The sequence below is a fragment of the Desulfovibrio psychrotolerans genome (assembly GCF_013340305.1).
Lineage (GTDB): Bacteria > Desulfobacterota > Desulfovibrionia > Desulfovibrionales > Desulfovibrionaceae > Halodesulfovibrio > Halodesulfovibrio psychrotolerans.
The window spans coordinates 173,015-230,685 of sequence record NZ_BLVP01000010.1 but is presented as its reverse complement, the minus strand read 5'-3'; the positions used below and the strand labels follow the sequence as shown (position 1 = coordinate 230,685).

Annotated in this window: 52 protein-coding genes (2 of these 52 running past the window's edge); 37 read left to right on the top strand and 15 right to left on the bottom strand. The window is 61.2% G+C overall.

Annotated features, from left to right (window positions below; genetic code table 11):
- From HUV26_RS12940 to HUV26_RS12920, 5 genes are all read left to right on the top strand, one after another.
- Positions 1 to 294, top strand: partial view of a response regulator gene (locus HUV26_RS12940; protein WP_174410550.1) — the 3' portion only. Its footprint begins 66 nt before the window's first position; 294 of the gene's 360 nt are visible here — the last part of the coding sequence; the start codon falls outside the window, past its left edge; it ends in the stop codon at positions 292 to 294.
- Positions 295 to 374: 80 nt separating this feature from the next.
- Positions 375 to 2,846, top strand: a complete 2,472-nt coding sequence (locus HUV26_RS12935; protein WP_174410549.1) for a PEP/pyruvate-binding domain-containing protein — start codon at positions 375 to 377, stop codon at positions 2,844 to 2,846.
- Entirely contained in the window at positions 2,846 to 4,141 is a 1,296-nt protein-coding gene (locus HUV26_RS12930; RefSeq protein WP_174410548.1) for a protein-tyrosine phosphatase family protein, read from the top strand. Before HUV26_RS12935 ends, HUV26_RS12930 begins: the two co-directional genes overlap by 1 nt.
- A gap of 74 nt (positions 4,142 to 4,215) precedes the next feature.
- Positions 4,216 to 4,986 carry a DUF4197 domain-containing protein gene (locus HUV26_RS12925; protein WP_174410547.1) on the top strand — a complete coding sequence of 257 codons (771 nt, stop codon included), beginning with the start codon at positions 4,216 to 4,218 and terminating at the stop codon, positions 4,984 to 4,986.
- Between the two features lie 389 nt (positions 4,987 to 5,375).
- Complete coding sequence (locus tag HUV26_RS12920) at positions 5,376 to 8,102, top strand: methyl-accepting chemotaxis protein (protein WP_174410546.1); 2,727 nt, start codon at positions 5,376 to 5,378, stop codon at positions 8,100 to 8,102.
- Between the two features lie 120 nt (positions 8,103 to 8,222).
- On the opposite strand, the gene HUV26_RS12915 is transcribed toward HUV26_RS12920, so the two are convergent.
- From HUV26_RS12915 to HUV26_RS12905, 3 genes are all read right to left on the bottom strand, one after another.
- Entirely contained in the window at positions 8,223 to 8,924 is a 702-nt protein-coding gene (locus HUV26_RS12915; RefSeq protein WP_174410545.1) for a class I SAM-dependent methyltransferase, read from the bottom strand.
- Positions 8,925 to 9,005: 81 nt separating this feature from the next.
- Positions 9,006 to 9,791: a tetratricopeptide repeat protein gene (locus HUV26_RS12910; protein ID WP_174410544.1), complete on the bottom strand. Its 786-nt coding sequence runs from the start codon at positions 9,789 to 9,791 to the stop codon at positions 9,006 to 9,008.
- A 272-nt stretch (positions 9,792 to 10,063) separates the two neighbouring features.
- Positions 10,064 to 11,137: an elongator complex protein 3 gene (locus HUV26_RS12905; protein ID WP_243451386.1), complete on the bottom strand. Its 1,074-nt coding sequence runs from the start codon at positions 11,135 to 11,137 to the stop codon at positions 10,064 to 10,066.
- Between the two features lie 726 nt (positions 11,138 to 11,863).
- On the opposite strand from HUV26_RS12905, the gene HUV26_RS12900 reads away from it, so the two are divergent.
- Together HUV26_RS12900 and ald are read left to right on the top strand one after the other, a co-directional pair.
- Complete coding sequence (locus HUV26_RS12900) at positions 11,864 to 12,157, top strand: integration host factor subunit alpha (protein ID WP_174410543.1); 294 nt, start codon at positions 11,864 to 11,866, stop codon at positions 12,155 to 12,157.
- Positions 12,158 to 12,930: 773 nt separating this feature from the next.
- On the top strand, positions 12,931 to 14,037 hold the full coding sequence (gene ald / locus HUV26_RS12895) for an alanine dehydrogenase (RefSeq protein ID WP_174410542.1): 1,107 nt from the start codon (positions 12,931 to 12,933) through the stop codon (positions 14,035 to 14,037).
- A 101-nt stretch (positions 14,038 to 14,138) separates the two neighbouring features.
- Here ald and HUV26_RS12890 read toward each other — a convergent pair whose 3' ends face one another.
- On the bottom strand, positions 14,139 to 14,576 hold the full coding sequence (locus HUV26_RS12890; RefSeq protein ID WP_174410541.1) for a PACE efflux transporter: 438 nt from the start codon (positions 14,574 to 14,576) through the stop codon (positions 14,139 to 14,141).
- A gap of 100 nt (positions 14,577 to 14,676) precedes the next feature.
- Between HUV26_RS12890 and HUV26_RS12885 the strand changes: the two genes are divergently transcribed.
- The 8 genes from HUV26_RS12885 (at position 14,677) to HUV26_RS12850 (ending at position 22,082) form a co-directional block, all read left to right on the top strand.
- Positions 14,677 to 15,561, top strand: coding sequence for a LysR family transcriptional regulator (locus HUV26_RS12885; RefSeq protein ID WP_174410540.1), 885 nt, complete (start codon positions 14,677 to 14,679; stop codon positions 15,559 to 15,561).
- A gap of 419 nt (positions 15,562 to 15,980) precedes the next feature.
- Positions 15,981 to 16,721: a transporter substrate-binding domain-containing protein gene (locus tag HUV26_RS12880; protein ID WP_174410539.1), complete on the top strand. Its 741-nt coding sequence runs from the start codon at positions 15,981 to 15,983 to the stop codon at positions 16,719 to 16,721.
- 98 nt (positions 16,722 to 16,819) lie between these two features.
- Positions 16,820 to 17,491 carry an amino acid ABC transporter permease gene (locus HUV26_RS12875; protein ID WP_174410538.1) on the top strand — a complete coding sequence of 224 codons (672 nt, stop codon included), beginning with the start codon at positions 16,820 to 16,822 and terminating at the stop codon, positions 17,489 to 17,491.
- 36 nt (positions 17,492 to 17,527) lie between these two features.
- The gene (locus HUV26_RS12870; RefSeq protein ID WP_174410639.1) at positions 17,528 to 18,256 is read left to right on the top strand and encodes an amino acid ABC transporter ATP-binding protein; all 729 of its coding nucleotides are present in this window, start codon (positions 17,528 to 17,530) and stop codon (positions 18,254 to 18,256) included.
- Between the two features lie 142 nt (positions 18,257 to 18,398).
- Entirely contained in the window at positions 18,399 to 19,052 is a 654-nt protein-coding gene (locus HUV26_RS12865) for a TetR/AcrR family transcriptional regulator (protein WP_174410537.1), read from the top strand.
- A 99-nt stretch (positions 19,053 to 19,151) separates the two neighbouring features.
- Positions 19,152 to 19,715 (top strand): hypothetical protein, encoded by a 564-nt coding sequence (locus tag HUV26_RS12860; RefSeq protein ID WP_174410536.1) that lies wholly within the window; start codon positions 19,152 to 19,154, stop codon positions 19,713 to 19,715.
- Between the two features lie 507 nt (positions 19,716 to 20,222).
- Positions 20,223 to 20,936: a FadR/GntR family transcriptional regulator gene (locus HUV26_RS12855; RefSeq protein ID WP_174410535.1), complete on the top strand. Its 714-nt coding sequence runs from the start codon at positions 20,223 to 20,225 to the stop codon at positions 20,934 to 20,936.
- Between the two features lie 123 nt (positions 20,937 to 21,059).
- On the top strand, positions 21,060 to 22,082 hold the full coding sequence (locus HUV26_RS12850) for an alpha-hydroxy-acid oxidizing protein (protein WP_174410534.1): 1,023 nt from the start codon (positions 21,060 to 21,062) through the stop codon (positions 22,080 to 22,082).
- Between the two features lie 94 nt (positions 22,083 to 22,176).
- Here HUV26_RS12850 and HUV26_RS12845 read toward each other — a convergent pair whose 3' ends face one another.
- The 3 genes from HUV26_RS12845 to HUV26_RS12835 form a co-directional block, all read right to left on the bottom strand.
- Positions 22,177 to 22,485, bottom strand: coding sequence for a hypothetical protein (locus HUV26_RS12845; RefSeq protein WP_174410533.1), 309 nt, complete (start codon positions 22,483 to 22,485; stop codon positions 22,177 to 22,179).
- A gap of 89 nt (positions 22,486 to 22,574) precedes the next feature.
- Complete coding sequence (locus tag HUV26_RS12840) at positions 22,575 to 23,357, bottom strand: ABC transporter permease (RefSeq protein ID WP_174410532.1); 783 nt, start codon at positions 23,355 to 23,357, stop codon at positions 22,575 to 22,577.
- On the bottom strand, positions 23,354 to 24,013 hold the full coding sequence (locus HUV26_RS12835) for an ABC transporter ATP-binding protein (RefSeq protein ID WP_174410531.1): 660 nt from the start codon (positions 24,011 to 24,013) through the stop codon (positions 23,354 to 23,356). The genes HUV26_RS12840 and HUV26_RS12835 overlap by 4 nt, the downstream gene beginning before the upstream one ends.
- 214 nt (positions 24,014 to 24,227) lie before the next feature.
- On the opposite strand from HUV26_RS12835, the gene mutL reads away from it, so the two are divergent.
- Together mutL and HUV26_RS12825 are read left to right on the top strand one after the other, a co-directional pair.
- Positions 24,228 to 26,522 (top strand): DNA mismatch repair endonuclease MutL, encoded by a 2,295-nt coding sequence (gene mutL, locus HUV26_RS12830; protein WP_174410530.1) that lies wholly within the window; start codon positions 24,228 to 24,230, stop codon positions 26,520 to 26,522.
- A 316-nt stretch (positions 26,523 to 26,838) separates the two neighbouring features.
- Positions 26,839 to 28,308, top strand: coding sequence for a response regulator (locus tag HUV26_RS12825; RefSeq protein ID WP_174410529.1), 1,470 nt, complete (start codon positions 26,839 to 26,841; stop codon positions 28,306 to 28,308).
- Between the two features lie 144 nt (positions 28,309 to 28,452).
- On the opposite strand, the gene HUV26_RS12820 is transcribed toward HUV26_RS12825, so the two are convergent.
- From HUV26_RS12820 to HUV26_RS12800, 5 genes are all read right to left on the bottom strand, one after another.
- Positions 28,453 to 30,300: a glycosyltransferase gene (locus tag HUV26_RS12820; RefSeq protein WP_174410528.1), complete on the bottom strand. Its 1,848-nt coding sequence runs from the start codon at positions 30,298 to 30,300 to the stop codon at positions 28,453 to 28,455.
- Positions 30,301 to 30,371: 71 nt separating this feature from the next.
- Positions 30,372 to 31,343 carry an ADP-glyceromanno-heptose 6-epimerase gene (rfaD, locus tag HUV26_RS12815; protein WP_174410638.1) on the bottom strand — a complete coding sequence of 324 codons (972 nt, stop codon included), beginning with the start codon at positions 31,341 to 31,343 and terminating at the stop codon, positions 30,372 to 30,374.
- 175 nt (positions 31,344 to 31,518) lie between these two features.
- A complete protein-coding gene (locus tag HUV26_RS12810; RefSeq protein WP_174410527.1) occupies positions 31,519 to 32,196 on the bottom strand; it encodes a YkgJ family cysteine cluster protein in 678 nt (225 codons plus the stop codon).
- 394 nt (positions 32,197 to 32,590) lie between these two features.
- Positions 32,591 to 34,054, bottom strand: a complete 1,464-nt coding sequence (locus tag HUV26_RS12805; protein ID WP_174410526.1) for a protein kinase domain-containing protein — start codon at positions 34,052 to 34,054, stop codon at positions 32,591 to 32,593.
- An 18-nt stretch (positions 34,055 to 34,072) separates the two neighbouring features.
- The gene (locus tag HUV26_RS12800) at positions 34,073 to 34,810 is read right to left on the bottom strand and encodes a metallophosphoesterase family protein (protein ID WP_174410525.1); all 738 of its coding nucleotides are present in this window, start codon (positions 34,808 to 34,810) and stop codon (positions 34,073 to 34,075) included.
- 197 nt (positions 34,811 to 35,007) lie between these two features.
- Between HUV26_RS12800 and gnd the strand changes: the two genes are divergently transcribed.
- The 11 genes from gnd to HUV26_RS12750 all read left to right on the top strand — a co-directional run bounded on the left by gnd (position 35,008) and on the right by HUV26_RS12750 (position 46,041).
- Positions 35,008 to 35,964, top strand: a complete 957-nt coding sequence (gnd, locus tag HUV26_RS12795; protein WP_373869064.1) for a phosphogluconate dehydrogenase (NAD(+)-dependent, decarboxylating) — start codon at positions 35,008 to 35,010, stop codon at positions 35,962 to 35,964.
- Positions 35,965 to 36,142: 178 nt separating this feature from the next.
- Positions 36,143 to 37,735 carry a glucose-6-phosphate dehydrogenase gene (zwf, locus tag HUV26_RS12790; protein ID WP_174410523.1) on the top strand — a complete coding sequence of 531 codons (1,593 nt, stop codon included), beginning with the start codon at positions 36,143 to 36,145 and terminating at the stop codon, positions 37,733 to 37,735.
- Between the two features lie 116 nt (positions 37,736 to 37,851).
- Positions 37,852 to 38,508 (top strand): phosphatidylserine decarboxylase family protein, encoded by a 657-nt coding sequence (locus HUV26_RS12785; protein WP_174410522.1) that lies wholly within the window; start codon positions 37,852 to 37,854, stop codon positions 38,506 to 38,508.
- A 51-nt stretch (positions 38,509 to 38,559) separates the two neighbouring features.
- Positions 38,560 to 39,312, top strand: a complete 753-nt coding sequence (gene pssA / locus HUV26_RS12780; RefSeq protein ID WP_174410521.1) for a CDP-diacylglycerol--serine O-phosphatidyltransferase — start codon at positions 38,560 to 38,562, stop codon at positions 39,310 to 39,312.
- Between the two features lie 127 nt (positions 39,313 to 39,439).
- Positions 39,440 to 39,565, top strand: a complete 126-nt coding sequence (locus tag HUV26_RS16935) for a hypothetical protein (RefSeq protein ID WP_274602462.1) — start codon at positions 39,440 to 39,442, stop codon at positions 39,563 to 39,565.
- 51 nt (positions 39,566 to 39,616) lie between these two features.
- The gene (locus HUV26_RS12775; RefSeq protein ID WP_373869063.1) at positions 39,617 to 41,140 is read left to right on the top strand and encodes a 2-isopropylmalate synthase; all 1,524 of its coding nucleotides are present in this window, start codon (positions 39,617 to 39,619) and stop codon (positions 41,138 to 41,140) included.
- Position 41,141: 1 nt separating this feature from the next.
- On the top strand, positions 41,142 to 42,398 hold the full coding sequence (gene leuC / locus HUV26_RS12770) for a 3-isopropylmalate dehydratase large subunit (protein WP_174410520.1): 1,257 nt from the start codon (positions 41,142 to 41,144) through the stop codon (positions 42,396 to 42,398).
- Between the two features lie 155 nt (positions 42,399 to 42,553).
- Positions 42,554 to 43,048, top strand: a complete 495-nt coding sequence (locus HUV26_RS12765; protein WP_174410519.1) for a 3-isopropylmalate dehydratase small subunit — start codon at positions 42,554 to 42,556, stop codon at positions 43,046 to 43,048.
- Positions 43,049 to 43,185: 137 nt separating this feature from the next.
- Complete coding sequence (gene leuB / locus HUV26_RS12760; protein ID WP_174410518.1) at positions 43,186 to 44,259, top strand: 3-isopropylmalate dehydrogenase; 1,074 nt, start codon at positions 43,186 to 43,188, stop codon at positions 44,257 to 44,259.
- Between the two features lie 267 nt (positions 44,260 to 44,526).
- Positions 44,527 to 45,147 carry a hypothetical protein gene (locus HUV26_RS12755; protein WP_174410517.1) on the top strand — a complete coding sequence of 207 codons (621 nt, stop codon included), beginning with the start codon at positions 44,527 to 44,529 and terminating at the stop codon, positions 45,145 to 45,147.
- Positions 45,148 to 45,243: 96 nt separating this feature from the next.
- Positions 45,244 to 46,041 carry a substrate-binding periplasmic protein gene (locus HUV26_RS12750; protein ID WP_174410516.1) on the top strand — a complete coding sequence of 266 codons (798 nt, stop codon included), beginning with the start codon at positions 45,244 to 45,246 and terminating at the stop codon, positions 46,039 to 46,041.
- Between the two features lie 43 nt (positions 46,042 to 46,084).
- On the opposite strand, the gene pspC is transcribed toward HUV26_RS12750, so the two are convergent.
- From pspC to pspA, 3 genes are all read right to left on the bottom strand, one after another.
- Complete coding sequence (gene pspC / locus HUV26_RS16695; RefSeq protein WP_205245145.1) at positions 46,085 to 46,615, bottom strand: envelope stress response membrane protein PspC; 531 nt, start codon at positions 46,613 to 46,615, stop codon at positions 46,085 to 46,087.
- Between the two features lie 5 nt (positions 46,616 to 46,620).
- A complete protein-coding gene (locus HUV26_RS12740) occupies positions 46,621 to 46,893 on the bottom strand; it encodes an envelope stress response membrane protein PspB (RefSeq protein WP_174410515.1) in 273 nt (90 codons plus the stop codon).
- A 286-nt stretch (positions 46,894 to 47,179) separates the two neighbouring features.
- A complete protein-coding gene (gene pspA / locus HUV26_RS12735; RefSeq protein WP_174410514.1) occupies positions 47,180 to 47,857 on the bottom strand; it encodes a phage shock protein PspA in 678 nt (225 codons plus the stop codon).
- A 296-nt stretch (positions 47,858 to 48,153) separates the two neighbouring features.
- Here pspA and pspF point away from each other — a divergent pair, with 296 nt between their 5' ends.
- The 9 genes from pspF to HUV26_RS12690 form a co-directional block, all read left to right on the top strand.
- A complete protein-coding gene (gene pspF / locus HUV26_RS12730) occupies positions 48,154 to 49,257 on the top strand; it encodes a phage shock protein operon transcriptional activator (protein WP_174410513.1) in 1,104 nt (367 codons plus the stop codon).
- Between the two features lie 64 nt (positions 49,258 to 49,321).
- A complete protein-coding gene (locus HUV26_RS12725) occupies positions 49,322 to 51,289 on the top strand; it encodes a molybdopterin biosynthesis protein (RefSeq protein WP_174410512.1) in 1,968 nt (655 codons plus the stop codon).
- A gap of 1 nt (position 51,290) precedes the next feature.
- A complete protein-coding gene (locus HUV26_RS12720; protein WP_174410511.1) occupies positions 51,291 to 51,791 on the top strand; it encodes a YbhB/YbcL family Raf kinase inhibitor-like protein in 501 nt (166 codons plus the stop codon).
- Between the two features lie 302 nt (positions 51,792 to 52,093).
- A complete protein-coding gene (locus tag HUV26_RS12715; RefSeq protein ID WP_243451385.1) occupies positions 52,094 to 52,672 on the top strand; it encodes a winged helix-turn-helix transcriptional regulator in 579 nt (192 codons plus the stop codon).
- Positions 52,669 to 53,751 carry an N-acetylneuraminate synthase family protein gene (locus HUV26_RS12710; protein WP_174410509.1) on the top strand — a complete coding sequence of 361 codons (1,083 nt, stop codon included), beginning with the start codon at positions 52,669 to 52,671 and terminating at the stop codon, positions 53,749 to 53,751. The genes HUV26_RS12715 and HUV26_RS12710 overlap by 4 nt, the downstream gene beginning before the upstream one ends.
- Before the next feature lie 15 nt (positions 53,752 to 53,766).
- Positions 53,767 to 54,981: a glycosyltransferase family protein gene (locus tag HUV26_RS12705; protein WP_174410508.1), complete on the top strand. Its 1,215-nt coding sequence runs from the start codon at positions 53,767 to 53,769 to the stop codon at positions 54,979 to 54,981.
- The gene (locus HUV26_RS12700; RefSeq protein WP_174410507.1) at positions 54,978 to 55,940 is read left to right on the top strand and encodes a UDP-glucuronic acid decarboxylase family protein; all 963 of its coding nucleotides are present in this window, start codon (positions 54,978 to 54,980) and stop codon (positions 55,938 to 55,940) included. Before HUV26_RS12705 ends, HUV26_RS12700 begins: the two co-directional genes overlap by 4 nt.
- Positions 55,941 to 56,200: 260 nt before the next feature.
- On the top strand, positions 56,201 to 57,154 hold the full coding sequence (locus tag HUV26_RS12695; RefSeq protein ID WP_243451384.1) for an acylneuraminate cytidylyltransferase family protein: 954 nt from the start codon (positions 56,201 to 56,203) through the stop codon (positions 57,152 to 57,154).
- Positions 57,151 to 57,671, top strand: partial view of a hypothetical protein gene (locus HUV26_RS12690; RefSeq protein ID WP_174410506.1) — the 5' portion only. The gene runs 607 nt beyond the window's last position; 521 of the gene's 1,128 nt are visible here — the first part of the coding sequence; it begins with the start codon at positions 57,151 to 57,153; its stop codon lies off the right edge, out of view. The genes HUV26_RS12695 and HUV26_RS12690 overlap by 4 nt, the downstream gene beginning before the upstream one ends.

Here is a 57,671-nt window from a genome sequence, read left to right as displayed (position 1 = left end):
CGCAAAGGGCACTCTGTAACCGTATTCACCGATGAGGAGGAAGCCATAAACCACGCCGGGGCAGCCTGCCCGGACCTTGCCATTCTGGATATAAAACTCCGGAAGATGACAGGGGTGCAGGTGCTGGAAGAGCTTAAACGCCGCTGCCCGGACATACGGGTTATCATGCTCACCGGGTATCCCACGCTGGAGACAGCGCGCGAATCGCTGAAGCTGGGTGCCAACGAGTATTGCGTGAAACCCATTGACAAGGAAGAGCTGGAAGACAAGGTTGATGAGGTAATGGGACTGTAGCTACCGGCCGCTTACGGCGCGCAACACCTGTTCACCCGCCATGCCGGGCTTGGGGGACGGGCCAACCTTCAGGGAACGGCATGTCGTTTCGCGAACTCTTCCTGCACTGGACGTATCAGGCTTTTGCCCCCGGCACCCTGCTGCGCAACAAATACAATGCCTTTAAGGAACTGCTGCGTCTGGACGACAGATGCCTTGAACTCATTGCAGACCTTGAGGAGATTCACTACGGGCGGGAACATGCGGACTGGGCACGCGTGGAATGGCTGTGCGAGGAGCTGGGCAGAAACCTGCGCGGACTCATAGAGCAGCTGCAATCCATGGGACCCACCCGGTACATGGACCTGCAGGACTATTTTTCCAAGATTCATTTCTACGTGCGCATGGCGGTAACGGTTCCGGAATCGGAAATAACCCCGCCCTTTGTCTTTCCGCTGGAAGAAGCCCACCTGCACGAGAATCAGTCCGGCGGCAAAGCGCTGCATCTGGCGCGCATAGCCCGTGAAACCGACCTGCCGCTGCCCCCCGCCATGGTTGTTGCGGCCAGCACCTACCACTATTTCATAGAAGCCAACGAACTGCGCCCGCAACTGGATGCGCGGCTGCGCCAGATACGGCTCACCGACCCGGCGGAACTTGCCGCGCTGGCGGATGAAATGCAGCTGCTTATTCAGGAAGCGGACATGCCGGAAGCCATTGCCAACGAGATAGAAATCGCGGCCATGGAGCTTGGGGCAGGGGGCAGGCTGCTGGCGGTGCGCTCCAGTGCCGTGGCGGAAGACGGCGAGGCCTCTTTTGCCGGGCAGTATGCCTCGCAGCTCAATGTGGCCGCCGCCGACATTGTGGAAGCGTGGAAGAACGTGGTGGCCTCCAAGTATGCTCCGCGTGCCCTTGCCTACCGCATTATGCACGGACTTGCGGACGCCGAAACGCCCATGGCGGTGCTCATAATGCCCATGGTGGATGCCGCCTGCGCGGGCGTGGTTTACACCCGCGACCCGGAACGCCACGATAACCTGCCCGCACCGGACAGGGAGCACGGTGTTCTTGCCGCCTACGCCGTGGAAGGGCTGGGCGAGGCACTGGTGGACGGTTCCGAAGCTGCGCACACGGCCCTGCTCTCGCGCAGGCCACAGCACAGGATTATTGCGCGGAAGGATGATTTTCCCGTGCCCGTGCCCACGCTGAAACGGCTGGCGGAACATACCATGCGGCTGGAAGCACTCTTCGGGGCACCGCAGGACGTGGAGTGGGTTATGGATACCCGCAACCGCCTGTATGTGGTGCAAAGCCGGGCCATAAGCACCGTCGATGCAAGCCCGGAGGAGCCCTTTGGCCCGCCGGACCTTCCCGCCCTGCTCTCTGCCACGCCTGCGGGTGCGGCGGCGCTTACGGCGGGCACGGCACAGGTTATTCCGCAGTGCAGCGACATTCAGAATCTGCCCCGCGGAACCGTGCTGGTGACGCGCAACCTCGGCCCCGCGCTTTCCCGCGTTATGGACAGGCTTGCGGCCGTGGTGGCGGAACGCGGGAGCAGGGCAAGCCATTTCGCCTCTGTGGCGCGGGAGTTCGGCCTGCCCGTGATAGTGGAAGCGGAGGGGTGCCTTGATACCATTCAGCACGGGAGCACCATAACCGTGGACGGGCTGCGGGGCACCGTGCATACCGGAAAGCCGGACTCGCTGCCGGAGAAAACCTTTGTCACCCCGCGCCCGCTGGGAGCCATGAGGCGGCTGGGCGCTGCTATGCCCCGCATTGCCAAGCTGAACCTCACCGACCCGCTGGCAGACAACTTTGCGCCGGAGTTCTGCCGGTCTATGCACGATCTGGTGCGGTTTGCCCACGAGCGCGGCGTGGAAGAGATGTTCACCCTTGTGGGACGCTCCGGACGCGGGCTGGCAGGGGCGCGGAAGCTGCGCACGGAGGTGCCCATCTCCATGTACCTGCTGAATCTGGAAAATGGTCTTTTCCATTCCGCAGCAGGCAAGCCGGAAATAACGCCGGACGATATCCGCTCCGTTCCCATGTGGGCGCTCTGGTTCGGGCTTTCCAGCGACCGGGTGCAGTGGCCCACCCATCTGCGCCACATGGACTGGCAGGAAATGGACCGCATAAGCGGCGGCATCATCAGCCCGGATTCGCCGCAACTGGCAAGCTATGCTGTTCTTTCACTCACCTACATGCACATGATGATGCGGCTGGGCTACCATTTTTCAATCATAGACACCCTTTGCGGGCCGGACGACCGGCAGAACTACATCAAATTCCGCTTCAAGGGCGGCGGCGGCAGACCGGAACAACGGGTGCTGCGGCTGACGTTTATTGAACGCATCCTTACCCGGTTCGGCTTTTCCGTCACCACGCGGGGGGACATGCTGGATGCACGGCACCCGGCGGAAACGGATGCTGTTATCCAGAAACGACTTGCCCTGCTGGGACTTCTGCTCGCACGCACCCGCATGATGGATATGGGGCTGACCCGCCATGACCAGATTGACGAGGCGGAACAGGCGTTCATGCTGGACCTTGACGCACTGGAGAACCGCGAATAGTGGGACAGACGCTGCTGCACAGACTGGGGTGCACCCTTAAACGCTGCCTTACGGATTTTATGCGTCCCGTGGAGCCTTCGGGCACGCCTGCGCCGGACCCGGCGTTTCCCGTGCACTGGGTTACGTCGCATCTGGGCGCGGGGCCCGCTCCCCACGCACGCGCGCACCTGAAGGCCCTTTCTGCGCAGGGCATACAGTGCATTCTTAACCTGTGCGATGAACTGACGGAACTGGCCAATATAGAACGGGAGGCCGGTTTTGAGGTCTACCATCTTCCCATCATTGACGAAGAAGCCCCGGAACTGGAAGCGCTGGACAAGGCGCTGGAGTGGGTGGATGAAGCCCTTTTTCTGGGCAAGCACGTCTATGTGCACTGCCGCCACGGCATTGGCAGAACGGGCACCGTGCTGAACGCCTACCTGCTGCGCAAGGGACTGGGGCACCAGCTTGCGGCGCGCACGCTCAAACGCCTGCGCTCCCAGCCCGCCAACTACGACCAATGGCGCACCGTGCGCCGGTATGGCAGGCAGAACACCCCCCTCACCGTGTGTGAACCTTCGCTGGAGTTCGGTAAAACGGTGGACCTTGCGCCGTTCATTACCAGCTATCTGGCGCTGGAAACGCAGGTGGAAACCGCGCTGGACAGCCTGCCGCCGTTCCCGCGCTGCGGACGCGACCACAGCCAGTGCTGCCGATCGCCCGTTTCGCTTACCCTCATTGAGGCGCTGGTGCTGAGCAGCCGCATAAACACGCTCATTCCCGCCACGGAGCGCAGCGAGATCATCCGCCGTGCCGTGGATGCCTCCCGCAGAGAACGGAACGCGCGCAAGGGGCTTGCCGGAGATTACTGCCTTTCTGCGGCAGACACGCTGTGTCCCCTGAACACGGAATCTGCCGCCCCCCAAGAGGATGCCCCGGCGCAGCACGGCCATGACGCGGAACAGCACGACCATGACGCGGAGCTGTCGGCTGCGCCGCAGGAAGCCCACCCGAACGGCGCGGTGTGCAGCGACCTGTGCATGCTCTACACTTACAGGCCGCTCAAGTGCCGCCTCTTCGGCCTTGGGGAGACGCAGAGCGCCGCCCTGTGGCAGGAGCAGCTTGTCGAGCCGCTGAAAGAACTTTCCGCTCAGGTTTTTCTAGCTCTTTCCGGCAACCTGCCTGAAGCGGACCCACTGCGCTTTTCCCTGCCGGATGTGCTTTCCGGCAAATACGTGCAGACCGTGTTCCAGAAGATGCTCTGCGCCAAGGATGTCTGCTGCACCCCGCTCTCCTCTGCCGATTCGGCGGAATAATACTACCGCTCTCCCCTCATCCGCAGTATGCTCCGCATGCTGACCTTATTCCGCTCACTTAAAGGAGACCTTCCATGCGCGTATACCGTCCCTTCATCCACCGCGCCGCCCTGTGCGCGGCCCTGTTACTTGTTTCCGTGCTCCCGCTACGGGCGGGCATCATGGACACGCTCAAACAGACCGTTATGCCCGGCAGCCAGACCACCGGAACACAGGCTGCGCAGTCCGGACTTTCCACGGGCGACATCGCACAGGGACTCAAGGAAGCCCTGCGCACCACCGTGGGGAACTCCGTTTCCTTTCTGGGCAAGGACGGGGGATTTCTGAACACGCCTTCTGTCCGCATTCCCATGCCGCAGCACCTGCAGGCAGGAGAAAAGATAGCCCGCTCGCTGGGGCAGGACGCTCTTGCAGACAACTTCATTCAGACCATGAACAGCGCGGCGGAGCAGGCAACCACGGAAACGGCCTCCATCTTCTACAAGGCTATAAGCGAGATGTCGTTTGACGATGCCCGCGCCATACTGAACGGTCCCAAGGATGCTGCCACCCGCTATTTTCAGCGCACCACCACGGGCGACCTGACTACGCGCATCCGCCCCATTGTGGAGAAGTCTACCGAAAAGGCCAATGTTACAGGAGCCTACAAGAATTACGCTGGCAAGCTGAAAAGCCTGAGTCCGCTCATGGACGCATCTGCCATGGATCTGGACGGCTACGTCACGGATAAAACCATACACGGCATATTTACCATTATGGCGGAAGAAGAGGCCAAGATACGGACCAACCCTGCGGCGCGCACCTCAGACATTCTGAAAAAGGTGTTCGGTTCCGTTTCGCAATAAAAACGGACGGCGGGAACCTACAAAAATGTATCTTGTCTGATGCTGAAGCCACTTTTGCAGCATTGAACAATGCGGCATTGACATGGCACTGCGTCTCATACATTCTCCCCTCTCTATGGCGGATGTCTGCAACGGGGGCTGCATGTGCATCTATGGCCGTCTGATATATTATTTCCGGGAAGCATGGTCCCGGAACATGCGCGCACACGCACGATGTATGGGATACGCTGTCTTCAGGTTGCAGAGCCTGACGGCAGCAAGAGTGTGCGCACACTATCGGAGGGCCGGACGTGGCACGGGCACAACGCCTGTACGGCTGACGGAATATGCAGGGAATGGCCCTTTCCGCAGCAGGCAGGCGAAGCACCTTCCTGAAAGGCAGAAATAGTATGACACTGAAAAAGCAACTGCTTGTCAGCGTTCTTTCCGTCATGGTTCTGGGCATGCTGGGCATTGCCGCCACCATGTGGAAAATGGGTTCGGGCGGCATGGCCGAAGTGGGCGAGGCAAGCTCGCAGGCGCTGCAGTCTCGCGCCCAGAGCCAGCTCGCCACCCTGCGCGGCATAAAATCCGTGCAGGTGGCAGACCTTCTGCGCGGCATGGAAGACCAGCTTGCCACCTTTGCCAAGGGGCGCACCGCCATTGATGCCGCGCTGGCCTTTGCCTACGATTTTGAAATCGTGCGCCACGAATCGGAAACCCCACCCGATGCCATAGAGCCTTTGCGCAAAGAGCTTGCCGCCCTTGTGGCAGGCCCGGCTTTTCTGGCGCAGCCTTCCTTTGCCACCCATTCGGCCATAGCCCCTGAGTACCGGCCCTCTCCGCCCGATGCCTACGTTCCGGCAGACCCTAACGCGGTGGTACTGTGGAAGCTGTTCATCCAGTCGCAGCCAGACCACGCCAAAAGGCAGGAACTGCTTGAAGCGGACAACGTATTCACCGGCTACACCGACAACCACCTGCGCTTTCACCCCGTGTTTCTGGACTACGCGCAACGGTTCGGCTACCGCGACATCTACCTTATTCTGCCGCGTACGGGTCAGGTGCTCTACTCCGTCACCAAGGCACCGGACTTTGCTTCCACCATCTCCGGCGGCCCGCTGGCAGACAGCGGCCTCGCCAAAGCCTATGCTCTGGCGGACGAAGCCGGACAAAACGGCAGAGAGAGCATAGTCAGCACCGACTTTGCCCCTTACGAACCACTGGGCAACGCCCCTACCGCCTTTATGGCAACGCCTGTGTTCGACGGCGGGCAGTATGTTGCCACCCTCGCCTTTGCGCTTCCTGTAAAGTCCCTCAATGCCATGCTCCTTAATCAGGGACAGTTTGACACCTTCGGGCTGGGCGAGAGCGGCGAAACCTATCTTGTAGGCCCGGACGGCAAACGCCGGACCTCCTCGCGCTTTCATGATACGGAACTGGATGTGCTTGCGGAAAGCATCCGCACCGCTCCGGTGCAGGAGGCCCTGAGCGGCCAAACCGGACAGGGCTTTGCGGAAGACTACCGCGGCGTGCGCACCCTGGCCGCCTGGCAGCCCGTGAACGTGCTGGGCCAGCGCTGGGCGCTGGTGGCGCAGATGGATGAAGCCGAAGCCATGCGCATAAGCCGCGAGGTGGAGGCCATGGCGGACAGCACCCGCACCTCCATGGTGGCGGCGGGCGGCATAGCGCTGTTGGTGTTCATTCTTGCGGGCACGGTGCTCGCCGTTACCGTGGTTTCCCGCATTGTGGGGCCTGTGAACCGACTGGGCGCCTACGCCAAGGCTGTTGCCGATGGCGACTTCAAGGCGTCCATAGACGGCAGTTTTCCTGCGGAACTGGAACTGCTCAAGGTATCCATCCAGCACATGGTGGGCGAACTGAAGACACGCCTCGGGTTCTCGCAGGGCATACTCAACGCCATTTCCGACAGTTTTCCCTGTATGACCCTGAATACGGACCGCCGCATCACCTTCATGGGCAAACGGCTTCTGGAAATCACGGGCAAGACCGGGGACGCCGCCTCTTATATGGGGCAGACCGTGGGCAAGTTCTTCTTCAATGACGAATCCCGCAAGACACGCTCGGACGAAGCACTGGACACGCGCCGCAAAACCGAGGGCGAAATGACCATTGCCGCCGCAGGCAGGGAGCATGTGCTGCACGTAAACGCCACGCCCATTTTCGATCTGGATAACCGGCAGATAGGCGCGTTTACCCTGTACTACGACCTTACCACCATACGGGCGCAGGAAGCGGAGATTCAGGCCAAGAACGAGAAGATAGCCTCCGTGGCTTCACGCGCCATCCATATTGCCGAGCAGGTTGCCTCGTCCGCAGGGGCGTTGTCCGGGCAGGTGCAGGGTGCCTCTGCCGGGGCCAGCCGCCAGTCTGAGCGCGCCTCGGAAACGGCGGCGGCCATGGAACAGATGAGCGCCACCTCCATGGACGTGGCCCGCAATGCCGCCAGCGCGGCGGACAACGCCGAAACAGCCCGCAAGCAGGCCAGCGAGGGCCAGCAGGAAGTGGAGCAGCTTATCGCCTCCATTGCCGTTATGCGCGCGCAGGCTGCTGAACTTAAAGGCTTTATGGATAACCTTGGCGGACAGACCGCCGCTGTGGGCAACGTGATAACCGTTATTCAGGACATTGCTGACCAGACCAACCTGCTGGCGCTGAACGCGGCCATAGAGGCCGCCCGTGCGGGCGAGGCCGGAAGGGGCTTTGCCGTGGTGGCGGACGAAGTGCGCAAGCTGGCGGAAAAAACCATGCAGGCCACCGGAGAGGTGGGCAAGGCCATTACCGCCATACAGCAGGGGGCATCGCTCTCCATAGAAGGTGTAAACCGCGCCGCGCAGGCAGTGGAAACCTCTACCGGGCTGGCGACCAACTCCGGCCAGACCCTGCGCTCCATTGTCACCGCTATAAGCGGCACGGCGGATCAGGTGCAGTCCATTGCCACGGCGGCGGAAGAACAGTCTTCCACCAGCGAGGAAGTGGGCCGCGCGGTGGAGGATGTGACCCGCATTGCCGCAGAGACGGCCCGGGGCATGAACGAGGCCAACCGCGCCATTACGGAACTGGCCAAGCGGGCCGAAGAATTGCAGCAGCTTATCCGCGTAATGCGGGAAGAATAGGCTATGCGGAACAGTACAGAAACCCCCGCACCGGCAATAGGCTGGTGCGGGGGTTTTTAGTATTTCCGGTTATGGCGCGGTGTTTGGGACAAGCCGGGGCCATTTGTCCCTAGAACCGGATCAAATGGAGCACAGCATGGTCTGACAGTGCTGTTCAAACTTCATGGGAGTAATTTTTACCTCATGAATGGCAAAGCCCATATATTCCAGAAAACTACGAAACTCATGCTGATTCCACTCTCTGACATGCTCGGCCTTTCTGGATCCTTCATCCAGCCTGCCTGCATTTTTGGATACATCACGCTCAAGGGTTGTGATGTAAATCTTGGTATCCTTATGGGAATGCAAACGGATGAGCTGAAGCATTTTTTCTGGATGAAGAACGTGCTCAATGACGTCAAAGCAAAAGACAACATCAAAAAGCGTCATTTTTTCTGAAGCCTGCGCGATAGATTCATCTGAATCCAGATCGCAGGCAAGGTAGGTTCCTTTTGGATTAAAAGCCTTTGCCAGAGCCGTTGCTTCAGCCGAATCCAGCCCTGTTACTGAAATATGATCATACTGCCCGAGCCGGCTTGCCATTTTCTGTGACGGACCACAGCCGATGTCCAGTATTGAGAGGCGCGTATCCAGAGGCAGGCAGGACAACGCCCAGTCAAGTACCGGCCTTGAGCCGTTATCAACTTCTGCCGCTATACGGTCTGCCGTCCAGAACCCCTCGGTAATACACTTCTCCTGGCAACGGTACTGGTCGCCGAGAAAATAGTTCCCTATGCCCGGATTTATGCGAACGTCTGACGTAGTATGGGACGATTGAGACATAGCTCCCTTCCGAAAAGGAATGACTTCCCTGAGCTTTTCTCAAATCCGTTATGGCCTTGCTGCGGCCGTAACAGACCCCGGCTATCCGGTTATGGAAAAGCTGTTGTCCACCACTATGGGGGTTTTGGGGGTTTTTGGGGTTTTGCCGCCCTTGGCGAGGATGGCGGCCAGTTTATCGCGGAACTGCCGGGCTACGGTCAGATTCGGGTTTATGGCGAGGCACTTGTCCAGATGCTCCAGACACTCGGCAAACCGCTTTGTATCCCACAGGGTACGGGCGATGTTGAAGTGCAAGTGCTCGTCTTCCCCGTAATACTTACGGATGGAGGCATAGCAGCCCAGCGCGCCTTCCGTGTCTCCCGCACGCCGCAATTCCACGGCCACACGGTTGAGCAGCTTCTTCTGCTTTTCGCAGAGCGGCACACCGTGCTGCACCAGAAAATCGATGATGGTTTCCGCTTTATCGCGCTGTCCCGTAGCCAGATAGACCAGCACAAGCGGCAGATACCGCCGGGTTGTATCCGCAACGGTCTGCGGATATTCGGCAAGCTCGGGTTTGCCCGCAAACGTATGCATGGCATCGCGCACATACATATCCGGTTCCGGCCAGAACTGCTCTGCAAAACGGGGCCGTTCCACCTTCTTGGCAAGCCGCATGGATGTGGGAGCAGGCATTCCGCCCACCAGCGGCACCACCTCCACGGCTCCCGAAGCAAGGGTGCGCACAGCCCATAGAATCTGCCGCTGGTTTACCGCGCTTTTACTCTGATGTGTCGTGCTTTTGCCCGCACTGGAAAAGAATCCTGCGGGCTTGAAATTCTTCAGCAATATCTCAAGCGTATTCTGCTGTCCCTGATCATCTGCCATCCGTTCCTCCCCATAACGGCCCCCCGGCCTCTGATTCTTCACTTCCGGCCCGTCACCCGCGAGGTGTCCGCCCGTTCCGTACCGCAGGGACAGTAGTGTCGGTTTTTGCGCCGCAGGTCAACAGGGCAAATACAGACCCAAACGCCGGATACGCATGAAGGATACGCACGAGAGGATACGCATGGCCGGATATAATGAGCCGGATATAATGAGCCGGATGCCCCGGAGAGGCGAGATGACGCAAGACGGACGCACTAACCGGAACAGAGTGACTACAGCAGGCAAAACACCTGTGCCCCCCACCAGCAGACCTTGGAAGGTTCCAGCCCTGCGGCAGCATACAACGGCCTGCATTCGCTCCGGTACCCCCAGAATTCTCCACGTACACCCTGCGGAGCCATGAGCAACCTTGGGGCGCGCCCCAGGGCCTCTACCCGCCGGAGAATATAGGGAACCAGGGCACGCCCCCGCACCATGGACCCGAAGGCCGGATGATAGGGGCCTGCCAGCACGTTTTCTGTAAACGACGGTTCCTGCGCCACCCCGATGCGGATAACCCGCACCCCGTGCCGCCACGCCACGCGCAGGGCAGACGCGCAGGCTTCTGCGGCGGTATCGAGAGTCCACGGGGCATACTCGCCCCGCTCATACAGCCGGGCAAGCCCGGTACCGCGCACCACTACGCAGGGATACAGCCGCATGGTCTTGGGCCGCAGGGCACAGGCGGCACGCATATCTCCTGCCAGCATCGCCGGGGTATGCCCGGGCAGCCCGGGCAAAAGCTGGATGCCCAGCCCAAGCCCGGCTTCATGCACCATGCGGCAGGCGGCAGAGGCGGTTTCGCCGTCGTACCCGCGCAGGCTCCGCGCCAGCACGTCATTGTCAAACGTCTGCACGCCAAGCTCCACGGTGCGCAGACCAAGTGCCTTCAGGCGCAGCAGCTGCGGCACGCTGACCGCATCGGGCCGCGTGGAGCAGCGCACACCGAGCACGCTGCCTGCCTCCATGAAAGGCTGCACAACTGCCAGAAACCGCTCTGGCCAGTCATCGGGCAGGGCTGTGAAGGTGCCGCCGTAAAACGCCAGCTCCACTGCCTGCGCGTTGCGCTGCGCCCTTTCGGTCAGCAGGTCACGCAGCCGGACACTGGCCGCCTGAAGCTCTGCCTCCCGCGCATGCGCCCCGGCAGCATAAGCCATGCCGGTCTGCATGTTCTGGGCGCAATAGAGGCAACGGGTTTTGCAACCGGCAAAGGGCATGAAAAAAGGCAGGATATCCGGTGCGCCTGCGCAGTGCGCTCTTGCGGCGGCCTCTGGATGCGAGAAAATAATACCACTCGAAATAGTCATGCCGTACAACCAAATAGTATGAATAGGTGTAGAAACAACAAGTGGTTACATATAGTTGCCCGGCATGGCGGCATGAACGGGCGCAAAGCACACTATAACGGGCATAACCGGTTCCGTCAAAGCAAACTGCAAAACCCACGGGCAGGATGCACCAACGCACTGGGCAGAGCAAACAGCATGACGGGTACATCCCGCAACGCTCTTGCCCCATTGCATTGGCCGTGCGTGAAATTGTGCACAAGCGTTTCTCGTAACATGCAAGAATGAAACAAAAAAAACTTGTAATACACCGCTATATTGTGTATATAACCAGTACATGGTCTGTAAAACCGCACAAAAAGGTAATTCCAGCCTAACAAGCCTGAAATCTTAGAAAAGTCTAGAGAGATAAGAAAGGATATCATTATCACCCTCTCCTGCATCAGGCTGCCCCGCATTACGGGGGATTTTCCGGACAATGGAACACGACACACCTTTCAGCGGATGGCCTTTACATAGTTACCGGATATCGCAATGGGCAGCATGCCAGGCCGTATCCGGAAGAGTTTTTATAACAACGCGCGGGCACACGGTGCCGGTACTGACGCGGCAACTGCCGCAACCGAACCGCTTACGCCCGAAGCACTGGTCCACGAACGAGTACCCAGCCGGGTCTGAAGGGTCTTGCCCTCACAGACGGCATCAACTTGGTTAACCGTGTTTTGACCGGACAACCGGGAGGACATTATGAACGGAAAGACGCTCACCAAAGCGGATATCGTGGATTCCATCTACGAACAGACTGACAGAAACCGTGCAGAGGTGAAGAATATTGTCGAGTCCCTGCTCGAAATCATGAAAGGCGCCATAAAAAAAGACCACTCGCTTCTCGTCAGCGGCTTCGGCAAGTTTGAAGCCTATGACAAAAAGGCGCGCAAGGGACGCAACCCCCAGACGGACGAAACCATTACCCTGCCCCCGCGCAAGGTTGTGGTTTTTCGCCTCTCCCGCAAGTTCCGCTCTGAACTGAACGACGCGTAGGCACCGCAAGGCGCCATGCAGGGTGCCGACCGGAAGACAGACCTGTGCAGTGAGGCAAGATATGCCTGCACGGCATCAGGCTTTCTGCCGGGCAAGGTGCCGGGCACGCCCCCATCTGCTTCATTTCGAACCCCGCTCCGGCGGGGTTCGCTGCTTCCCCCCCCTCCCCACGCGCGCGCGATACCGCCTGCGGGCAACTCGTTCAGGCTCCGGCAGATTCCACCAGAATACGGCAGATTCCAGAAGATTCCGGCAAAATTTGGCGGCTTCTGGCGGATTTTTTCCGGATGCCACCGCTGCATGCGAAGCGCGGAACATCGACAGCATACGGCATCATCCGCATTGCCATTCCGCTCAACACACTCCGGTCAAAACACCCCGTTTTACAAATGCACTTTTGCATTTTAGCGTTCGCAAAGTGATTGTATCCGCAAAAGAACCGAAAATCATGGCAGTGCTGCAAACTTCTGCAATTCTCTCTGCCGCCCGCCATGACGCACTGCTGTAAGCCTGCAAGGCGGCACTTCTGGCGCGCCACCTGCCAATGAAGGAGCGGCACTTGCTTCACATGCGTCATTCATCAAAATTGCTAAAAGATTCACACGATCCAATTAAATTTTCCCGCTTTTCAGACAAAAACGTTATTTTTCCTTGTCTGCCATACTCCAGCCATGTACATACTGGAGCAAAGCTGGAGCGTTGCGCAGAGGGGTACGGCGGAACATGGAAGCAGGGATACCCCTCCTCAACACAGACATATTAAGGAGAATCCCATGATCATTGGCATCCCGAAAGAGATCAAGACACTGGAAAACCGCGTTGCAGCCACCCCCGGTGCTGTGGAATCCCTTGTCCGCCGCGGGCACACCGTTCTGGTAGAGACAGGTGCGGGCGTGGGCAGCGGCTGCCCCGATGAGGACTACGTGGCTGCGGGCGCGCAGATGGTGGACGTTGACAAGGCATGGTCCGCCGACATGGTCTACAAGGTGAAAGAGCCCATCGCCAAGGAATACAAGTACCTGCGCGAAGGGCTTTTGCTCTTCACCTACCTGCATCTTGCAGCCGACAAACCGCTGACCGATGCTCTGCTCGCCTCCGGCACAACCGGCATTGCCTACGAAACCGTGCAACTGCCCAACGGAGCCCTGCCCCTGCTCACCCCCATGTCTGAAGTGGCTGGGCGTATGGCAACGCAGGAAGGCGCTAAATTTCTTGAAAAGCCCATGGGTGGCAGCGGCGTGCTGCTGGGTGGCGTTCCCGGCGTTCCGCCGGCGCAGGTGGTGGTCCTGGGCGGCGGCGTTGTAGGCATTAACGCGGCCAAGATGGCTGTGGGACTTGGGGCCAATGTCACCCTTCTGGACGTGAACCATGGCCGCCTGCAATATATTGATGATGTGTTCGGCGGACGCATTACCACCATTACCTCCACGGAACCCAACATACGCGAATGGGTGAAAAAGGCCGATCTGGTCATCGGAGCCGTGCTCATTCCCGGTGCCAAGGCTCCCCACCTTATCACCCGCGACATGCTCAAGACCATGAAGGAAGGCTCCGTCATCGTGGACGTGGCTGTTGACCAGGGCGGCTGCGTGGAAACCATAAAGGCCACCACCCATGATCAGCCCACCTACGTTGTGGACGGCGTGGTCCACTACGGCGTGGCCAACATGCCCGGAGCCGTGCCGCGCACTTCCACCCTTGCCCTTGGCAACCAGACGCTGCCCTATGCCATTGCCATAGCCAACCACGGCGTGGATGCCCTGCGCAAGGACCGCGCGCTGGCGCTGGGACTGAATACCTACAAGGGCAAGCTGACCTGTCCTGCCGTGGGTGCCGCCTTTGGCATGGCTGCCATTACGCCTGACGAGGCGCTGCTGTAACAGGCAGGCCCTAGAGCACTCGACAGACCGAACACGATAAAGGCCCCGTCCGACTACCGGACGGGGCCTTATCCGTTTGCTGCCGCCAACGGCGGCCATAGCTATTCGCCGGACACGCACGCTGCCACGGGAACGGGAAAAACCACGTCATATGCCCAGTTGTACAGGTAGGCGAACACCATATAAAAGCTTGCCAGCCCAATTTCTGCCAGCACGGCCTGCCAGACATCCAGATCCAGCATAGCCATGGCAAAGGGGACGGCTGCCGCAAACAGCCCGGCCTCGAACAGCACCGCATGCACCGCCCGCACCCGGAACCCGCGCGGCTGCAGCGGCCTGCCGCAACGAAGCAGCGACATGTCGAACAGCCAGTTGTATGCGGCGTTCCACACCATAGCCAGCGTGCTCATGCCCACGGCGAACAGCGCCGTCTTTCCCATTTCCGTACCGATGATACGCGCCGCCACGGGCGTGACCAGCAGCAGGGCCACCACCTCAAAAAGTACGGCATGTCGCAATCTGTCCCATCCGGAACGCATAGACCACTCCTTTTCCGCCATTGCGGACCACGGGGGATATAGCGCTCAGGCCAAGATGGATAAAGTTGAAGTCCATCGAATTTTCAGATAGACATGGCAAATGCCATTCTCCATTGATCAACTGAAAACATTTGTTACGGCAGCCGAAGCAGGCTCTTTTTCTGCTGCGGCGCGCCAGCTCGGACGCGCTCAGTCAGCCGTGAGCACGGCCATTGCCAACCTGGAAATCGACCTTGGCGTCACGCTTTTTGACCGGGCAGGGCACAAACCGGAACTGACGCTGGCAGGCTCCGCCCTTCTGCGCGAGGCCGTGCAGGCCATGGAATCGTGCACCCGCTTGGAGCATTTTGCGGCAGGTCTTGCAGGCGGCACGGAGAGCCGCGTGACCTTTGCGGCAGACGACCTGATACCGGAAGACGTTGCCGCCTCCGTGCTCCGGCATTTCGGCCGCCAATGGCCGGACGTGGAACTGGAGATGCTCATGGGCGCGCTGGGCGACATAGGCGAAATGGTAGCAGGCGGCAGGGCTGATCTGGGCTACATTGTGCCCCTTGCGCCCCTTCCGGTTTCTGCCCCTGCGCAGTTGGTGCATACCGTGCGGTTCATTCCGGTGGCTTCGCCCGCCCACCCCCTTGCGGGGCGCGGCGACCTGAGCCGCGAGGATGTGGCTCCCCACCGGCAGATCATCGTTTCCAGCCGGGGCGGAGAACGCTGCGTGGACGAGCGCGTGGCACACCGCCCCTGGTGGTGCGACGGCAACCCGGCCATACACGCGCTTGTGCGCAACGGCACCGGATGGGCCTTTCTCCCGGAGCATGCCATGCAGCAGGATATTGCCGAGCAGCGGCTGGTGCGGCTGCACTTTGCGTTTCATCCCGTTCCGCACGGTGCTCCGGCCTATATCATGTGGACCCCCACCCGGCCCCTTGGCCCTGCGGGGCGCTGGCTGCGCGACACGCTTACGGAGATTATGACAATCCGCTGACCGCACGCACCGACGTCGGCATGTGCCATCCGATTGCTGCGCAGGGCGCATCTGGCTGTGGCGAAGGCACATCTGGCTGTGGCGAAGGCACATCTGATTGCGGCGTATGGCCCTGTCTACGTGCGTGGTGTCCGCATCGTTTCGGGCCATTTTCGTCTGTAAAAAACGATGGTGCGGGAGCGTTTTCTGCACGCAAAGAGTGCTGTGCTACGTTGCGCAAATGCGCTGTCGACAGGGCTTTTGGATTGATTTTGTCGCACTTTTCTGGCAACAATTATCTGTTAATGTCATTCTCCACGAACGCGGAGCATGACGCCTCTGGGCACAGAGGAAGCGATGATCGTTGCACCGGTAATCTTCATGCACCGGCACACCGGCATGAACAACTGTCCCTAACCCGTTCCTGAGGAGGTATTCGCGTGAAACGTTTACTTGCAGTCCTGACCGTTCTCGTCGCTCTGGGCATGTCTACCGCCGCCTTTGCCAACAAGCTGATTGTGGCGCATGACACCAACTTCAAGCCCTTCGAGTACAAGGAAGGCGACGAGTACGTCGGCTTCGACATTGACATGTGGAAGGAGATCGCCAAGCGCCTGAATCTGGAATTCACCTTCCAGCCCATGGACTTTAACGGCATCATCCCCGGCCTGCAGGCCGGGAGCATTGACGCAGCCGTGGCCGGCATTACCATCAAGCCTGAGCGTCAGGAAGTGGTGGATTTCTCCGACGGCTACTATGATTCCGGTCTGTCCCTGCTGGTGAAGGCCGACAACACCGCTGTGAACGGCATTGAAGACCTGAAGGATGCCACCATAGCCACCAAGCTTGCCACCTCCAGCGTGGATTTTGCCTACACCTTTGCCAAGAAAGAAAAGGTGAAGCTCTTCCCCAACAACGACGGCATGTTCATGGAACTGCTCTCCGGCGGTGCCGATGCGGTTATCTTTGACATGCCCGTGGTCATGGACTTTGCCTCCAAGTATGAGGGTCAGGTCAAGGTTGTTGGCCCCACTTATCAGGGTCAGGCTTACGGCATCGGCTTCCCCAAGGGTTCCAAGCTCGTTCCCGACGTGAACAAGGCCCTTGCCGACATGAAGGCTGACGGCACCTACGAACAGATGTACATTAAGTGGTTCGGCTTCGCGCCTGCCAAGAACTAGTTTCGTACCCCCTGCGGATACGGGCGCGGTTGCCGCGCCCGTATCCTTTCTCCGTACAACGCGCACCTTCTCTACACGCAAGCAAAGGCTGAATGTTCATGGCTTTTCAGTTTAAAAGCGACGTAATGTGGGAAACCCTGCCCCTGCTCACCAGAGGCGTGGAGATGACCATATACCTTACCGTGGTCGGGCTTCTGTTCGGCTTTTTCATCGGCGTTGCCGCCGGTCTTATGCGCATATCGCGCCCCGCCCTGCCCCGGTACCTCTCGCTCACCTACATTGAAATCATCCGGGGCACGCCCATGGTGGTGCAGGCCCTGTTTCTCTATTTCGGCGTTCCGCTGGCCACAGGCATGCGCATAGCCCCGGTTACGGCGGGCATTATCACCATTGCCGTAAACTCCGGTGCCTATATCGCGGAAATTGTGCGTGGCGCCATTCAATCGGTTGATACCGGACAGGCAGAAGCGGGCCGCTCCATCGGCCTTACCCGCATGCAGACCATGCTCTACATCATCTGGCCGCAGGCATTCCGCCGCATGATTCCGCCGCTGGGCAACCAGTTCATCATCAGCCTGAAAGATACCTCGCTGCTCACCGTCATAGGCGTGGCGGAACTGACCCGGCAGGGGCAGGAAATTGTGGCGGTGAACTTCCGTTCTTTTGAGGTGTATCTCACCGTTGCCCTTGTCTACCTGTGCATGACGCTTTCCATCGCCAAGGTGCTGCGCATGTATGAACGCAAACTCGCCGAGCGCGGTTCCAGATAGGGGACACCTGCCATGAACAATGCTACCCACAGACCCATGATAGAAATACGCGACCTGCACAAACGGTTCGGCGACACCGAGGTGCTGAAAGGCATTAATCTTTCCGTCCGGCAGGGCGAAGTGGTGGTTATTCTCGGGCCTTCCGGATCGGGAAAATCCACAGTGCTGCGCTGCATCAACAGGCTGGAGGAACGCACCTCCGGCACCATTGTGGTAGACGGGCACGACCTGTACGCCCCGGAAACCGACATCAACTACGTTCGCTCGGAAGCGGGCATGGTCTTTCAGCAGTTCAACCTGTTCCCGCACCTTTCTGTCTTGCAGAACGTGACCATCGGCCTTGTGAAGGTGCGGCGCAAATCCCGCGCCGAAGCGGATGCCATTGCCCTGAAGCTGCTGGAAAAGGTGGGCCTGCCGGACAAGGCCAACAGCTACCCGGACCAGCTTTCCGGCGGGCAGAAACAGCGCGTGGCCATTGCCCGTTCGCTGGCCATGTCGCCCAAGGTTATCCTGTTTGACGAACCCACCTCCGCACTGGACCCCGAACTGGTGGGCGAAGTGCTGGACGTTATGAAGAAGCTGGCAACCGAAGGCATGACCATGGTGGTGGTGACGCACGAGATGAACTTTGCCCGCGAAGTGGCTGACCGCGTTATCTTCATCGATCAGGGTGTCATTCAGCAGGAAGGCGACCCGGCCACGTTCTTCAGCAATCCGTCCAATCCCCGGCTCAAGGATTTTCTGGGCAAGGTGGTGGCGCACTAGACGCAGTGCGCCGCCTGCAACGCCTTCGGCCACGTGGCTGAAGACAGCAATAGCCCCCTGCGCGGCATATGCGTCTGTGTGGCGAGATGCCGGTAGAGTTTTTTGTTGACGCTGACTAGACGACTGGTCTAATAGCTTGTCCATGAGCGAAGAAACACGGCAACGCATTATTGAGACAGGGGCGGAGCTTATCCACCGCCAAGGCTTCACGGGCACAGGGCTCAAGGAGATTCTGGAGGCAGCCGGTGTGCCCAAGGGGTCCTTCTACCATTATTTCAAAAGCAAGGAAGCCTTCGGCCTTGCGGTGGTGGACCATTTTTCCGCCAGTTTCGGCCAGATATTTCTGCGTATTGCACGCGACACCTCGCTCTCTGCCTTCACACGCATCCAGACCATACTGAGCACCTTTGAAGACTACTTCCGTCAGCACGGCTGCACACGCGGCTGCCCCATAGGCAATCTTGCGCAGGAAATGGGCGGGCTTTCGGAACCGTTCCAGCAGCACCTGCGTGCCGCCATGGACCGCATGGCAAAGGGCTTTGAGCACCTTATCCGGCAGGGACAGGAGACAGGAGAAATACGGGCCGATCTTGATCCTGCGGAGACAGCCTATTTTCTGGTTTCCTGCTGGCACGGGGCCATTATCCGCATGAAGGTGACCCGCTCCGCTGACCCGCTTATCCTCTGCCGCCGTTTTTTCTCGGAAATTCTGCTCTCCCGGCCAGTTACCTCCCGGTCTGACGCCGAGCCTGCAACCCTGCCTGCCAACCAGTCTGGCGGCCAAGCCTGCCTATAAGATGTTCCGGACAGACCTGCTCCCAGGTTGCCGTGCGGCTTGCCGCCCGGTTTTGTGTACACTTTAACAAGACGACCAGTCTACTACCAAGGAGTCTCCATGTATTCCATCCGTTTCACCACCCCGCAAGACGTTGCCGCCGCCCCCGAATCTGTGCAGAAGATCTACGCAGCCTTTCCTTCGCCCGCGTCCGTTCCGGAGCCGTTGCAGCTTTTTTCCGCCAGTCCGCATCTGCTGGAAAAGCAGTTTGAGCTCATTCGCCACTACACATCGCACCCCGCGCTCAGCTTTCCGCTGCTGGCCGCCATCCGCTACACCGTGGCGCGCTCGCTGGGGTACGGCTGCTGCACGGAGTATAACAGCGCACTGCTGCAACGTTGCGGCATGAACAAGCCGGACCTTGAAGCCCTGTACGACCACGCCGCCGCCCCCGCAGACCTTCCTGCCCTTTCCGGCGAAGGCGCGCTGGAAGACCACGAACAGCTGCTCCTGCGCCTTGTGGCACAGGCTGTGGTCGCGCAGCAGGGCATACCGGCGCAAAGCCTTGCCGAAGCACGAACTGCAGGATGGGAAGACAGGGATATCTTTGATGCCGTGGCACACGGGGCAAACATGCTGAGCATAGCCACCATGGACCGTGCCTTCAGACAGCAGAGAGGGTAGCTGTTTCCGCACCCGTCTTCCGCTCACCCTGCGCGTGTTGCGGCAACGTAGCCATACGCACGAAAAACACGCTCTTGCCGCAGGCCATGCACAGGCAGACAGCCAGACAGGCGTGCAGGCAGGCAGGCAGGGAAGAACATAAGAAATAACCCGTCCCGGAATGCAACGTGCGGGCATGGTTTGGCCATCGCACAGCCCCCATGCCCGCACTTCCCCGTGCTTCCGCATTGCGGAATGAATATCTTCCTTTCAATATTACCCCATATAATGATTGCTTTTTCTCAGCCCTCTGGTAGCACTAAATGTGGCACTCTCTGTCAATGCTGTAAGCGCCTTGTACGGCAACACCACGCCGTACCCTCTGCGCACTGCAAATGGCAAAGAAAGCACCATGCCGCATGCCTTCTGCGGCACGGATTCGGTTCTGGTATTTTATCCGCAATGCATGTACAGTGTGGTCTGACCAATCAACCACTGCCGGAAGACTGGTCGCCACGCCGAGGGGCTATGGATACGCACAATCCCGATCTGGCTGGCACGACAGGGCAGACGAAAATTTACGAGCGCGTTGTGGAACGCATCCGCGAACTGCTGGAGTCCGGCGAAATAAAGCCCGGAGACAAGTTGCCTCCGGAACGCAAACTCGCTGAAGTGTTTAAGGTTTCCAGAAGTTCCCTGCGCGAGGCCATACGCGCCTTGCAGGAAAACGGCGTGCTGGAAAGCCGCCGGGGCGATGGAACCTACGTGTCGCTTCCGCCCGGAGGGGATCTGCTGGCCCCCTTTGCCGAGGTGATGACACAGCAGAGGGTGCGGCTGTGGCAGCTTTTTCAGTTCCGGCAGGCCATTGAACCGCAGATTGCGCGGCTGGCAGCGGAATCGCGCACACAGGGGCATCTGGAAGCTCTGCGGCAACTTCTCTCCATGCAGGAGATGGAATGCGAGGGAGATGAAAACACAGGCTATGCTGACCTGCACTTTCATCAACTCATCGCCATGGCTACCGGCAACCCGCTGTTTCTGGACGTGGTGACCCGCGCCGAGTCCAAACTGGCGGAAACCCGCAACCAATCCCTGCAAAGCGAGGAACGCCGCATCGCATCCTTGCAGGCGCACCGCCGTATCCTGGAAGCCATTGAAGCAGGCGACCCGGATACGGCGGAACTTACCATGCGGGAGCATCTTTCAGAGGTGCAGGGGCTGGTATTTGACGGTGACTCCTGAAGTGCCCGGGAGCGTGAAAACGAACCGGACGCTTACGGTCCGGCATATGCGCTCTGCGCCTGCCCTGCCTTGGAACACAGTAGATACTTGCGGATAACGTTTTGTAATCAGGAGAATTGAATCATGAAAGATGTGCGCACCACTGCACGCGAACGCATGAAAGGTTTCTGCCGCGTCTGTCCCGTCTGCAACGGCAAGGCCTGCGCGGGCGAAGTGCCCGGCATGGGCGGCCTTGGAACGGGTTCTTCCTTCACCGCCAACGTGGAAGCCCTTGCAGACTACAAACTGCGCATGCGCCTCATCCACTCCATCACCACGCCCAATCCCACGACCGAAGTGCTGGGAGTTGACCTTGCCATTCCGGTTATCGCCGCCCCCATCGGCGGTGTTTCGTTCAACATGGGCGGCAAGGTCACGGAAGATGAATACATCGCCGGCAAGCTTAAGGCCTGCGTTGCCAACGGCATCATAGGCTGTACCGGCGACGGCGTGCCCCCCTTCATTCACGAGGCGGGTTTTGCCGCCATCAAAGAAGTGAACGGCAAGGGCATACCCTTTATCAAGCCGTGGGAAGACGCAGAGCTCTACGCCAAGCTGGACAAGGCAGCAGAGACAGGCTGCAAAATCTTCGGCATGGATATTGACGCTGCCGGTCTCATCACCCTTGCCAAGATGGGCCGACCCGTTTCTCCCAAGTCTCCCGCCAAGCTCAAGGAAATTATCGGCCGCGTGCCCGGCAAATTCATCCTCAAGGGCATTATGTGCGTGGATGACGCCAAGGCCGCTGTAGACGTGGGCGCAAGCGCCATAGTGGTTTCCAACCATGGCGGGCGCGTTCTGGATCACACCCCCGGCACCGCGCATGTGCTGTTTGATATTGCGCAGGCCGTGGGCAAAGACATTACCGTGCTGGTGGACGGCGGCGTGCGCACCGGGGCAGACGTGCTTAAAATGGTCGCGCTGGGTGCGGATGCCGTGCTCATTGGCCGCCCCTTCTCCATTGCTACCGTGGGCGGACTGGAGGAAGGCGCCAGCAAATACATTCAGCAACTGCAGGGCGAACTGCTCGCCGCCATGGTGCTCACGGGCTGCAAGAGCCTTGCGGACGCCACCCCGGAAATTCTGGTGGATGTGCTGGGCCAGTAGCCGCCGCTCTCCCCTGTCAACAGGAAAGGCCGCCCCCCGTTCGGGGAGCGGCCTTTTTCAGAAGCCACGGGAAACTCCGGCCCTATATGCCTGTTCAGGCATGGGCCACGAGCTGCTCCTTGGCATCCTCGGCATATCCTCCGTCCACACGGATGATCTGCAACCGGAACTGACGCTCACCCGGTTCACAACGAGGACAGCCGTGGGTCAGAATCATGCATGAGGCGTCCAGTTCCGCGCGCGCCACATCCACTCCCTTCAGAATCTCCGAGGTACGCCCTTTGCTCCACAGCACGGGACGCCCGCAATGTTTGCATTCCACATACATGAGGTCGGGATCAAAGACTCCCACCTCATACACCTGATGATGAAATCTGCGCAGTTCATTGATCGGCTGAAGCATGGCACACCTCCAGAACGGTCTGGCGTACATGTTACCCTAACGGGGAAGTGCCTATGAACCCTTCCGCACGCACTGCGGTACGCGCCCGTTCAGCGCGTCAGCAGGTTCATGGCAGGGCCGAAACAACGTCTTCTCACTAAATGGAGCACTAAAAGGGAAGAAAGTGCCGTGGCCGCCACGATCATGAGCATGACCACAATCTGGTACCGCACGGCGTCTGCCGGGTCTGCCCCGGCAAGAATCTGGCCTGTCATCATGCCCGGAATGGAGACAATGCCCACTCCCATCATGGAGTTGATCGACGGGATCATGCCCGCCTTGAGGGCATTGCGGAACATTTCCCTGCTGGCCTCGCGGAAGTCCCCGCCAAGACACAGCATCATCTCCACTTCGTCCCTACGTCCGCGCAGTTCCGAGAAAAACCGCTCCAGACATATGGCCAGCGCGTTCATGGAGTTGCCCGCCACCATCCCCCCTATGGGGATAAAGTACTGCGGCGACCACCACGGGTCTGCGCCGATGATGACACCCGTTACAAGGAACGTCACAAGGGAGTAACTTACCATTACTGATAACATGGTCGGGGCATAGTAGTCCACGCTCTTTTCCTTCACCCGCCCCTTGATAATGCGCACAGAAAAATAGGTCATGCACAGATACACGGCCATAACCAGCAGTGCACTGTTCAGATTGAATATGATCTTAAGCAGATAGCCCATGGCAAACAACTGCGCGAAGGTGCGCACCGTGCCCACGGCAATATCTTTTTGCAAACGCAGTTCATACACCACAGAGGCAATGCCCGCCACGGCGACCAGCAGCAGCGCCACTCCAAGCTGCCATACCGAAATCTGCATATACGCCCCGTTCATGCGGCCTCCTCCACCCGCCCGTCCCGTACTGTCAGGCACCGGTGTACGGCAACGGGGCAATACTCCGAATGGGAAACCATGAGCACGGTCATACCTGCCGCATTCAGTTCTTCCGCCATGCGTTCCACAATCCCCCGGCTTTCCCTGTCCAGCGCGCTGGTGGGTTCATCCATCAGGAGCAACGCAGGCCGCAGCAGCAGCGAGCGGATGATGCACAGCCTTTGCCGCTGCCCCACGGAAAGAGCCCGCGCGTCATCTTCCAGCCGCACTCCGGCAAGAGCGAGTCTCTCCAGCCAGCCGCGCAGGGCCTCGTCATCCGGCTTTGCCTCTCCCCTGTTTACGGCGAACCCGAAGGGCAGCAGCAGATTATCCCGCACCGACCCTTCCGCCACAACAGGGGTCTGCTGGACAAACCCTATGCGCCGCCGCAGCAGGGGCGGCGCGTATTCCGCGAGCGGCGTTCCTTGAAACCGGATAACACCGGATTCAGGTTCCTCCAGCCGTGCCGCCAGCCGCAGCAGGGTGGACTTGCCGGAACCGGAAGGCCCGGCGATCATGACAAAGTCGCCCGGGGCAACCGCCAGATTGACCGCGTGCAATCCCTTGCCGCCCGGCCACGTATATGAGACGTTGACAAACTCCATGCCCGTTTCCATAGTCTCCTTTCCTGCCGCGAAACATACCCGCGACAGTATTCCATAATGCCAGTATATTCCGAACTGTGGCCCGCTGTCATGACATTTTCGCCCGGCACGCCCACGTGATACAAAACAGGGTAGCCCGGTGCTGCCGCCAGTGTCCCTACCGACCCCGCAGCCCGTTCTGCGCACAAGGCCCGCAAGGCACGCACGATATATGAGCACGCACACCATGCAAGACAAGCCCGAATACACCAGCAGCACGCAGCAGCGCCGGGCCATACGCGCCCTGCCGCCGGACCTTCGCAACCAGATAGCCGCAGGCGAAGTGGTGGAACGCCCCGCCTCTGTCATAAAGGAACTGGCGGAAAACAGTCTGGACGCCGGAGCCACGCACATAGACGTGGCCATTGAAGACGGCGGGCAGACCCTGATTATGGTGCGGGACAACGGGGCGGGCATTCCCGCTGAGGAACTGGAGCTTGCCGTCACCCGCCACGCCACCAGCAAGGTCTACAGCCTGGATGAACTGATGCGCGTGGGCAGCTTCGGCTTCCGGGGCGAGGCCCTGCCCTCCATTGCTTCTGTCTCCACCTTTTCCATCACCTCCGCTCCGGCTTCCGAAACGGGTGACGCGGCCAGTCCGACAGGTCCGGCAGGTCCGACAGGTCCGGCAAGTTCCGCAAGTCCGGCAGAAGCCTTCCGCATTGTTGTGGAGCACGGCATGGTGCGCGAACAGGGGCCGGCCGCCCTGCACCGAGGCACACTGGTGGAGGTGCGCAACCTCTTCGGCAACGTGCCCGCACGTCTCAAATTTCTTAAAACCCAGAGCACCGAGGCAAAACGCTGCCAGGACCTGCTGGCCCGTCTTGCTCTTGCCCGCCCGGACGTGGGAGTGACCTTTTCCATCGGCAGGCGGGAGGTATGGCGTTTTCCTGCCAATCAGTCGCTGCGCGACCGGCTCTCTGTGCTGTGGCCGCCCGCCATTACGGAAGATATGCTGCCCTTTGACGCGGTGCGGCAGGGCTGCCGCGCCCACGGGCTTGCCGGACACCCGCAGAAGGCCCAGCCCCGTGCGGACAGGATGCTCTTCTGGGTTAACGGCCGCGCCGTGAACGACAGGCTTATGCTGCGTGCGGTACGCGATGCCTACAAGGGCAGGCTGCTCAGCAAGGAATATCCTCAGGTGGCCCTGTTCCTTGAACTGGACCCGGAGTGGGTGGACGCCAACGTGCATCCCGCCAAGAGTGAGGTGCGCTTCCGCGATGAAAATGCCGTGTATCTGGCGGTGCGGCGTGCCGTGGAACAGGCACTGGAGAGCCTGACATCGCTGGACATGGTGGCCCCCGGCACAGACCCCTTTGCCGCTGCCCGCTCCTCTGCCGGAGTTGCGGCGGGCCAAAGCGCCCCGAACGGGGGGAGGAGTGCGGAAAATGGTGCCATTCCGGCTCATCCGGTAAATACGGCCAGACCCCAAGGGTTCTGGGGGATGCTGGACAGTGCCCCGGTTATTCCGCGCCAGCAGGCGCAAAGCCCCGCGAACCAGACCGCGCACCAACCGGCAGCCGGTGCGACGGATGCATACTCCCCCACAGGCTACGGAGAAAATTCGGAAGAAGGGACCGCCCCCAGCAGGCAGGGCCATGCCGATGCAGCTTCCGGCACGGATGCCCGGCGCGACCTGACCGGTGCACGGGATACGCGGCATTCTGGCGATGCGGACGACACGGGGGAAGACCACCCGGTGCGCATTGCCTTTACCCCTGCCCCCGGCGTGCGGCGGGACAGCATGCCCGCCGCGATGGAAGCCCGCGAACCGGCTGGGTATGCCGTGGCATCCGGCCCAACGCCTGCCGCCCGCTATGCCGGGGAGCATATACGCCATGCTTCTGGAGAGACTGGAGAAGCTGGGGAAGACGTGCATGCTGCGGACGGCACGGCACAGGAGGCGCACGCCGCCCCCGCCGGCATTACCGTGGGCGACCTGACCTATATGGGGCAGGTGGGCGATACCTATCTTCTTGTGCGGCAGGGGCGCGACAGGCTTCTTGTGCTGGACCAGCACGCCGTGCACGAACGCATTCTCTATCAGCGTATCCGGCGCGAAGCCTCGCAGGGGCACTCCCAGCTGCTTGCCATTCCCATGAGCCTGCCCCTGCACGCCTCGGAATCGGCCCGGTTGCAGGAAATATGGACGGAGCTTGGCGACATGGGCTTCTCCCTGCAAACGCGGGGCAGCGGTGCGGTGGCGGTGCTGGGCATACCCGCCTCGCTCACGCAGGCCGAGGCGCGCGATTTTCTGCGCGAGGCCCTGTCGGGGCAGTCCCGGTCCATGGACGACATGTGGGTGCTCATGGCCTGCAAAAGCGCCATAAAGGCCAACCAGCGGCTCACACCGGATGAGGCGGCGGGCCTTATCGCCCAGTGGCTGGAGGTGCCGGACCGCGCCTACTGCCCCCACGGCAGGCCCACCATGCTGCAGTTCGACTCCGCCACGCTGGAGAAGCTCTTCAAGAGAAAGGGCTAGCCCGTTCTGTTCCGGCGCGGTTTCCCGGAAGAGACGCTCTGCTCCGGCGCGGCCCTCCGGAAGAGGCGCTCTGCTCCGGTATGCCGCGCTTTTTTCAACGCACCGGTTGCCACGGCATGACCCGCAGGGGTATAGAAGGTTATACTGGACGGGCCGCGTCCCCGCTCCGTATGCTGACCACTCAACTCCCGCAGGTGCGGTGACGGTAAGGCGGGCGCGGACAGTCCCGTATACCCGCGTGCGCGGCTTCTCCGGAAACAGCCCGGAACTGCGCGTTACGGCAACCGGTTCCCGCCCAAAGCAGAACGAGGCATGCATGCTGCCCGATACGCTTTCAGATTCCATACCCCCGGAGGCTCCGCCCCGGAACGGATACACCATCCTGACCGTGGAGGACGACCCCGTTGTCCGCGATTCCATAGCCTTCTGGCTGGAAGACGCGGGCTTCACCGTACTTCAGACAGACAACGGTCTTGCGGGATTGCAGATATTCCGTGACGAAAAGCCGGATGCCGTTCTGCTTGACCTGGGCATACCCGGCATAGAGGGCGGCAAGCTCCTGCGGCTGCTGGCGGGGGAATCGCCTGACATTCCCATCATCATCGTTTCCGGCAGGGCGGAGATAGACGACGCCATAGCCGCCTTTAAATCCGGCGCGTGGGACTACATCACCAAGCCCATCGTAAACATGGACATGCTGGAAAAGACGGTGCGCAACTGCCTTGAGTTTAAATCGCTCAAGGAGCGCGTGAGCATTGCGGAAAACCGCTACTACTCTCTGGTACGCAACCTGCCCGTGGTGGTCTTTTCCATGGACGGACGGCTGCAGCTTAATTTCATCAACGCCACATGCGCCGCCGTGACGGGCTATGCCCCGGAGACGGCACTGGGCCACCCGGACTGGTTCATGGGCCACATCCACTGCCCGGAACAGGATGCCTCGCGCGCGGCATTTTCCGCCGCCTTTGCCAACCCCTCGGAACCGTTTTTCCACGAATTTCAATTTCAGCATCGCAACGGGTATCTCGTCCAGTTGCAGGCAACCTCCATAAGCATTGTGCCGCCGGATGCCAAAAACGGCTTTGCCGGACGCATGGACGGCGTGCTCACGGATGTGACGGAACACGCCTTTCTGGACAAGTTGCTGGTGCAGAGGGAAAAACTGAACACGCTGGGTGCCATGGCGGATGAGATTGCCCACGAATTCCGCAACCCCATCTTTGCACTGGGCGGCTTTGCCCGCAGGCTCAGGGAAAAAATGCCCGAACTGCCCGAGGCCGAGATAATTCTTTCCGAAGCCCAGAGGCTGGAAGTGCTGCTGAACCGCCTGCGCGATTATCTCAGCCCGGTATCCGTGAACCTGCAGGAATGCTCGCTGAACGGCATATTCCGCTTCTGCGCGGACATTATGCGCCCCCGGCTGGCAAAAAACGGCATAACCCCGGTGCTGGAACTGGACCCTTCTCTGCCGCCCGTGCAGTCGGACCACAACATTCTTGCCCACATAGGGATGAACCTTATCACCAATGTAAGCCTGCAGATGGCGCGGGACGAAACCCTGATCCTGCGCAGCAGCCTCTCGCCGGGGCAGCAGCACATATCGGTCATCGGCCCGCTGCACACCACCGTGGCCCTGCACCCCGAGCATGTGCTCATGCCCTTTGAACAGGACGGCCCTTCACAGGGGCTTGCCGTGGCGCACCGCCTTGCCAAGGATGTGGGGGGGCTGCTCTCGGTGCGTCAGGAAGAGGGGATGCTCACGCTCACCCTCAGCCTGCCCGCATAGCGTACACGGCCCAAATGGTGAGGAAGAATACGATGGGGTAGCGCCCTGCGGCCTGCCCTATCCGCTTCGCCGGGGCGTACGCTGTCCGATAGGTTATACGCTGTCTGGTCGGTCGCACGCTGTAAGCAGGACACGCCTCGCCGATCAGACCGTGCGCGGGCCGAACAGGGCGTGCAGCTCTGCCGTTTTCCGCTTCAGGTCGTCCCGCACGGCCCCCTGCATGGCGGCACGCAGCCCTGCCACGTCCCGGTCGCGGAACAGCCCTTCCAGCTTGATCTTGTTGCCGTGAATATGCCCGCTCTGGGCCGTGGTGCGCGCCTGACGCAGGCTGGAGTGCTGCACATGGCGGATGCGGACCGCCCCGTTGTACACGGACGCGAAGCCCCCGAGGCAGGAGCGGATGTCGCGCTCCAGATCGTCGAACTGGCTGGGAGAAAAGCGGATGTCGAATCCGCCGCAGGCATCCAGCGCGCGCATGTTCAGCAGGTGGCAGCAGCCGGAAACATGCAGGCAGGGCCGGGTGTACCGGAGCATGGACGTGTCGCTCTGTCCCATGGGGTAGGAATAGACGAAAATGCGCTCCGCCATGTCCCCGAACATCTTCCGCCCGTGTTCCTGCGGCAGCAGATGAAAGTCCGCCCCCTGCACATGGTGGGGCGGCCCGTGGTCGGTGATGGTGCAGCCCACCGCGCCCGCGCCGGGATGCGCCGCCGCCGTGTTCCACAATCCGGCAAGCCAGCCCTGCGGCAGCAGAATATCGTCATCCAGAAAGGCAACCCATGACCGGGCGCGCACCTCGGGCAGGGTGAGCAGCCAGTTGCGGGCGGCGGGTGCCCCCACGTTCACCGGCAGCCGGATATCCCGGAACAGGCCCGGCTGCCACCATGCGCGGGCGGCGGCTATCACATCCTGCGTGGCATCGGTGGAGCCGTTATCCAGCACAAAAACGGGGGAGGCCCCGGTTTCCGTGGCGCGCAGGCTTTCCAGCGTCTGCCGCAACAGATCGGCCTTGTTCCATGAATACAGCAGAATGGCAGTGGCGGTGGCGGCATTGTGCAGGTCGGCACCGGGGGCGGGGCAGGCAAGTTCGTACGTGAGCAGGGTCAGATTGGGGTGGAACCCCGTTGCCCGCCACAGCCCCGCGCAGGCGGATGCCGCCGCGCCGGAGTCGCCGCGACGGGCAAGCAGCCCTGCCGTGCGCATGGTCCGCCACAGGGCGAACCCTTTATGCGTCACACGATCCAGAGCGGCAAAGGCCTCATGCGCCTGCATGTCCGCATCGCCGCAGGCATACAGGGCGTGCAGAACGCATCCGGCGTGCAGCCGCGCAATGAGGGCATGCCGCTGGGGCACATCGTCCGGCATGGCTTGCACAAGGTGCCGGGCAAGGTCGAAGAATCCCGCATCCAGCGCCCGCTCCAGCCCCTCGCGGAGCCAGAACAGCGGCCCGCCGCCTCCGGGACGGAGCCTGCCTGTACCGAACGGCAGGGCCTTCCACAGTTCGTCTTCCGTTTCGGCGCAGCGAAGGGCCTCGCATTCCGGACTGTGCGCTTCGGGCGGCTGCGCCAGCGCGTGCCAGCAATCAAAGGGCAGACGGTCTTGCCCGTCCCGCCGGCTGCCTGAACGCACGCCCAGGCCTGCACCCGGGCCTGCATCTGAAAATCCGGTCGGGCATGTGGTTGCGATACCGCCCGCAAGCATATCCTGTCTGGAAGAAGCTGCGGCAACACCCAGCAGACGCGCGTCCAGCGGGTCTTCCTGCAATGCCCAGACAAGCATCTCCCGCGCAAACCGCCGGCACAGGTCCGCGCCGCTCTCCGGGTGCGCCCCGTAAGGCGCGGATGCCGGTGTGCCGGTGCGCTGGGTATCTGCAGCCTGCAAGGCCGTGACGATATGCCGCCAGACATGCTCACGCCCCACCGCGCCGTATTCCAGCGTGGGAACGGCATCAAAAAGCACATCAAGCCCGGAAGGAGTGAACGCCTGAATCATGGGGCACCCGCGCAGCCGGCTACAGGAAGGGGACGGGAAACGCCGCAGGGCCGGTCACTGCCTGCGGCACGTTACAGATACGGGTCTACCTGCGCCAGATAGTTCTGCACATAATCCCGCGCGCCGTCTTCAAGGCTGCGGAAGCGGACGGGGCATCCGGCATCCGCGAGGCGGCGCATGGGAGCCTGCGTGAAATACTGATACTTGCCGCGCAGTTCTTCCGGCATATCCATGTACTCTATGACAGGTTCGCGCTCCATGGCGGCAAACACGGCACGGGCAAGGTGGTTCCATTCCCGCGCAGTGCCGGTGCCCACGTTGAACAGGCCGTTGGCATCGGGATTTCTGAGCAGCCACCACATCGCGTCCACGCAGTCTTTCACGTACACGAAGTCGCGCATCTGCCCGCCATCGGCATAGTCCGGGTGGTACGAGCGGAACAGCTTCATCACGCCGGTTTCCCCTATCTGCGAAAACGCCTTACAGACCACGCTCATCATGTTGCCCTTGTGGTACTCGTTGGGCCCGTACACATTGAAGAATTTGAGGCTGGCTATCTGGTCCAGCCTGCCTTCGCGGTGTGCCCAGAGATCGAAAAGCTGCTTGGAGTACCCGTACATGTTCAGCGGCTTGAGCCGCAGCATGGTCTGCACGGAATCATCAAAGCCCAGCGAGCCGTCCCCGTAGGTGGCGGCGGAACTGGCGTTGATGAACCGCGCACCCTGCCCCAGCGCAAATTCGCACATGGCCTTGGTGTAGCGCAGGTTGTTGTCCATGAGGAAGTCGGCATCGCGTTCCGTGGTGGAGGAGCAGGCTCCCATATGGATGACGGCCTCTACCTCCCACGGCACCTCGTCGTGCAGCACAAGGTCCAGAAAGGCGTCCCGGTGCAGGTATTCCGCATAGGTGCGGTTGACCAGATTCTTCCACTTTTCCGTGCTGGCCAGATTATCCACCACCACGATGTCTGTTATGCCCATCTCATTGAGTTTCCAGACCATGGCGCTGCCGATGAACCCCGCCCCTCCGGTGACAATATACATGCCTCTCTCCTTGCCGCCCGTTTCCGCCGTTGCCGCCGTGCCGCCGTGTTCCGCACAGCAGCCGCAGCCGTGCCCGTGATTGCCGTGCGGCCCGTGATGGTGATGATGTGCAGCCATATTCCGTGCGCCTTACCTTGTACGCTGTCTGTTGGAAAAACGTGCTTTATGCAGACGGCTATGCCGCTGCGGGTGCAGATTCGCGCTCCACCTGCGGGCCGTGCTCTGTGACCACCACGCGCAGCCCGAAGATGTGAGCCGTTTCCGAAAGGGGACGGCCGAAATAAAAATCCATCTCGTTGGCGGGAATGTCCGCCTTTTCGCGCACCACAGCGCGGAACGCCATGTCAAAGCGCACGGCTTCCGCAAAGGCTTCACGCGCGGCAGGGTCCTGATCAAAGGCGGCGGCAAGCCGTTCCAGCATGGGGTATCCGCACTTTTCCTCATGCACGCGCACCAGTTCCGCCGCACCGGAGTCCGCGCCCAGAATATCCTCACGGGTCACGCGGTCCTTGTTGTACATGGCTTCAATGGTTTCCGGGTTCCAGCAGTCCAGCGCGCGGCATTCCGACGGGCGGTCGGCATAGATGAAGCACAGCCTGTCCACCACGTTCAGGAAACAGCAGGTCCACGAGGCGGCATCGCGCCCGCGCAGCTTCACAATCTCCTCTTCCAGCGGCACCAGCCCGCCGGAAATCTGGTCGCGCATCAGTTCGCCGCGCCGGAAGGTGATGAGATCCTTGTAGCCGAAGGCACCCTTTTCCAGCAGTGCCATGTCCTGTCTGTGCAGGGCGGGGCCGCCCTTGGCGCAGCAGGTGGCGCAGCGCGTACATTCTCTCTGTATGGTCTGACCCATTGCGGTCTCCTTGTCTGACGATATCTGGTACTATCTGGTAAATCTGGCAAACTTGTCTGCGCCTGACTGTATATGACCGTATCTGACCGTATCTGGCATTGTCTGGCAGTATTTACCTGTTAAAAAGTCACTTCCTGCGGGCTGTTATTGATGCGGTGCAGGCGCAGGACGTGTTCAAACGCATTCGGGCCTGTCCGTGCCTGTTCGTGCATGTTCGGGCCTGTTCGTGCATGTTCGGGTCTGTTCGTGCATGTTCGGGTCTGTTCGCACATGTTTAGGCCTGCTTAGGCCTGTTTTGGCCTGTTTAGACATGTTCAAAAAGACGCGCAACCGGACATGCGAAAGCCCCTGAACAGCACGCAGCAACGCGGCTGACCGCCTTGCCGGGAACGTCTCAGGCCCTGCGTTGCACGCTGCGCACGGCGCGCACGCCGAAACGGCAGGTAAAGTCCTGCCAGCCCACAAACCCCATGGACGCGCTCACAAACCATGCCGCCATATACGACTTCCTGTCACACGTCCAGAGCACGTCATGCGCCCCGTGCGTTCCCGTATCGCCAAAAACAGGTGCCGCGCAGTAATCGCCCAGCATGGGCGGCTCGCGCAGCACGGTGGTCAGTTCCTCCACGGTGGGCAGCCGCCAGTCCGCGTATCCGGCAAAGCCGGTCTCATTCAGCAGGGCAACATACTCATGGGCTTCCTGCCATGTCAGGGGATACTCGCTGCTCCCGCGCACCCACATGCAGCCGGAGGCTTCATCACGCACGGTGCCGTCTCCGTTGTCTTCCAGCAGGGGAAGCGATGCGGCACCGCCCGGAAAAACGGGCCGCCACAGCGCGTCCAGCCCGAACCGGCTGCGCGCCTCATGCACCCCCACCTTGCAGGGTTCCCGGCGGACCACACGGGGGGCTCCCCCGGCATCTTCCGGCGCACGGACAGGCCCGGTTTCGTCATCCAGCAGGTTGCACACGCTACGCACCCTGCCCCGCCAGCGGTCGCGCAGCCTGCGCAGTTCCGCCGCCATGGTGTGGGCATCGGCAAACCTGTCCTGCGCGTGTTCCGCCGTGGCGGTATGGAAAAATTCGTCCCATGCCCCGTCCAGATCATCGCTGTACCGGCTGGCGGGGGGAATACGCTGCCCGCCGTTGCCGCTGCGCGCCGCCTCACGCGCCAGCAGGGTGTCGTCATTGGGCAGAACGCCGGTGAGCATGCGGTACAGCATGATGCCCACGGGAAACAGGTCCGCCCTGCCGTCCACGCCGTCCGGGTCGCGCTCCTGCTCCGGGGGCGCATAGTAGGGCGACCCCACCTTTACCCCGCGCGGCCGCTCCTGCACGGGCGCGGTTTCGCCGCGCAGCCGGGAAAGGCCGAAATCGATGAGTTTTACCTCGTCACGTCCCGTGACCATGATATTGAAGGGCTTTACGTCACGGTGCACGATGCCTGCGTGGTGCATGCGCGCAAGGGCGTCCAGCGTTTGCAGGGCATAGCCCACGGCGCGGTCCAGCGGCAGCCGCCGGGTGGGTGCCTCCACCCTGTAGCTTTCTCCCAGCAGCATACCCAGATTGAGGCAGTAATATTCCATGACAAAGAACGGACGCCGCTCGCCGCCCACCACCGCTGTGTCGCAGTCCCAGACTGAGGCAATGTTCGGGTGGTCCAGCGCAGCCATCATGCGCGCCTCTTTTTCAAAGGCTGCCGCAAGCGCGTCCATGCCCATCAGGTCTTCCAGCACATCTGCCGGACGCAGCAGTTTAAGCGCCGCAATGCGCCCCGTCAGCGGCTGCGCCACCTTGTATACCGCGCCCATGCCGCCCCTGCCGAGCAGCCCGCGCACCTCGTAGCGGCCTATCTTCATATGTTCTCCGCCATAGCGCTATCTTCCGCGCAGCCTGTCCGCATACCGCTGCGGCATGCCCGCCGCCGCGAACTTGCTGATCGTGGTTTCCACATCGTATTCCACAAACCGCACTGCCAGCCCGCGCGTGTGCGTGTCCCACAGCACGTACTTGGCGCGGGGGTCGCCATCGCGGGGCTGCCCCACCGCGCCTATATTCACCAGATACCGCATGGCCGTATCCAGCGTCCGCACCCCTTCCCGCAGCGGCTCGCGGCGCACGGCGGTTCCGTCCCACGCCACAAGCTCCAGTTCGTGAGTGTGCCCGATAAACGCCACCGGCTCCGCAAACGAACCGAACAGGTCACCAAACTGCCCTTCGTCTACTTCATACAGATACTTCAGGGCGGAATCGGGCGGCAGCCCGTGGACGAACAGGGCGTTATGCCGCTGCAGCGTCATGGGCAGGGTCTTAATGAAGTCCACCGTCTCATCGCCCACCAGCTTGCAGGTGCGGTTCAGCGCCTCGCGCGACTGCGAATTGAACCACCTGCGGCAGTCCGACCGCGCCACCCCCAGCTCATGGTTGCCCGCCACGGAAAGAATACCCCGCTCACGCAGCAGCCTTATGCAGGCTTCCGGGTCCGGCCCGTACCCTACAACGTCGCCCAGAGAGATGATCTCTTCCGGCGGTGACGCAAGGGAATCCATATCCGCGAGCACGCTGGCAAACGCCTCAAGGTTGGCGTGTATGTCTGAAAGCACGGCTATTCGCATGGCCGCACCCTAGCAGGAAAACGGGGGAAGGCAAATCGCGTAAGCGCGGCAAACGGCGCTTTCCGTTGCCATGACGCACTCCTTGGGCTACGGTGGGATAAGCCTTTCCCCTGCTCTGCGCCCGCTGTGCAGCAAAGGAATATGGCCGTCATTCGCATGGCACTCTGTTGATAGAATGTGGACAGAATCATGAAGTGATATGGCGCGCGCATGCTGAACCGCGCCGCAACCATAACGAGGAAAAGGAAGCTTCCATGCACATAGCTATGATGGGTCTGGGCAGAATGGGTATGAACATGGCCCGCCGCCTGTTGCGCGGCGGCCACACGGTAACTGTGTGGAACCGCTCTGCCGACAAGGTGCGGCAGATGGTACAGGAAGGCGCGCAGGGAGCGGATTCACCGGAAGCGATGGTGCGGATGCTCCCGCAGCCGCGCATTGTGTGGTGCATGCTCCCGGCGGGCGATGTGACCCGCCAGACACTGGAAACACTGGCGGGTCTGCTCTCTCCCGGCGACATGGTGATAGAAGGGGCAAACTCCTACTGGCGTGACGATGCCCCGCAGGCGGCCATGCTGGCGGAACGCGGCATAGGATACGTGGACGCGGGCGTTTCCGGCGGCATTTGGGGACTGGAGGAAGGCTACTGCACCATGGTGGGCGGCGATGCGGCCCACGTTGCCCTTGCCGCCCCCGCGCTGGATACCCTTGCCCCCGCCGATGGCTGGCGGCACGTGGGACCTGTGGGGGCCGGGCATTTTGTCAAGATGGTCCACAACGGCATTGAATACGCGCTGATGGAATCCTACGGCGAAGGGTTCCAGCTGCTGCGCGAAGGCCCCTTCCCCGGTCTGGACCTGCACGCCGTGGCTGCCCTGTGGAACAGGGGGAGCGTGGTGCGGTCGTGGCTGCTGGAACTGCTGGAGGCCGCGCTGCAAAAAGACCCGCAACTGGATTCCATTCAGGGCTACGTGGAAGATTCCGGCGCGGGACGCTGGACCGTGCTGGAAACCGTGCACCACGGTGTTGCCGCCCCCGTGCTGGCGCAGGCGCTATACCGCCGCTTTGCCTCCCGGCAGGACAACGCCTTTTCCAACAGGGTGCTGGCGGCCCTGCGGAACGAGTTTGGCGGGCATGCCGTAAAACGGAGCTGACCGCCGCCCCATAACGGCTGCCACAGCCCGACGCGGCTGGCGTATGCGCCCTGCGCCGCCTCCGGCTGCATGGCACCGGAATAGGCCATCCGGCGTGTGTGCCCCCCGCAATCTGCACCGGCACTACACGCGCCGGGGCAACGGGTCGTGAACACGTGAAAAGACAGGAGACACCCCCGTGGAAACGCGTTTTACCCTGCAACAACCCAACGTCTGCGCGGAAGCCTCGGCAGAGGACTGCGGCATTGTCGTCTTCGGCGCATCGGGCGACCTTGTGCAGCGCAAGCTCATTCCTGCCCTGTACGGGCTGCATCTGCGCAATCTGCTGCCTTCCCGCTTTTACATTCTGGGCTTTGCCCGCTCAGACATGACGGACGAGCAGTTCCGCGGACGCATGCGCGAGGCCATAACCGCTGCCCACGCGGAGCATCCCGCCGCCGTGGCGCAGGAGAAGCTGGACGCCTTTCTCGCCATGTGCCGGTATGTTTCCGGCGACTACAACGATCCCCGCGCCTACGAACGCCTTTCCATGCGCTGCTCCACCTGCGACCGTGACTTTGACGCCACAGGCAACCGCCTCTTCTACCTTGCCCTGCCGCCCGACCTGCACCCCGTTGTCACCCGGCGGCTGGCGGAAGCCGACCTCACGGATGAAGGCCCGCAAGGCAGACCGTGGGCGCGGGTGGTGTTTGAAAAACCCTTCGGGCACGACCTTGCCTCCGCCCTGCATCTGGACAGCCTGCTCGGCAGAACGCTGGCCCCCTCGCAGATTTTCCGCATGGACCACTACCTTGGCAAGGAGACCGTGCAGTCTGTGCTCATGTTCCGCTTTGCCAACGCCATCTTTGAACCGCTATGGAACCGACGCTACATTGACCACGTGCAGATAACCACGGCGGAATCGCTGGGCGTGGAGCACAGGGGCGGCTACTACGACAACGCAGGCTGCCTGCGCGACATGTTTCAGAACCACATGCTCCAGATGCTCGCCATAACCGCCATGGAGCCTCCGGCCTCGTTTCAGGCCGAAAGCGTGCGCGACGAGCGGGTCAAGCTCATGCGCTCGCTGCGCCCATGGCCATGCGGAGATACGGGCGGCGAACTGTGCAACTGGGTGGTACGTGCGCAGTACGAAGCGGCTCCCGGCGGGGCTTCCTCCCTGCCCGCCTACCGCAACGAGCCGGATGTGGCCCCGGATTCCGTGACGGAAACCTACGTTGCCGCAAAGGTACTTATCGATAACTGGCGATGGCAGGGTGTGCCCTTTATGCTACGTTCCGGCAAGGCGCTGCACCGCAAGGTTACGGAAATTGCCGTCACCTTCCGGCGGGTGCCGCATGTGCTGTTCGGCCTTTCTTCCAAGGCGCAGATGCCCGCCAACGTGCTGGTGCTGAAAATTCAGCCGGACGAGGGCATAGACCTGACCATTCAGGCCAAGCAGCCCGGTCCCAAGTCGTGCATGTCCACCATGGCGCTCTCCTTCAAGTACAAGGATATCTTCGGCGTGACCCCGCCGGACGCCTACGAACGGCTGCTGCTGGACTGTATGCAGGGCGACCGCACCCTGTTCTGGTCGCGGGAGGAAGTGGAGGCCGCATGGTCGCTCATTGATCCCGTACTCAGCGAATGGGCAGCACACCCGCAACGCTGCCCCCTGCACACCTACCCTGCCGGAAGCTGGGGCCCGCAGGCGGCGGATGCGCTTATGCGGTCCATCGGCGCGCGCTGGCGCAGACCGCCGGAGATGGGCGGCACGCACGAGCAGCCCTGAGGCCGCGCACCGGAAATATTTGCAAACCGCCCCGTTTTGGGCTATCCGACACGCTACACACCATTTTCCGAACCTGAAAGCAAAGTCCGGCGACCTGTTCCCGGCCCAAGCATACCATGCGCAAAGCTTCCATCGGCCTCACTCCCGAATGCGTTCCCTCACTGGCACTCACCGGCCTTGGCACCATTGCCTTCGGCCTTATGGACTGCTGGTTCATGACCACGGTGTTTCTGCTGCTGTTCGCCTTCTGCCTGCACTTTTTCCGCGACCCGGAACGCGTGGTGCCCACCGCGCCCGACCTTGCCGTAAGCCCTGCCGACGGCAAGATAATCAAGGTGCAGCACATGCCGGACCCCTTTACCGGCGAACCGCGCCAGTGCATCTGCGTATTCATGAACGTGTTCAGCGTGCATGTGAACCGCGCCCCTGTGGCGGGTACGGTGGCTGCCATTTCGTACCATCCCGGCAAGTACCTGAACGCCGCATGGGACAAGGCCAGCACCGACAACGAACGCTGCGCCTACAATATGCAGGACACCGAGGGACGCCACTGGACCATGGTGCAGATTGCAGGGCTTATTGCCCGGCGCATTGTCTGCCGCGTGGATGAAGGCGACAGCCTTGCCCGCGGCGAGCGGTTCGGCATGATCAAATTCGGCTCGCGGGTTGACCTTTACCTTCCGGACGACTATGTTCCCTCTGTAAGTGTTGGCGAACAGGTGTTCGCAGGCCAGACCGTTCTTGCCCGCAAGCGGGACGGCGGCAACCCGTAATACCACACGGCACGAGCCGGATTCATTGAAAAAAAGACACACGGCAGACGCATGAGCACGCAACGCGCCACCCCCCGCAGGGGTGTGTACATTCTCCCCAACCTCTTCACCACGGCAAGCCTGTTTTCAGGTTTTCTGGGGCTGATCTGGGCTGCGCAGGGGAATTTTGAAGGTTGCGCCATGGCCGTGCTCTTTTCTGCCCTCATGGACGGGCTGGACGGCAAGGTGGCCCGCCTGACCAACACTGCCAGCGAATTCGGCGTACAGTACGACTCGCTGGTAGACCTTGTGGCCTTTTGCGTTGTTCCTGCCTTCATGATCTACATGTGGCACCTGCAGGACTTTGGCCGCTTGGGCATAGCCGTGGCGTTTCTCTTTGCCGCATGCGGCGCGCTGCGTCTGGCACGGTTCAACATATCCACCGCCGTTACGCCCAAAAAGTTCTTCATAGGCCTGCCCACACCTGCGGGCGGCTGCACCCTTGCCACCATGGTCTTCTTTGCCCCGTATCTGCCGGAGTATCTGCAGGACCATTTCGGTGCCTTTGCCCTTGGCGCCACCCTGATTACTTCCTTCCTCATGGTCAGCCGGGTGCGCTACGCATCCTTCAAGGAATACGGGTTTCTCAAGGCCCATCCGTTCTCTTCGATGGTTTCTGCCATCCTCATCTTCGTGCTCGTGGCTTCCGAGCCGAAGCTGCTGGGATTTCTGGTGTTTGCCGGATACATCATTTCCGGCCCCGTATACACCTTCGCCTACCTATCCCGGCGTTCTCCCAAGCTACTAAACGACCTATCTTCCTAGGTCGTGTGAGTAGTCACACTCCTCTTTTCCCCCTTTTCATTTCGTGTATACTTCGCCCCCTTGCAGTGTAAGGCGGGCAGGCAGCAAGCAACGCGGACCGTTCCGCACAAGGCCATAGGAGCACCTGATGGCACACGCAGTCGTACACATGCAGCGCAGGCACCTGAACCACCTGTCGTTTGTCAGGCAGTTTGCCAACCTCCGACTACGCAAGGCAGCCCGGTACACCGGGCAGCCTGCGCAGCAGAGATAATGCCTGAACAAACAACAGACGCGGCATGCCGCGAGAAAAGGAGCAATCACCATGTCCGACAAGGTTTTCATATTCGATACCACCCTGCGTGACGGCGAACAGTCCCCCGGTGCAACCATGAACATGCAGGAGAAGATCCGCCTCGCCCGCCAGCTGGAAACGCTGGGCGTAGACATCATGGAAGCCGGGTTTCCCGCCGCCAGCCAGGGCGACTTCGAAGCCGTGCAGGCCATTGCGAACACCATCAGAGACGTGCAGGTGGCGGGCCTGTGCCGCGCCATAGAGCCGGATATAGACCGTTGCTGGGAAGCCATAAAGGGCGGTGCCAACCCCCGCATACACACCTTTATCGCTACCAGCCCCGTGCACATGCAGTACAAGCTGCGCAAGGAACCGGCACAGGTGCTGGAAATGGCCCGCGAGGCCGTGAAGTACGCCGCCCGCTACACCTCCAACGTGGAGTTTTCGGCGGAAGACGCCTCGCGCTCCGACTGGGACTTCCTTGCCCGTGTGGTGGAAACCGCCATAGACGCCGGAGCCACGACCATTAACATTCCCGATACCGTGGGCTACGCACAGCCGCAGGAGTTCGGCGAAATGGTGGCCTATGTCATGGAAAAGGCCGCGAACAGCCATAAGGCCGTGTTCAGCGTGCACTGCCATAACGACCTGGGACTCGCCGTGGCCAACACGCTCTCTGCGCTCAAGGCCGGTGCGCGGCAGGCAGAGGTGACCATAAGCGGCATAGGTGAACGCGCGGGCAACGCCTCGCTGGAAGAGGTGGTCATGGCCCTGCGCACCCGCTCCGGCTACTACGGGCTGGAAAACCGCATCCAGACCGAACAGCTTTTTCCCACCTGCCGCCTGCTCTCCATGATCATCGGGCAGGCCATACCGCCCTACAAGGCCATAGTAGGCCCCAACGCCTTTGCCCATGAATCGGGCATTCATCAGGACGGCATGCTCAAGAACCGCGAAACCTACGAGATAATGACCCCTGAATCCGTGGGACGCCTGAAGACGGAAATAGTGCTCGGCAAGCATTCCGGCCGCAACGCCATAAAGGGCAAGGTGGAAGAGCTTGGCTACAGGCTGGACGATGAGCAGATTCAGATTGTTTTCGAGGCCATCAAACGTCTCGCGGACAAAAAAGAAAAAGTATACGACGAAGACATCGAAGCCCTCATCCATGAAGAGGTCTTCCGCATACCGGACAAATACCGCCTGAAGCACCTCTCCGTGCAGGCCAGCGACGTGGGCGTTCCGCCCTCTGCCGCCGTGGTTATGGACGTGAATGATGAAGAGATGCGGCACACCACCTTTGGCGTGGGCCCCATAGACGCGGTATTCAACTCCATTGCGCAGATTGTGGGCCGCAGCCCGCAGCTTAAGCGTTACACGGTGAACGCCATTACCGGCGGCAGCGATGCGCAGGGTGAGGTGACCGTGCGGCTGGAAGAAAACGGCATCGAGTCCGTGGGACGCGGTTCCGCACCGGATATTATCGTCGCCAGCGCGCGCGCGTATCTGAACGCGCTGAACAGGCTGGCGAAGAAGGAAAAGGAGGACAAATAGGATGGCTCATACCCTCGTGCAGAAGATTCTGCAGAAGCACACGGCACAGGAGATCACCGAGGCGGGACAGATTGTCCAGTGCAACGTCTCGCTGGCCCTTGCCAACGACATTACCGCACCGCTGGCCATCAAGTCCTTCCGCGCCATGGGCGCACAGAAGGTATTTGACAAAGACCGCGTGGCGCTTGTCATGGACCATTTCACCCCGCAAAAGGACATAGAGTCTGCCATTCAGGTCAAGGGTGTCCGCGAATTTGCGGCCGAGCAGGAAATAACCCACTACTACGAAGGCGGCGACTGCGGCGTGGAACACGCCCTGCTGCCGGAGCTGGGCCTTGTGGGACCCGGCGACATTGTGGTGGGCGCAGACTCCCACACCTGCACCTACGGCGGCCTTGGGGCGTTTGCCACCGGCCTCGGTTCCACGGACGTGGCCGGAGCCATGGCGCTGGGCAGCACGTGGTTCAAGGTTCCGCCCACCATCCGCGTGGAGTACAGCGGCACCATGCCCGCACATGTGGGTGCGAAAGACCTTGTGCTCAGGCTTATCGGCGAAATAGGCGTGGCCGGTGCCCTGTACAAGGCGCTGGAATTTTCCGGACCCGTGGTGGACGCGCTGGACGTGGAAGGGCGCATGTGCATTGCCAACATGGCCATTGAGGCGGGCGGCAAGTGCGGCCTCTTTCCCGCCGACGCAAAGACCCTTGCCTACACCGCCGCGCGCGGCCGCACGGACCAGCTCCTGACCGCTGGCCCCGGCGCGGTGTACGAGCGCACCGTGGCCTTTGATGTTTCCGGCATGTCGCCGCAGATTGCCTGCCCCCACCTGCCGGACAACGTGCGCCCCGTGGAAGAGGTGAAGAACGTGCGCGTTGATCAGGTGGTTGTAGGCTCCTGCACAAACGGCCGCATAAGCGACCTGCGCGAGGCAGCCGCCATTCTCAAGGGCCGCAAGGTGGCCAAGCACGTGCGCACCATCATTCTGCCCGCCACCCCCAATATCTGGAAGCAGGCTCTGCGCGAAGGCCTTATTGAAATCTTTATGGAAGCGGGCTGCATAGTGGGACCCGCCACCTGCGGTCCCTGTCTGGGCGGGCATATGGGCATTCTCGCGGACGGCGAAGTGGCCATAGCCACCACCAACCGCAACTTCAGGGGCCGCATGGGCAGCCTTGAGTCGGAAGTGTACCTCTCCAGCCCCTGCGTGGCAGCCGCCTCCGCAGTGGCGGGCGAAATTGCCGACCCGCGCGCACTGTAACAGTCTGCGGCGCTTCGGCAGGCCGTGCCTCCCGCCGCCGGGCACTGCCCGGACCCGGCAGGGACAACGGCCCCGGCGCCCCGAGCGGCGACATACCAATCGTTGCGGCCCGGCCCCGGCGTAACCGGGACAGGGCCGATACAAGGAGTTTACACATGAGCTATCAGGGTACTGCCCACAAGGTGGGTGACCATATCGATACCGACGCCATCATCCCCGCCCGCTTCCTTGTCACCACAGACACCAAGGAACTGGGGGCCAACTGCATGGAAGGCCTTGAGGCCGGATGGGTTAAGCGCGTCAAGGAAGGCGACATAATGGTCGGCGGAGAGAACTTCGGCTGCGGCTCTTCCCGCGAGCACGCGCCCATTTCCATTCTCGGCGCGGGCATTCCGGTGGTTATCGCCCACTCCTTCGCCCGTATCTTCTACCGCAACAGCTTCAACATGGGGCTTCTGCTCATAGAAATCGGCGATGACATACACAAGATCAACGACCACGACACCATAAGCGTGGACATTGAAAAGGGTGTCATCACCAACAGGACCACGGGCACGGAGATAACCTATCCGCCGCTGCCCGCGTTTATGCGCGAGTTTCTCGACAAGGGCGGACTCATCCCCTACGTCAGGGAAAAGCTGAACGCGTAACGTAGCGGAAGGGTTATTGTGGAAGAACGCCTCTGCCGGACAACTCCGCACTTCGCGTTCAGGGCTCTGCCCTGTCCGCCGGAGGCATTACACAAACTCATAAGTACAAAACTCACTCTTCTTCGTTGGAGTCGGTCATGAATATGAAGATATGCCTGATGCCGGGTGACGGCATAGGCCCTGAAATTGTGGAACAGGCGGTGGCTGTGCTGGACAAGGTGGCCGCAAAATTCGGTCACACCGTGGAATACAGCAACGCGCTCATCGGCGGCGTGGCCATAGACGCCACGGGAAACCCGCTGCCGGACGAAACCGTGGCCGCGTGCAAGGCAGCCGATGCCGTGCTGCTGGGCGCGGTGGGCGGTCCCAAATGGGATACCCTGCCCGGAGACAGACGGCCCGAGAAGGGCCTTTTGGGCATCCGCAAGGCGCTGGGGCTGTTTGCCAACCTGCGTCCGGCCAAGCTGTTCCCCGAACTGGCACAGGCCTGCTTTCTGCGCCCGGACATTGTGAAGGACGGCATTGACGTTATGGTGGTGCGCGAACTCACAGGCTGCATCTATTTCGGGCAGCCCGTGGGCCGCGAAATGCGCGACGGCAAGATGACCGCCTTTAACACCATGGTGTATGATGAAGAAGAAGTGCGCCGCATCGCCCGCCTTGCCTTTGACGCCGCCATGAAGCGCGAAAAGCGTCTCTGCTCGGTGGACAAGGCCAACGTGCTGGAAGTTTCCCGCCTGTGGCGCGAGGTGGTGGAAGAGGTTGCCAAGGAGTATCCCGAAGTGGAACTCACCCACATGTATGTTGATAACGCCGCCATGCAGCTGGTACGCAACCCCAACCAGTTTGATGTTATTGTCACGGGCAACCTGTTCGGCGACATCCTTTCCGACGAGGCGGCAGTCATCACCGGTTCCATAGGCATGCTGCCCTCGGCCTCTCTGGGCGCGGGCGGTCCCGGCCTGTACGAGCCCATCCATGGTTCCGCGCCGGATATCGCAGGCCAGAACAAGGCCAACCCGCTGGCCACCATCCTTTCCGTGGCCATGATGCTGCGCTATGCCTTCAGCCTGAACGACGAGGCACAAGCCATTGAAAACGCCGTGCAGCGCGTGCTGCAGGAAGGCTACCGCACAGGCGACATCATGGAAGAAGGCAAAAGCCTTGTGGGCTGCAACACCATGGGCAATCTGGTGGCGGAGCGCATTTAGCCGGACACGGAGCGCGCCCTTTAAGCCTGTTTGCGCAGGCTGCGCATACGGTGCATCTAATGTGCCCCGGAGTGCCGGATGTGTTCCGGTGCTCCGGGGCTGTTCGCAACCGGCGCGAATGGGCCAAGTGGCACAGCCACGGGTATGGCCAGACGTATGCCCTGGCGTATGTCCTAACGTATATTCAGGCCGGGCATGCCGGATTTTCTTGGATTTTGCCCCGCGCTGCGCTATCATACGCCCCATCGCGTACATTCGGAGGAAACGGTGCATCATACCACCACCACGACTCCCCGCACCGGGCGGGTTTCCCTATTGCTGACCGTCTGCTGCCTGCTGTGGGCAACGGCCCTTTCCGGATGCATGGGCATGGGGACCGGCAACCCTGACACGGACTCCGCCTCGTTCACCCCCCAGGGCAGCATAGCCCTGATGCGCGGCGTCATTGACAGAAACACCTCCACGGTTCTTCTGGACATGATGAGCGAAAACGAATCCGTCAAAACCATTGTCATGCAGCATGTGCCCGGCTCCACCGGATACCGGGAAAACCGGGAAGCCGCACGCATGCTCAAAGATTACCGCCTCGCCACACACGTTCCGGCAGACGGTTACATTTCGCCGGAAGGTCTGGACTTCTTCATCGGCGGATGGAAGCGCACTGCGGCCTCGGGCGCGCGCATAGCCGTGAGTTCATGGTATGACGGCCAGACATACGGCGCCGACCTGCCCCGCCACCACAGCCTGCATTTCGGCTATCTGGCGTGGTACCGCGACCACGGCATTCCGGACGACTTCTACTGGTTCTCACTACAGGCAGCACCCAAGGGAGAATACCACATTCTCACGCAGGATGAGTTGCTGCAGTACCGCATCATCACGCAGTAACGCCAGCACGAGGTTGTGCGCGAAGCCCGGAGGAGATTCCGGCTCCGGCTTTTCGCACGGCGCACCGCATTTTCCGGCATCGGAAGGGGAGAGACGATGACCGTTACACGAATATGTTCCGCACTGCTGCTTGCCATTATTCTGGTTCTGTCTGTCGTGGCTCCCGCTGCAGCGCAAAAAAACCGCAATGCAGCCGTGCGCATTGTCATGTGCGAATGGGTTCCCTACACCACGGCGACCCTGCCGGACTCCGGAGCCTTGGCAGAAATAGCCAAGATTGCCCTGCAGCTACAGGGGCTGGAGGCACAGTTCACCATCGTGCCGTGGGCACGGGCCGTTTCCATGATGCAGCAGGGAGAGACGGACGCGCTGCTGCCTGTGTATATGTCGGGGAACAACCTGAAGCGCTATCACCTGAGTGAATCCGTTCTGGATGTGGATTCCGTGTTCATGCGCCTGAAGGAAGTGGAGATTCCCTACACCACACCGCAGAACCTGCAAGGCTGGCGCATAGGCACGGTGCAGCATACCTCCTACAAGAAGAATCTGGCCGATCTGGGCATCTTTCTGGTGGAAGAGGTTCCGCACGAAATCCAAAACTACCGCAAGCTGGTGGCCGGACGCATTGACATGATGCTGGACACGCGGGAAACGCTGGAACGGATGCTGGACAGCCTGCCTGCCGAAGAACGCCACGAGGTCGTCTTCATGGACCCGCCGCTGCACACCAAAAGTTTGCATATGGCCTTTGCGCCCACCAGCAGGGGCAGGCAGCTGCGGAATATCTTCAACGAGGGGATGAACGCGGTACGTTCAAAAGGTGTGTATGATGCCGTGCTGGACAAGCATGACGTGGTGCGCTCCACCGGCACGGCGGTCCGTCAATTGGATTGAAGATTGAGGATTGATCTTGCCCCTGCCGGAGCAAAAGCAGCGGCTACCGGTCGCGGAACCGCCGCTCCCAATCAAATTCCCGGCTCGTGACCACGCTTTCCATACGGCGGAGGCGTGTTTCCAGATTGCCGAACTTTTCCCGCAGACGCGAAACCGCCTCTGCCCTTGAGCCGACATAGGCCGAATAAAAATCGCGCTCTCCCTCATCCTGCGGCATAAGCACGGGTTCGGGTTTCATGATCAGCCCCAGAAAAATATACACGGCCAGAACGGGCCAGAAGGCGCTGAACACCGCCGCCAGTATGAAGGCAAGGCGCACATACCTGACGCGGACATCAAAGTGGCGCGCCAGCCCCTTGCACACGCCCATGAACCTTCCGTCCCGGGCGCGGTAGAGCGGACGCCCCCCCCCATGCGCGAACGACCCATAGCCGCCTCCGCCTTCAGGGAATCCGTTTCCGCAGCCCATGCCGCCGCGCGCGCCGTATCCGCCATGCCCGCCATATTCGCAGGTCCGATCACCATCGCGCCGCCACCGGCCTTCTCTGCCGTTTCCGCCATTACCGCCGTACATGGTCTTCACCTGTCCTTGCCGGGTTCCTTACCAGTTTCCTGACCGGGCCATTCTGCTCCGCGCCGCTGCGACTGCACATCGGCGAGCAGGGCCTCCAGCGTTTCCACACGTTCTTCCATGCGCGCCAAAGAGCGGTACATTTCCTGAATCATGCGGGCTTCATCCACAGCCTGCGGCTCGTCTTCGGGCCTGCGCCTCTCGCGCAGCAACTTATACACCACGATAAGGCAGATGGCCGGAATAATAAGCCAGAAGAAAAAGAATGGACCGTGAGGCATGAAATCTCCCGTTATGTGCATTCTGTACCCCCGTTGTCCCTCTTCTTTACCGCACTGCGGACGGTCGAACAAGTGCCATGCGTCCCTGTACAGCCTGCATAGCTGGCCACATTGCCGGATGCCGCCTCCCGGCGGCAGGGGGCCCTGCAACGATGGCTCTCATTGCACCGCCGCGCCGGATTGGGATTGCGAACAGTACCAGAACAGTACCTGGACCGTATCAGAGCAGCATCGAAACATGACCGGGGCATCAACAGCAAGGGAACATCGGGGCCGCGCAGACAGATTACCGACCCGTATTGCCGCCGCCCATGCGTGCCCTGAGTGCCGCAAGCTCCTCTTCCACCCGGCCCGCGCCCTCCAGATCAGAAAAGCGCGATTCAAGCGACCCTGCGCGCATTGCCACGCCCGCCACATCGGCCTCTGCTTCCATGCGCTCCACACGCTGCTCCAGTTCCTCAAAGCGGCGCACTGCGTCATAACCGCCCGCCCTGTGCACGTCCATGCGCGCCTGCTTGCGTGTTACCGCGTGCGTTCTGCGCTGCACCAGCAGACCCTGCTTCTCCTTGGTGGAAGCCAGCTTGCCTTCCAGCACGGTCAGGTCCTCCTGCGCCTGCGCCACCAGACTTTCGCATCCGGCAAGCTCGCGCCCCAACGCGTCTGCCCGCTCCTGTTCGCGGTGCTTTTCCAGCAGGGCTTCACGGGCAAGGTCCTCGCGCCCCCGGCCCATGGCAAGTTCCGCGCGCTGCTGCCACTTGTCCGTGGCTGCGGTTGCGGCATCACGCTCGCGCCGTATGCGCATGCATTCGGCCATAGTGGCGGCGCAGTTGGCCTTCAGCTCCACAAGGGTTTCCTCCATCTCGCGGATCATCATGCGTATCATCTTTTCCGGGTCTTCCGCCTTGTCCAGCATGGCGTTGAGATTGGAAGAAATAATGTCGTGAAAACGGGTGAATATGCCCATACCGTCCTCCGGTTTCTGTGCTGTTACCGCCCGCGTCCCTGATGCTCTGCTGTGCTCGGAAGCGCTCCGGGACGGGCGAAAAAGTACACGCGTAACCTGTACAAGTCGTGTCCTGTACATGTCGTAGCCTGCCCGTCATAAGGCACAATCCATGCCAGCCACGACACCTTTTCAACATGCCGTAATTACGGGAAAACCGCTCGCACCATCCAAATTCTTTCATGGCTTTTTATGCCAATAAATAGCAGATTAAACCAAACAATGGATTTTTTTACCAATGCATGCCATGTTCGGCCATGGACAACGACACCCATTCCCTGCCGCTCCCGTCCGCCCATACCGAAGCCATGGGCACGTCCGAGGCATTTCTGTCCTTTCAGGAGCACCTCTCCCGTGTGGCAGCCGTGGACCGGCCCGTCCTTATCATCGGAGAACGCGGAACCGGCAAGGAACTGGCCGCCGTACGCCTGCACTACCTTTCCCGCCGCTGGCGCAAGCCGCTGGTCACGGTAAACTGTGCCTCTCTTTCCGAGACATTGCTGGAGTCGGAACTCTTTGGTCACGAGGCCGGAGCCTTTACCGGTGCCACAGTGCGCCGCGCAGGGCGGTTTGAACAGGCAGACGGAGGCACTCTTTTTCTGGACGAAATTGCCGCCATGCCCAGACGCATGCAGGAGAGCATTCTGCGCACGGTGGAATACGGCACCCTGCAACGGGTGGGCGGCTCCCGCTCTGTGCACACGGATGTGCGCATTGTGGGCGCGACCAACGCCCACCTGCCGCAACTGGCGGCACGGGGCATATTTCTGCACGACCTGCTGGACCGGCTGAGCTTTGAGGTGCTGACCCTGCCGCCTCTGCGCGAACGCGGGGAAGACATACTGCTCCTTGCGCAGCGTTTCGCGTCGTCCATGGCGATGGAACTGGAACTGAACGGCACGCCGGAATTCGGACCGGACGCCCTGCGTACACTGCATCGCCATCCGTGGCCGGGAAACATCCGTGAGCTCAAGAACACGGTGGAGCGGGCTGTTTTCCGGCAGGGACTGCATCTTGCCGAGCTTCCGGTCAACCCTTTCCGCTCACCCTGGCAGCCCAACGCTGTAACGGAGTTCGCGGAGTCCGCCCCCAGAACAGCCGCCTGTGACAGCACAGCCCGCCCGCTGCCGCAGGAAGCCTGGCCGGAAGAAACACAGCCCCGCACAGTCCTTGCCGAGCCACTTCCGGAGGCCATACGGCGGCTGGAACTGCATTCGCTGCGGCAGGCACTGCTCCGCGCACGGCATAACCAGCGGCAGGCCGCAGACCTGCTCGGACTCACCTATCACCAGTTTCGCGGGTTGTACCGCAGGCACAAGCAGGCTATAGAGCAGCAGTTGCCCCCCGCAAGCACCGACTGACACTGACCGGACACGCCCTGACGACACCGCCGCCGTAACCGCGTCATACCCACGGAGAATCCGCATGACCGCACCCAAGCGCAACGTATACCTGAAGACCATCCCCATCCCTGAAGCCGTAGAAATAGCCCGCGCCGCGCTGGACCGCGAACGCCTTGTCCGCTCCGTCACCGTACCCGCCAACGAGGCGGCGGACCGCGTGCTCTCCGAGGCCGTCTTCGCCCGTTTCTCTTCCCCCACCGTGCACAGCGCAGCCATGGACGGCTATGCGGTTACCGCGCAGGCCACCTTCGGCGCACGCGAGGGCAGCCCCAAGGTGCTGCGCAAGGGAACGGACTGTTTCGCGGTGAATACCGGCCACCCCCTGCCGGAAGGGTGCGATGCGGTCATCATGATAGAAAACGTGACGGAATCCGGTCCGGACGCCATTGCCACGGAAGCCCCCGCCTTCCCATGGCAGCATGTGCGCCGCATTGGTGAGGATATCGTGGCCACGGAACTGCTCTTTCCCCGCAACCACCGCATAAGCCCCTACGACATAGGCGCGCTGCTCAGCGCAGGGCTGTGGGACGTTCCCGTCTGGGAACCTGTGCGGGTTGCCGTTATTCCTACCGGGGACGAGGTGCTGGACTTTACCACGCGCCCCACGCCCGGCGCGGGTCAGGTGGTGGAAAGTAACTCGCAGGTTCTTGCCGCCCTTGCACGCCGGCTGGGCTGCACCGTCACCCGCACTCCCCCCGTAGCCGACAACCCTGAGGCTCTGCGGCAGGCAGTGCAGGACGCCCTTGAATCAGAAGCCCACATCGCCATCATCTGCGCGGGGTCTTCTGCCGGAACAAAGGACTACACGCGGGACACCATTGCCGCCTTCGGCGAGGTGCTGGTGCACGGCATCGCGGCCATGCCCGGCAAGCCTTCGCTGCTCGGGGTATGCCGGGGCAAGCTGGTGGCGGGCGCGCCGGGGTATCCTGTCAGCGCCGTGGTGTGTTTCGAAGAACTGCTCGCCCCGCTCATATGCTGGCTGGGACGGACGGAAACACCCCGCCGCCAGCCGGTGCAGGTGGAACTGACACGCAAGGTTCCCTCCAAGCTGGGTATGGAAGAATTTTTGCGCCTTGCCGTGGGCAAGGTGGGCGATAAGTATGTGGCTACCCCGCTGGCTCGCGGGGCGGGCTGCATCACCACGCTTTCGCGGGCGCAGGCGCTGGCCCGCATACCCGCACAGGCGGAAGGGCTGGAACAGCATACCGCCGTTGCCGCTGAGCTTATGGTATCGGAAGAAGCGGTGCGGAACGTGCTGGTCTGCGTGGGCAGCCACGACAACACCCTTGATGTCCTCGCGGACGAGCTCATGGGACTGGATTCGCCCGTTCGCCTCACCTCCAGCCACGTGGGGTCCATGGGCGGCATCCTTGCCATTAAGAACGGCTCCTGCCACTTTGCCGGCGCCCACCTCTTTGACCCGGAATGCGATGACTACAACTTTCCCTTTCTGGCAAAATACCTCCCGGAGCAGCTTGCGAAGAACGAGGTTACGCTGGTGAACCTTGCCATACGGCATCAGGGATTCATTGTGCCCAAGGGCAATCCGCGCGGGATACGCAGCATTCAGGACCTTGCGGACGGCACAGTACGGTTTCTGAACCGGCAGCGCGGCGCGGGAACACGCATTCTGCTGGACTACCACCTCAAACAGGCGGGCATAGCTTTCGATGCTGTGAACGGCTACGACAAGGAAGAGTTCACCCACATGGCGGTGGCGGTGAACGTGCTCACGGGGGCGGCAGACACGGGGCTGGGCATCCGCGCGGCGGCGCGCGCGCTGGAACTGGACTTTGTTCCCCTTGCCCGCGAACGCTACGACCTCATCATCCCCAACAGGTTTATGGAAACACCGGGCGTGCAGGCGGTGCTGAAGCTGCTGCGTTCTCCCACCTTCCGCGCCCGCATAGAGGCGATGGGCGGATACGAAACCACCCTCACCGGACAGATAATGCAGGCCGGTTACGGACTGAAGGGCAAGGAGTCCTGATATGCGCATAACAAGCACTGCCTTTGCCCACGGCGACACCCTGCCCCTGCGCCATGCGGCAGACGGCGAGAACCTTTCGCCCCCGCTGGCATGGGAGGATGTTCCCCCGCAGGCCAAATACCTGACACTTATCTGCGATTCGGCACTGCTCACAGATCGGCAGACAAAACAGGCAGAACAGGCGGAGCAGATGACGGAAACGGACACGCAGGACCACTGGCTGCTCTATAACCTCCCCGCCACCATGACCGGGCTGGAGGAAGGCGTGGCAAGGGAATTTGATCCCTTTCCCGGCGCGGGACACGGGCTGAACTCCTGCGGCAACGCCAGCTATGACGGGCCTAAACCCACGGGCAAGGCCCGCATGTGTCAGTTCACGCTGCATGCGCTGGACGCCCGCGTGAGCATTAAGCCCGGAGCCACCAAAGGGCAGGTGCAGCGCGCCATGGAAGGACACATCCTTGCCACCGCGCGGCTGATGGTGCGCATTCTGCCCCGCTGAACCGGTACGCCTATCCGGCGGCGGGGACGACCCCATTCAGACGTCCCGGCTGAACACACTCCTTTTCGCAAACGGCGTTCCCTGCTGGAACGCCGTTTGCATTATTTGTAGTGAAAACATACCGCATACCCCGCGCGGCACAGCCTGCCGGGTGCAGTGAACGCCCCCGGGAAGACCGCACCCCTTTTTCGTGATGTTGACAGAGCCGGATCGCTTCTCTAACATCAATCACAAACCTACTAAACGTTTATGAAAAGGGACCGACAGTGTTTTTTCTCGGCAAGCAATTCATAAAACCCACCGTGAAGCTGCGCATCCTGGCCCTGCTGCAGGCTCTTTCGGAAAACAGCCGGCTCAGCCAGACCCGGCTGGGAAAATTCTGCCATACCAGCAGCGCCATGGTGCACAAATATCTGGCTGAAATGCAGGGGCAGGGCCTTGTGGATTTTCAGCCCGTGGACAAGAAAAGCTACATGTATGCTCTCACTCCCAAGGGAGTGGCGGAAAGAAAAACACTCATGGAGACCTACTGCTCGGAAATGGTGCAGGCATACGCCTCGCTCAAGCAGATAGTCCGCAGGCGGCTTGAGCCGCTGACGGAAGAAGGCATAACCAGAGTGGCTCTCTTCGGCGCAGCCGAAACCTGCGAGGTGGTTCTCACCGCCCTGCAGGGCAGCGGATGCACCGTTGTGGGCATTCTGGACAACGCCTCGCGCAAACAGGGCACCCGCTTTCACGATCACACTGTTCTGCCCCCCGAATCTCTCGCCCATCTGGACGCGCAGGCCGTTATTATCACGTCGTTCGCCCGGCAGGACGACATATACCGGCAGCTTGCCGCCATGCCCGCCATGCGGGAAAAGAAGATATTCACACTATGAGATGCCCAGTAAACACCTGCGTTACCCTGCGCTCAGGACGCGCAATAGGCCGGGGACTGCCGTGCTTTATCGTTGCCGAGGTGGGCAATAACCATCAGGGCAGCCTTTCCCTTGCCCGCAGCATGGTGGAAGAAGCAGCCCGCGCAGGCGCGGACGCCGTGAAGTTCCAGAAGCGCAGCACAGCCGCCCTGCTTACGGAAGCGGGCATGCGCGCCCCCTATTCCGGCCCCAACAGCTTTGGCCCCACCTACGGCGAACACCGAGAAGCACTGGAACTTTCCATGCACGACATGGCCGAACTGAAGGCCTTTGCGGAATCGCTGGGCATGGTCTTCTTCGCCTCGGCGTGGGACATGGACAGCCTTGAAGCCATGCACACCCTGCGCCCGGAACTCATCAAAATATGCTCCGCCGATCTGGTGAACACGCCCTACCTGCGTCGTTGCGGCGAGATGAACACCCCGGTGGTCCTTTCCACGGGCATGAGCAGCCTTGCCCAGACCGACCGCGCCGTGGCGGAACTGCGCCGCTACCACGACAACATCATCGTGCTGCACTGCAACTCTTCCTACCCCTGCCCGGAAGACCAGATATGCCTGCCTGTCATGCACTCGCTGCGCACACGCTACGGACTGCCCACGGGCTATTCCGGACACGAGCGGGGCATAGCCCCCACCCTTGCCGCCGTGGCGCTGGGGGCAGTGCTGGTGGAACGCCACATCACACTGGACAGAACCATGCGCGGCACGGACCATCAGGTTTCGCTGGAACCGGCGCAACTGGCCGAACTGGTGCGCATGATCAGAGAGGTGGAAAGCGCCATGCAGGGCACGGAAAAACGCATCTTCCCCGGCGAGGCGGAGGCCGCCTGCAAGCTGCGCAAATCCATTGTGGCGGCCCGCGACCTGCCTGCGGGCACGGTGGTCACCGAGGCGGACCTTGCCGTAAAAAGCCCCGGCACCGGCCTTGGCCCGGATACATGGGATAATGTTATCGGCAACACCCTTACCCGTGATGTGTCCAAGGACGAACAGATTCTGCCGGAAATGCTGGCCATGCGCCTGAACGGCGCAGCCTGACGGAGGCAACACGCCATGCGGATTGTCCACTTTGCCGTCACCCCTCTCGCAGGTGCCCCCCTGCGTTTGGTGCAGGCCATTAACGCCCACACCGGCCACTCGGCGCGGCTCATAGACCTGTGCCGCTACGGCACCGAGGACTTCGGGCAGGACGTGGTCTTTGCCGAGCAGCCGGAACGGGCGATTGAACTGGCGGAGCAGGCGGACATCATCCACTTTCACAACTATCTGGACATGGACAGCCCCCACTTTGCCCCCATCCGCTTCCGCGCGCTGGCTGCCAGGGGCACCCTGTTCATCCGCCATTTTCACAGTCACCCCGAACTGGTGGCAGGGCGCATGGGCATATCGCCGCAAACCCTGCTGGAGCAGCGCATTCCCTCACTGGTCATCGCCCAGTTTCAGGAACGCTATTACCCCCGCTCCCGCGTGGTGCCCAACTTTGTTCCGGAAACACACCCCGCCTATCTGCCCTTTGCCGCCGGGGAGACGCAACGTGCGCCACGGTTCCATGTGTTTTGCAGCCCCACCAACCTGCGCGGGGCGTGGGACTGCCGCTGGAACACCAAGGCTGCACCGCAGATGCTGGAGATGATCACGCAGGTGTGCAGGCACACCGGGGGCACATGGGCGCTGGCGCACAAAACGCCGCTTCTGCGCACCCTTGCCCTCAAGCGGGATTCACGCGTGGTGGCGGACGACATGGTCACGGGCAGCTACCACCTCACGGGGCTGGAAGGGCTGAGTCAGGGCAAGCCCGTGCTCACCCATCTGGACGACCGCACCCGCCGTGTCTTTGAACATTTTTCGGGCACTGCGGAGGTGCCGTTTGTCAACATACGGCTGGAAGACGCCGCCCCCGTGCTACGCCACCTGCTCACCCACCCGGAAGAAGCGGAAGAAGTAGGTGCGGCGGGCCGCGCCTTTATGGAAAACCGCTGGTCCTGCGCCCGCATGGTGCACCATCTGGACGAGGCATACACCCTGCTGGCGCACGATCCTGCATCGGTGGTGCGGCAGAAGGAACTGGCCCTTGAGGGGGCGCACAGATTCTTCGCCCTTGCCCTGCCGGATCTGCTCCATGGGGAACGCATGGTGCAGCAGCGCGCACAGGTACGCCTTTCGCGGGAAGCAGAACGGGAAATACTGGCCCGCGACACGACTGAAACAGGCACGACAGGGAACCACACGGACGAGGCGTATCCCCCCATTCAACAGGAAAGGCCATGAACAGAAAACGCATTCTCATCACCGGCGGCGCGGGCTTTCTCGGCTCCCACCTGTGCGAACGCCTGCTGGAGGCAGGTCACGACGTGCTGTGCGTGGACAATTTTTTTACAGGGAACAAGCCAAACATCATCCACCTGCTGGAGAACCCCTATTTCGAGGTGCTGCGACACGATGTCACCTTTCCCCTCTATGTGGAGGTGGACGAAATCTACAATCTGGCCTGCCCCGCTTCGCCCGTGCACTATCAGTACGACCCCGTGCAGACGGTTAAAACCTCGGTCCACGGTGCCATTAACATGCTGGGGCTTGCCAAGCGCACCGGCGCGCGCATCTTTCAGGCATCCACCTCGGAGGTATACGGCGACCCCGCCATGCACCCGCAGACGGAATCCTACTGGGGCAACGTGAACCCCATAGGCCCGCGCGCCTGCTATGACGAGGGCAAACGCTGCGCGGAGACGCTGTTCTTCGACTATCACCGCCAGTACGGGCTGGACATAAAGGTGGTGCGCATCTTCAACACTTACGGCCCACGCATGCACCCGGACGACGGGCGCGTGGTTTCCAATTTCATCGTGCAGGCGCTTAAAGGGGAAAACCTCACCATCTACGGAGACGGTTCCCAGACACGTTCCTTCTGCTACGTTGACGACATGATCGAAGGTTTCATCCGCATGATGGAACACACGCCCGATGGCTTTACCGGCCCCGTGAATCTGGGGAATCCTGTGGAATTCAGCATTCTGGAGCTTGCCCGCACGGTCATAGCCAAGGTGGGCAGTGCCTCGTCCATAGAATTCAGGCCGCTGCCGGTCAATGATCCCATGCAGCGCAAGCCGGATATCGCCCTTGCGCAGGAAAAACTGGACTGGTTCCCCTCTGTGCAACTGGAGGCCGGACTGGACAGGACCATAGCCTATTTTGATGCGCTGCTTTCTGAAAGGACGGCAACGCCCTGAACACTCTGAACGCTTCCGGGACGAACCGGTTCACAGGAAGGCCACGGCAGCGACCCCGACCAGACGCGAAGGCCAAATGCGAAAGCCAGACGCGAAAGCCTGACGCAAAAACCAGATGCGAAGGCCAAATGCACGAAGAACGGACGCCGAGGACATATGCACGGGCAGCAGACGCAACACCTACGGGCACGCGCCTTTTCCCCGCGCCCGCCACAACCACAGGCAGCCGCAGATAGCCATAGGTAGTCACAGGTAGCCGCATGTCAGATATGAAACGACGCCAGCAGGAGGTGGTGAACCACTACTTCCGCAACACGGAAATGCCGCTCACGGACTGGCGTGCCCGGTTCTCCGGCGGCCTGTCGAAAACCGTGGTTCAGATTCCCGCCCGCGCAGGCTCCACGCGGGTGGCGGACAAGAATATCCGCGAGGTCTGCGGCCTGCCCCTCATGGCGTACAGCATCCTCATCGCCCGTGCCCTGCCCGGAGTGGACAGGGTTGTCGTGAACACAGACAGCCCCCGCTACGCCGAAATCGCACGCCACTACGGGGCGGAGGTTCCGTTCCTCAGACCGGCGGAATTTGCCACCGCCCGGTGCAGCTCCTACTGGGCCTATTTTTATCTGCTGCGTCACCTGGTGGATGAGGAGTACCCGGTCAGAACCATCATCACCCTTGCCCCCACCAACCCGTTCCGCAACAGGGACCATCTAGCGCGGTTGGTGTCCTTGACGCAGCAATGCGGTTCTGTGCAATCCGCCTTCCGCACGCCCACCTCCCGCACGGCGCTGTTCCGCCCCTGTGACGCGGATACTGAAGACGCCTCCAAGAGCGGCAAGAATGGCAGGACTGATGGGAATGATGCAGCTGATGCAGATGATACGACTGATGCGGCTGATGAAGGAGGCATGGGCAGTGCGAAAGCTGCCCATGGGACCAACCATGCAGACAGTGCGGCGCAAACGGGTACAGCACAGGGGCATGCCCCCAAGTCCCCCCCACGCCGTGTACACCTGCATGACCCGGAGCAGACCTTTTTCAAACCGCTGGGCCACTTTTCGGGCCGCAACGTCTTTCCCGCGCACATTACGCACAAGCACATGGAATTCGTCTCCAACCCGCTGGAACTGATAGATATCGACACGGAACACGACCTTGCCCTTGCGCACAGCGCTGTTGCCGCAAACCTGTATGATTTCGGGATTCCGCTATGATGGATGCCTGCATTCTCGCCTGCCACGCCAGCGCCGCAGAACGCTTTCTGTTCGAGCAGTCCCCGCTTGGCCCTGCCCTTGCGGCCCATACCGCGCGCGTGCTCGCGGCCTTGGGTGCCGTGCGCCCGCTGGCCATTGTGCTGCCCGGACGGGAGCAAGCCTTCCTTAGGGCAGGCATTCCCGTGCATGTCGTACCCCTTCCCGCAGACGACACCGGCACGGATACGGTTTCGGCCCTTTGGGCCATCCGCCGTCACCTGCGCACAGCGTTGCCGCAAGGAGCGGCCCTTGCCCGTCGCATACTGGCCGTTTCTCCGGGGCTTGGCCCCGTAACCGCCACGCGCATACGCAGCCTGCTGGCGGCGCACTGCGAAGGTGCAGATGCAGACGCCCTGCTCTCCCTGCTGCCTACCCCGGTCAACTGCAACCCCGCGTGGCTGCACACGGCCCCGTCCGTTCCGGCATCCGCCCCTAGCGTGACCATGCCGTTCCAGACCGAAACGTCCGGCGGGGCACG

What these genes read in the sequence shown, in the direction of transcription:
- pspF (WP_174410513.1), top strand. Translation starts at nt 48,154, where the DNA reads ATGGACAACGACACCCATTCCCTGCCGCTCCCGTCCGCCCATACCGAA.
- HUV26_RS12840 (WP_174410532.1), bottom strand. Translation starts at nt 23,357, where the DNA reads ATGAACGGGGCGTATATGCAGATTTCGGTATGGCAGCTTGGAGTGGCG.
- rfaD (WP_174410638.1), bottom strand. Translation starts at nt 31,343, where the DNA reads ATGTATATTGTCACCGGAGGGGCGGGGTTCATCGGCAGCGCCATGGTC.
- HUV26_RS12775 (WP_373869063.1), top strand. Translation starts at nt 39,617, where the DNA reads ATGTCCGACAAGGTTTTCATATTCGATACCACCCTGCGTGACGGCGAA.
- HUV26_RS12915 (WP_174410545.1), bottom strand. Translation starts at nt 8,924, where the DNA reads ATGTCTCAATCGTCCCATACTACGTCAGACGTTCGCATAAATCCGGGC.
- HUV26_RS12900 (WP_174410543.1), top strand. Translation starts at nt 11,864, where the DNA reads ATGAACGGAAAGACGCTCACCAAAGCGGATATCGTGGATTCCATCTAC.
- HUV26_RS12705 (WP_174410508.1), top strand. Translation starts at nt 53,767, where the DNA reads ATGCGGATTGTCCACTTTGCCGTCACCCCTCTCGCAGGTGCCCCCCTG.
- HUV26_RS12700 (WP_174410507.1), top strand. Translation starts at nt 54,978, where the DNA reads ATGAACAGAAAACGCATTCTCATCACCGGCGGCGCGGGCTTTCTCGGC.
- HUV26_RS12875 (WP_174410538.1), top strand. Translation starts at nt 16,820, where the DNA reads ATGGCTTTTCAGTTTAAAAGCGACGTAATGTGGGAAACCCTGCCCCTG.
- HUV26_RS12825 (WP_174410529.1), top strand. Translation starts at nt 26,839, where the DNA reads ATGCTGCCCGATACGCTTTCAGATTCCATACCCCCGGAGGCTCCGCCC.
- HUV26_RS12765 (WP_174410519.1), top strand. Translation starts at nt 42,554, where the DNA reads ATGAGCTATCAGGGTACTGCCCACAAGGTGGGTGACCATATCGATACC.
- HUV26_RS12890 (WP_174410541.1), bottom strand. Translation starts at nt 14,576, where the DNA reads ATGCGTTCCGGATGGGACAGATTGCGACATGCCGTACTTTTTGAGGTG.
- HUV26_RS12935 (WP_174410549.1), top strand. Translation starts at nt 375, where the DNA reads ATGTCGTTTCGCGAACTCTTCCTGCACTGGACGTATCAGGCTTTTGCC.
- HUV26_RS12785 (WP_174410522.1), top strand. Translation starts at nt 37,852, where the DNA reads ATGCGCAAAGCTTCCATCGGCCTCACTCCCGAATGCGTTCCCTCACTG.
- HUV26_RS12740 (WP_174410515.1), bottom strand. Translation starts at nt 46,893, where the DNA reads ATGCCTCACGGTCCATTCTTTTTCTTCTGGCTTATTATTCCGGCCATC.
- HUV26_RS12820 (WP_174410528.1), bottom strand. Translation starts at nt 30,300, where the DNA reads ATGATTCAGGCGTTCACTCCTTCCGGGCTTGATGTGCTTTTTGATGCC.
- mutL (WP_174410530.1), top strand. Translation starts at nt 24,228, where the DNA reads ATGCAAGACAAGCCCGAATACACCAGCAGCACGCAGCAGCGCCGGGCC.
- HUV26_RS12725 (WP_174410512.1), top strand. Translation starts at nt 49,322, where the DNA reads ATGACCGCACCCAAGCGCAACGTATACCTGAAGACCATCCCCATCCCT.
- leuB (WP_174410518.1), top strand. Translation starts at nt 43,186, where the DNA reads ATGAATATGAAGATATGCCTGATGCCGGGTGACGGCATAGGCCCTGAA.
- HUV26_RS12920 (WP_174410546.1), top strand. Translation starts at nt 5,376, where the DNA reads ATGACACTGAAAAAGCAACTGCTTGTCAGCGTTCTTTCCGTCATGGTT.
- HUV26_RS12805 (WP_174410526.1), bottom strand. Translation starts at nt 34,054, where the DNA reads ATGAAGATAGGCCGCTACGAGGTGCGCGGGCTGCTCGGCAGGGGCGGC.
- HUV26_RS12865 (WP_174410537.1), top strand. Translation starts at nt 18,399, where the DNA reads ATGAGCGAAGAAACACGGCAACGCATTATTGAGACAGGGGCGGAGCTT.
- HUV26_RS12800 (WP_174410525.1), bottom strand. Translation starts at nt 34,810, where the DNA reads ATGCGAATAGCCGTGCTTTCAGACATACACGCCAACCTTGAGGCGTTT.
- HUV26_RS12695 (WP_243451384.1), top strand. Translation starts at nt 56,201, where the DNA reads ATGTCAGATATGAAACGACGCCAGCAGGAGGTGGTGAACCACTACTTC.
- HUV26_RS12910 (WP_174410544.1), bottom strand. Translation starts at nt 9,791, where the DNA reads ATGGCAGATGATCAGGGACAGCAGAATACGCTTGAGATATTGCTGAAG.
- HUV26_RS12720 (WP_174410511.1), top strand. Translation starts at nt 51,291, where the DNA reads ATGCGCATAACAAGCACTGCCTTTGCCCACGGCGACACCCTGCCCCTG.
- leuC (WP_174410520.1), top strand. Translation starts at nt 41,142, where the DNA reads ATGGCTCATACCCTCGTGCAGAAGATTCTGCAGAAGCACACGGCACAG.
- HUV26_RS12710 (WP_174410509.1), top strand. Translation starts at nt 52,669, where the DNA reads ATGAGATGCCCAGTAAACACCTGCGTTACCCTGCGCTCAGGACGCGCA.
- pspC (WP_205245145.1), bottom strand. Translation starts at nt 46,615, where the DNA reads ATGTACGGCGGTAATGGCGGAAACGGCAGAGAAGGCCGGTGGCGGCGC.
- HUV26_RS12870 (WP_174410639.1), top strand. Translation starts at nt 17,528, where the DNA reads ATGATAGAAATACGCGACCTGCACAAACGGTTCGGCGACACCGAGGTG.
- HUV26_RS12750 (WP_174410516.1), top strand. Translation starts at nt 45,244, where the DNA reads ATGACCGTTACACGAATATGTTCCGCACTGCTGCTTGCCATTATTCTG.
- HUV26_RS12855 (WP_174410535.1), top strand. Translation starts at nt 20,223, where the DNA reads ATGGATACGCACAATCCCGATCTGGCTGGCACGACAGGGCAGACGAAA.
- HUV26_RS12860 (WP_174410536.1), top strand. Translation starts at nt 19,152, where the DNA reads ATGTATTCCATCCGTTTCACCACCCCGCAAGACGTTGCCGCCGCCCCC.
- HUV26_RS12845 (WP_174410533.1), bottom strand. Translation starts at nt 22,485, where the DNA reads ATGCTTCAGCCGATCAATGAACTGCGCAGATTTCATCATCAGGTGTAT.
- pssA (WP_174410521.1), top strand. Translation starts at nt 38,560, where the DNA reads ATGAGCACGCAACGCGCCACCCCCCGCAGGGGTGTGTACATTCTCCCC.
- HUV26_RS12810 (WP_174410527.1), bottom strand. Translation starts at nt 32,196, where the DNA reads ATGGGTCAGACCATACAGAGAGAATGTACGCGCTGCGCCACCTGCTGC.
- ald (WP_174410542.1), top strand. Translation starts at nt 12,931, where the DNA reads ATGATCATTGGCATCCCGAAAGAGATCAAGACACTGGAAAACCGCGTT.
- HUV26_RS12835 (WP_174410531.1), bottom strand. Translation starts at nt 24,013, where the DNA reads ATGGAAACGGGCATGGAGTTTGTCAACGTCTCATATACGTGGCCGGGC.
- HUV26_RS12885 (WP_174410540.1), top strand. Translation starts at nt 14,677, where the DNA reads ATGCCATTCTCCATTGATCAACTGAAAACATTTGTTACGGCAGCCGAA.
- HUV26_RS12925 (WP_174410547.1), top strand. Translation starts at nt 4,216, where the DNA reads ATGCGCGTATACCGTCCCTTCATCCACCGCGCCGCCCTGTGCGCGGCC.
- HUV26_RS16935 (WP_274602462.1), top strand. Translation starts at nt 39,440, where the DNA reads ATGGCACACGCAGTCGTACACATGCAGCGCAGGCACCTGAACCACCTG.
- HUV26_RS12850 (WP_174410534.1), top strand. Translation starts at nt 21,060, where the DNA reads ATGAAAGATGTGCGCACCACTGCACGCGAACGCATGAAAGGTTTCTGC.
- pspA (WP_174410514.1), bottom strand. Translation starts at nt 47,857, where the DNA reads ATGGGCATATTCACCCGTTTTCACGACATTATTTCTTCCAATCTCAAC.
- HUV26_RS12905 (WP_243451386.1), bottom strand. Translation starts at nt 11,137, where the DNA reads ATGACTATTTCGAGTGGTATTATTTTCTCGCATCCAGAGGCCGCCGCA.